The 43,469-nt window shown below is 42.3% G+C and carries 46 protein-coding genes and 4 tRNA genes; 27 read left to right on the forward strand and 23 right to left on the reverse strand.

What is annotated here, in order from left to right; translation table 11 throughout:
• Positions 1 to 124 precede the first annotated feature (124 nt).
• The 16 genes from pyrR (at position 125) to rseB (ending at position 14,751) form a co-directional block, all read left to right on the forward strand.
• The gene (gene pyrR / locus BKK52_RS05755; protein ID WP_077473709.1) at positions 125 to 664 is read left to right on the forward strand and encodes a bifunctional pyr operon transcriptional regulator/uracil phosphoribosyltransferase PyrR; all 540 of its coding nucleotides are present in this window, start codon (positions 125 to 127) and stop codon (positions 662 to 664) included.
• Positions 665 to 739: 75 nt separating this feature from the next.
• Complete coding sequence (locus BKK52_RS05760; RefSeq protein WP_077478207.1) at positions 740 to 1,672, forward strand: peptidylprolyl isomerase; 933 nt, start codon at positions 740 to 742, stop codon at positions 1,670 to 1,672.
• A gap of 66 nt (positions 1,673 to 1,738) precedes the next feature.
• Positions 1,739 to 2,785 carry an endolytic transglycosylase MltG gene (gene mltG, locus BKK52_RS05765; RefSeq protein ID WP_077473711.1) on the forward strand — a complete coding sequence of 349 codons (1,047 nt, stop codon included), beginning with the start codon at positions 1,739 to 1,741 and terminating at the stop codon, positions 2,783 to 2,785.
• 1 nt (position 2,786) lies between these two features.
• Positions 2,787 to 3,419, forward strand: coding sequence for a dTMP kinase (gene tmk / locus BKK52_RS05770; protein ID WP_077473712.1), 633 nt, complete (start codon positions 2,787 to 2,789; stop codon positions 3,417 to 3,419).
• Positions 3,416 to 4,399 carry a DNA polymerase III subunit delta' gene (locus BKK52_RS05775; RefSeq protein ID WP_077478208.1) on the forward strand — a complete coding sequence of 328 codons (984 nt, stop codon included), beginning with the start codon at positions 3,416 to 3,418 and terminating at the stop codon, positions 4,397 to 4,399. The genes tmk and BKK52_RS05775 overlap by 4 nt, the downstream gene beginning before the upstream one ends.
• A 14-nt stretch (positions 4,400 to 4,413) precedes the next feature.
• The gene (locus tag BKK52_RS05780) at positions 4,414 to 5,196 is read left to right on the forward strand and encodes a YchF/TatD family DNA exonuclease (RefSeq protein ID WP_077419941.1); all 783 of its coding nucleotides are present in this window, start codon (positions 4,414 to 4,416) and stop codon (positions 5,194 to 5,196) included.
• A 28-nt stretch (positions 5,197 to 5,224) separates the two neighbouring features.
• Complete coding sequence (locus BKK52_RS05785; protein WP_077419940.1) at positions 5,225 to 5,749, forward strand: DUF1523 family protein; 525 nt, start codon at positions 5,225 to 5,227, stop codon at positions 5,747 to 5,749.
• A 170-nt stretch (positions 5,750 to 5,919) separates the two neighbouring features.
• Positions 5,920 to 7,212, forward strand: a complete 1,293-nt coding sequence (gene paeA / locus BKK52_RS05790) for a polyamine export protein PaeA (protein ID WP_077419939.1) — start codon at positions 5,920 to 5,922, stop codon at positions 7,210 to 7,212.
• A gap of 80 nt (positions 7,213 to 7,292) precedes the next feature.
• Entirely contained in the window at positions 7,293 to 7,814 is a 522-nt protein-coding gene (locus BKK52_RS05795; RefSeq protein WP_077473713.1) for a hypothetical protein, read from the forward strand.
• A gap of 72 nt (positions 7,815 to 7,886) precedes the next feature.
• Complete coding sequence (fruB, locus tag BKK52_RS05800; RefSeq protein WP_077478210.1) at positions 7,887 to 9,410, forward strand: fused PTS fructose transporter subunit IIA/HPr protein; 1,524 nt, start codon at positions 7,887 to 7,889, stop codon at positions 9,408 to 9,410.
• Between the two features lie 2 nt (positions 9,411 to 9,412).
• A complete protein-coding gene (gene fruK / locus BKK52_RS05805) occupies positions 9,413 to 10,354 on the forward strand; it encodes a 1-phosphofructokinase (RefSeq protein WP_077478212.1) in 942 nt (313 codons plus the stop codon).
• Positions 10,355 to 10,358: 4 nt separating this feature from the next.
• On the forward strand, positions 10,359 to 12,029 hold the full coding sequence (locus BKK52_RS05810) for a fructose-specific PTS transporter subunit EIIC (RefSeq protein WP_077419935.1): 1,671 nt from the start codon (positions 10,359 to 10,361) through the stop codon (positions 12,027 to 12,029).
• A 151-nt stretch (positions 12,030 to 12,180) separates the two neighbouring features.
• Entirely contained in the window at positions 12,181 to 12,438 is a 258-nt protein-coding gene (locus BKK52_RS05815) for an FAD assembly factor SdhE (RefSeq protein ID WP_077419934.1), read from the forward strand.
• A 109-nt stretch (positions 12,439 to 12,547) separates the two neighbouring features.
• A complete protein-coding gene (gene rpoE / locus BKK52_RS05820; protein WP_077419933.1) occupies positions 12,548 to 13,123 on the forward strand; it encodes an RNA polymerase sigma factor RpoE in 576 nt (191 codons plus the stop codon).
• A 19-nt stretch (positions 13,124 to 13,142) separates the two neighbouring features.
• The gene (locus tag BKK52_RS05825) at positions 13,143 to 13,727 is read left to right on the forward strand and encodes a sigma-E factor negative regulatory protein (RefSeq protein ID WP_077419932.1); all 585 of its coding nucleotides are present in this window, start codon (positions 13,143 to 13,145) and stop codon (positions 13,725 to 13,727) included.
• Between the two features lie 73 nt (positions 13,728 to 13,800).
• Positions 13,801 to 14,751, forward strand: coding sequence for a sigma-E factor regulatory protein RseB (gene rseB / locus BKK52_RS05830; protein ID WP_077478214.1), 951 nt, complete (start codon positions 13,801 to 13,803; stop codon positions 14,749 to 14,751).
• Between the two features lie 191 nt (positions 14,752 to 14,942).
• Here the strand turns inward: rseB and BKK52_RS13325 are convergent, their stop codons facing one another.
• Both BKK52_RS13325 and BKK52_RS05835 read right to left on the reverse strand, forming a co-directional pair.
• Positions 14,943 to 15,038: a methionine/alanine import family NSS transporter small subunit gene (locus BKK52_RS13325; RefSeq protein WP_122983414.1), complete on the reverse strand. Its 96-nt coding sequence runs from the start codon at positions 15,036 to 15,038 to the stop codon at positions 14,943 to 14,945.
• A gap of 1 nt (position 15,039) precedes the next feature.
• Entirely contained in the window at positions 15,040 to 16,554 is a 1,515-nt protein-coding gene (locus tag BKK52_RS05835; RefSeq protein ID WP_077478216.1) for a sodium-dependent transporter, read from the reverse strand.
• Positions 16,555 to 16,706: 152 nt separating this feature from the next.
• Between BKK52_RS05835 and BKK52_RS05840 the strand changes: the two genes are divergently transcribed.
• On the forward strand, positions 16,707 to 17,342 hold the full coding sequence (locus BKK52_RS05840) for a tellurite resistance TerB family protein (RefSeq protein WP_077419928.1): 636 nt from the start codon (positions 16,707 to 16,709) through the stop codon (positions 17,340 to 17,342).
• Here the strand turns inward: BKK52_RS05840 and BKK52_RS05845 are convergent.
• The 5 genes from BKK52_RS05845 to BKK52_RS05865 are packed head-to-tail and all read right to left on the reverse strand — an operon-like array spanning position 17,339 to position 20,218.
• Positions 17,339 to 17,812, reverse strand: a complete 474-nt coding sequence (locus BKK52_RS05845; RefSeq protein WP_122983415.1) for a GNAT family N-acetyltransferase — start codon at positions 17,810 to 17,812, stop codon at positions 17,339 to 17,341. The two genes, BKK52_RS05840 and BKK52_RS05845, sit on opposite strands and share 4 nt — an antisense overlap.
• Positions 17,813 to 17,816: 4 nt before the next feature.
• Positions 17,817 to 18,251 (reverse strand): D-aminoacyl-tRNA deacylase, encoded by a 435-nt coding sequence (gene dtd / locus BKK52_RS05850; RefSeq protein WP_077478218.1) that lies wholly within the window; start codon positions 18,249 to 18,251, stop codon positions 17,817 to 17,819.
• Between the two features lie 26 nt (positions 18,252 to 18,277).
• Entirely contained in the window at positions 18,278 to 19,084 is an 807-nt protein-coding gene (locus BKK52_RS05855) for a virulence factor BrkB family protein (RefSeq protein WP_077478219.1), read from the reverse strand.
• Positions 19,081 to 19,554 carry a YchJ family protein gene (locus tag BKK52_RS05860; RefSeq protein WP_077478221.1) on the reverse strand — a complete coding sequence of 158 codons (474 nt, stop codon included), beginning with the start codon at positions 19,552 to 19,554 and terminating at the stop codon, positions 19,081 to 19,083. Before BKK52_RS05860 ends, BKK52_RS05855 begins: the two co-directional genes overlap by 4 nt.
• Entirely contained in the window at positions 19,544 to 20,218 is a 675-nt protein-coding gene (locus BKK52_RS05865) for an MOSC domain-containing protein (protein ID WP_077478223.1), read from the reverse strand. The genes BKK52_RS05860 and BKK52_RS05865 overlap by 11 nt, the downstream gene beginning before the upstream one ends.
• A gap of 119 nt (positions 20,219 to 20,337) precedes the next feature.
• Here BKK52_RS05865 and BKK52_RS05870 point away from each other — a divergent pair, with 119 nt between their 5' ends.
• Entirely contained in the window at positions 20,338 to 21,837 is a 1,500-nt protein-coding gene (locus BKK52_RS05870; RefSeq protein WP_077478225.1) for a helicase HerA-like C-terminal domain-containing protein, read from the forward strand.
• A gap of 51 nt (positions 21,838 to 21,888) precedes the next feature.
• Positions 21,889 to 22,647 carry a uridine phosphorylase gene (gene udp / locus BKK52_RS05875; protein WP_077478227.1) on the forward strand — a complete coding sequence of 253 codons (759 nt, stop codon included), beginning with the start codon at positions 21,889 to 21,891 and terminating at the stop codon, positions 22,645 to 22,647.
• A 54-nt stretch (positions 22,648 to 22,701) separates the two neighbouring features.
• Here udp and BKK52_RS05880 read toward each other — a convergent pair whose 3' ends face one another.
• The 10 genes from BKK52_RS05880 to argC form a co-directional block, all read right to left on the reverse strand.
• Positions 22,702 to 23,517 carry a shikimate 5-dehydrogenase gene (locus BKK52_RS05880; RefSeq protein WP_077478229.1) on the reverse strand — a complete coding sequence of 272 codons (816 nt, stop codon included), beginning with the start codon at positions 23,515 to 23,517 and terminating at the stop codon, positions 22,702 to 22,704.
• A gap of 2 nt (positions 23,518 to 23,519) precedes the next feature.
• Positions 23,520 to 24,446 carry a hypothetical protein gene (locus BKK52_RS05885; RefSeq protein WP_077419922.1) on the reverse strand — a complete coding sequence of 309 codons (927 nt, stop codon included), beginning with the start codon at positions 24,444 to 24,446 and terminating at the stop codon, positions 23,520 to 23,522.
• Positions 24,447 to 24,457: 11 nt separating this feature from the next.
• The gene (gene cysE / locus BKK52_RS05890; protein WP_077478231.1) at positions 24,458 to 25,255 is read right to left on the reverse strand and encodes a serine O-acetyltransferase; all 798 of its coding nucleotides are present in this window, start codon (positions 25,253 to 25,255) and stop codon (positions 24,458 to 24,460) included.
• A 9-nt stretch (positions 25,256 to 25,264) separates the two neighbouring features.
• A complete protein-coding gene (gene gpsA, locus BKK52_RS05895) occupies positions 25,265 to 26,272 on the reverse strand; it encodes an NAD(P)H-dependent glycerol-3-phosphate dehydrogenase (RefSeq protein WP_077478233.1) in 1,008 nt (335 codons plus the stop codon).
• 51 nt (positions 26,273 to 26,323) lie between these two features.
• Positions 26,324 to 26,836: a protein-export chaperone SecB gene (secB, locus tag BKK52_RS05900; RefSeq protein ID WP_077478235.1), complete on the reverse strand. Its 513-nt coding sequence runs from the start codon at positions 26,834 to 26,836 to the stop codon at positions 26,324 to 26,326.
• Positions 26,837 to 26,848: 12 nt separating this feature from the next.
• Entirely contained in the window at positions 26,849 to 27,295 is a 447-nt protein-coding gene (locus BKK52_RS05905; RefSeq protein ID WP_077473724.1) for a rhodanese-like domain-containing protein, read from the reverse strand.
• 149 nt (positions 27,296 to 27,444) lie between these two features.
• Positions 27,445 to 28,584 (reverse strand): acetylornithine transaminase, encoded by a 1,140-nt coding sequence (locus BKK52_RS05910; protein ID WP_077419917.1) that lies wholly within the window; start codon positions 28,582 to 28,584, stop codon positions 27,445 to 27,447.
• Entirely contained in the window at positions 28,585 to 29,322 is a 738-nt protein-coding gene (argB, locus tag BKK52_RS05915) for an acetylglutamate kinase (protein ID WP_077478237.1), read from the reverse strand.
• Positions 29,323 to 29,336: 14 nt separating this feature from the next.
• On the reverse strand, positions 29,337 to 30,536 hold the full coding sequence (argJ, locus tag BKK52_RS05920) for a bifunctional glutamate N-acetyltransferase/amino-acid acetyltransferase ArgJ (RefSeq protein WP_077478238.1): 1,200 nt from the start codon (positions 30,534 to 30,536) through the stop codon (positions 29,337 to 29,339).
• 15 nt (positions 30,537 to 30,551) lie between these two features.
• Positions 30,552 to 31,574, reverse strand: a complete 1,023-nt coding sequence (gene argC, locus BKK52_RS05925) for an N-acetyl-gamma-glutamyl-phosphate reductase (protein ID WP_077478240.1) — start codon at positions 31,572 to 31,574, stop codon at positions 30,552 to 30,554.
• Positions 31,575 to 31,842: 268 nt separating this feature from the next.
• On the opposite strand from argC, the gene ansB reads away from it, so the two are divergent.
• From ansB to BKK52_RS05940, 3 genes are all read left to right on the forward strand, one after another.
• Complete coding sequence (gene ansB, locus BKK52_RS05930; RefSeq protein WP_077473729.1) at positions 31,843 to 32,892, forward strand: L-asparaginase 2; 1,050 nt, start codon at positions 31,843 to 31,845, stop codon at positions 32,890 to 32,892.
• 153 nt (positions 32,893 to 33,045) lie between these two features.
• The gene (locus BKK52_RS05935; protein WP_077419912.1) at positions 33,046 to 34,368 is read left to right on the forward strand and encodes an anaerobic C4-dicarboxylate transporter; all 1,323 of its coding nucleotides are present in this window, start codon (positions 33,046 to 33,048) and stop codon (positions 34,366 to 34,368) included.
• A 111-nt stretch (positions 34,369 to 34,479) separates the two neighbouring features.
• A complete protein-coding gene (locus tag BKK52_RS05940; protein ID WP_077419911.1) occupies positions 34,480 to 35,115 on the forward strand; it encodes a hypothetical protein in 636 nt (211 codons plus the stop codon).
• 61 nt (positions 35,116 to 35,176) lie between these two features.
• Here BKK52_RS05940 and ilvA read toward each other — a convergent pair whose 3' ends face one another.
• The 6 genes from ilvA to coaA all read right to left on the reverse strand — a co-directional run bounded on the left by ilvA (position 35,177) and on the right by coaA (position 42,555).
• Positions 35,177 to 36,718, reverse strand: a complete 1,542-nt coding sequence (ilvA, locus tag BKK52_RS05945; RefSeq protein ID WP_077419956.1) for a threonine ammonia-lyase, biosynthetic — start codon at positions 36,716 to 36,718, stop codon at positions 35,177 to 35,179.
• A 327-nt stretch (positions 36,719 to 37,045) separates the two neighbouring features.
• Entirely contained in the window at positions 37,046 to 38,884 is a 1,839-nt protein-coding gene (gene ilvD, locus BKK52_RS05950; protein ID WP_077478242.1) for a dihydroxy-acid dehydratase, read from the reverse strand.
• A gap of 63 nt (positions 38,885 to 38,947) precedes the next feature.
• Positions 38,948 to 39,457 carry a GNAT family N-acetyltransferase gene (locus BKK52_RS05955; protein ID WP_077419909.1) on the reverse strand — a complete coding sequence of 170 codons (510 nt, stop codon included), beginning with the start codon at positions 39,455 to 39,457 and terminating at the stop codon, positions 38,948 to 38,950.
• Positions 39,458 to 39,538: 81 nt separating this feature from the next.
• A complete protein-coding gene (gene ilvM / locus BKK52_RS05960; RefSeq protein ID WP_077419908.1) occupies positions 39,539 to 39,757 on the reverse strand; it encodes an acetolactate synthase 2 small subunit in 219 nt (72 codons plus the stop codon).
• 1 nt (position 39,758) lies between these two features.
• Positions 39,759 to 41,414, reverse strand: a complete 1,656-nt coding sequence (ilvG, locus tag BKK52_RS05965) for an acetolactate synthase 2 catalytic subunit (RefSeq protein WP_077473730.1) — start codon at positions 41,412 to 41,414, stop codon at positions 39,759 to 39,761.
• A gap of 205 nt (positions 41,415 to 41,619) precedes the next feature.
• A complete protein-coding gene (coaA, locus tag BKK52_RS05970) occupies positions 41,620 to 42,555 on the reverse strand; it encodes a type I pantothenate kinase (RefSeq protein WP_077419955.1) in 936 nt (311 codons plus the stop codon).
• Positions 42,556 to 42,770: 215 nt separating this feature from the next.
• On the opposite strand from coaA, the gene BKK52_RS05975 reads away from it, so the two are divergent.
• The 5 genes from BKK52_RS05975 to BKK52_RS05995 all read left to right on the forward strand — a co-directional run.
• Positions 42,771 to 42,846 (forward strand) — tRNA-Thr (locus BKK52_RS05975).
• Between the two features lie 30 nt (positions 42,847 to 42,876).
• Positions 42,877 to 42,961, forward strand: a tRNA-Tyr gene (locus BKK52_RS05980).
• 41 nt (positions 42,962 to 43,002) lie between these two features.
• Positions 43,003 to 43,077, forward strand: a tRNA-Gly gene (locus BKK52_RS05985).
• 3 nt (positions 43,078 to 43,080) lie between these two features.
• Positions 43,081 to 43,156, forward strand: a tRNA-Thr gene (locus tag BKK52_RS05990).
• A 104-nt stretch (positions 43,157 to 43,260) separates the two neighbouring features.
• Positions 43,261 to 43,469: GTP-binding protein (locus BKK52_RS05995; protein WP_039096477.1), on the forward strand; the 209-nt coding region annotated here is incomplete at its 3' end.

Here is a 43,469-nt window from a genome sequence, read left to right on the forward strand (position 1 = left end):
CTTTTTGGGGTCAGATCATAAATTTAACCGCACTTTTTGTTTCTAGGCGCTTTCATAAACCGATTAAACTTCTGTTATTTTTGTGGTATTTTACGGGTCGTTTTGCCGTATATTTGGATGAATTATGGAAAAAATTATTATTGATGAAAACCAGTTTCATCGTACCATTTCTCGTATCTCCCATGAAATTATTGAAAAACACACAAGCTTAGATAATGTTGTGATGGTAGGCATTAAACGTCGTGGTGCAGAAATTGCTGATTTAATTAAAGGGAAAATTGCAGATTTAGTGAACATCACACTGCCTTCAATGGAATTGGATATCACCTTTTATCGTGATGATTTACAGCATATTGAGCCTGAAGATGGTATGCCTGTATATCGTGGTGCATCACAATATCTCAATATCAAAGATAAATCGGTGATTTTGGTAGATGATGTTTTGTTTACCGGGCGAACCATTCGTGCAGCGATGGATGCCCTTACGGATTTTGGGCGGGCAGCTAAAATTGAATTGGTGATTTTTGTTGACCGTGGGCATCGGGAACTACCTATTCGGGCAGATTATGTGGGTAAAAATTTGCCAACCAGCCGTGAAGAAAAAATTCAAGTTCGCACGCAAAAATATGATGGATGCAATGAAGTCGCCTTATTATCAAAATAATCCCAAGCTATTGTGAACCTTGTTTAAAATTGATACTCTAACGAAGGTTATTGACTTATTTGAAGAACCATAAAGATGAAAAAATTAGGATTAAAATCTTTTTTTATTACGCTATTAGGCGTATTCGCATTTTCCTCTATTCATGCTGCAGAACGGGTTGTTGCAACGGTCAATGGTGTGCCGGTATTGGAAAGCCAAGTGCGTTCAGCTATGGGGAAAAAGGGGAATTATCAAGCGGCTTTGGATAAAGTGATTGATGATATTTTAGTGCAAAAAGCCATTCAAGAATCCGGCATAAAAATTAATCCACGCGAGATTGATAGAATTGTGGAAGACATCGCCGCGAGAAATGGTTTAACTTACGGGCAATTTTTAGATGCACTGGATTATCAAGGTATTTCCCTTAAAGCCTTTAAACAACAAATTGCTAATCAAATGATGATGTCCGGGGTGCGTAATCATGCCATTAGTAACAGTATTCAAGTTACTCGTGAAGAAGTGGATGCCCTTGGTGAAAAAATGTTGAATGAAGCAAAAGCAAGTGGTACAGAGAAAAAAGTGACCGGTAAAGAATATGAAGTTCGCCACATCCTGTTAAAACTCAATCCATTGTTAAATGATGCACAAGCAAAAGCAGAGCTTAATCAAATTCGTTCGGATATTATCGCCGGTAAAATGAGCTTTGCTGATGCCGCATTAAAATATTCTAAAGATTATTTATCCGGCGCTAATGGCGGAAGTTTAGGCTATGTTTTCCCTGAAGCCTATGTAGGGCCTTTTGCAAAAGCGGTACAAACCACGAAACCGGGTGTGATTTCTGCGCCTTTTAAATCGGAGTTTGGTTGGCATATTTTAGAAGTAACCGGAACGCGTGATGGGGATCGTACAGAAGATGCCTACCGTCAAAAAGCCTACGAGAAAATTGTAAATAGCCAGTTACAAGATGCGACTAAAGATTGGGTAAAAGCCTTGCGTAAGACAGCAGATATCCAGTATTTTAATCAATAAATTCATATTTCGTATGAGAGGGGCGTTTTGCCCCTTTTATTGTTTTTATATTTAGTTTAATGAATGATGAAAAAATTTTTTATTTGCTTATTTATTGTTCTGCTGATTGCTATGGGGGGCGGATTTTGGGGCTACCAAAAACTCATGGCTTTTCAGCAAGAAAGCATCAATGCACAACCGGATCAGCTGCTGATTGTTGAGCGTGGTACAACAGGCAAAAAATTGGCCGCACTTTTTGAGCAAGAAAAATTGATCGATAATGCGCAACTTCTCCCCTATTTATTAAAATTAAAACCGGATCTTAATAAAATTAAAGCGGGGGTCTATTCTTTAAATGGCATTCACACTCTAGCTGATCTTTTAACGCTTCTTAATTCGGGAAAAGAGGTTCAATTTAATGTGCAATTTATTGAGGGAAAAACCTTTAAAGAATGGCGAAAAAACCTCGAAAATGCCCCACATTTAGTTCAAACATTAAAAGATAAGACGGATCAGGAAATTTTTAATTTACTTAATATTCCCCATTTTGTAAAAAATATTGAGCAATACCAAAATCTTGATGGTTGGTTATATCCGGATACCTATAATTACACCCCAAATTCAACGGATTTAGCGTTACTGCAACGTGCTGCCGAACGGTTGAAAAACGCGTTGGATAAAGCATGGAATGAACGTGATGAAAATCTTCCGTTAGCCAATCCTCACGAGATGTTAGTGTTGGCTTCTATTGTAGAAAAAGAAACAGGGATTGCTGCAGAACGGGCAAAAGTGGCCTCGGTATTTATTAATCGTCTTCATGCGAAAATGAAGTTACAAACCGATCCTACCGTTATTTATGGTATGGGGGAAGATTATCAGGGAAATATTCGCAAAAAAGATTTGGAAACCCCAACGCCTTATAATACCTATGTGATTGAAGGATTACCGCCAACCCCCATTGCAATGGTGAGTGAAAGTGCGTTACAAGCAGTCGCACATCCTGAAAAAACGGATTTTTATTATTTTGTGGCAGATGGCAGCGGTGGGCATAAATTCAGTCGTAATCTGAACGAACACAACAAAGCGGTGCAAGATTATTTGCGTTGGTATCGTAGCCAAAAGAATGGAAAATAAGATGAGCGGAAAGTTTATTGTCATTGAAGGGTTAGAAGGGGCAGGAAAAAGTACTGCCCATCAATCTGTGGTGAAGCTATTAAATGAATTGGGGATTTGTGATGTGCTGTTTACCCGTGAACCCGGAGGCACCCCTTTGGCGGAAAAATTACGTCAGCTGATAAAACACGAAACGGAAGAACCGGTCACCGATAAAGCGGAATTATTGATGCTTTATGCCGCTCGGATTCAATTAGTGGAAAATGTGATTAAACCGGCACTCAGTCAAGGAAAATGGGTAGTAGGCGATCGTCACGATATGTCATCACAGGCTTATCAAGGTGGGGGACGTCAGCTTGATCCGCATTTTATGAAAACCTTAAAAGAAACGGTTTTAGGGGATTTTGAGCCGGATCTCACCCTTTATTTAGATATTGATCCGAAAGTAGGGCTAGCCCGTGCCCGTGGGCGGGGTGAGTTAGATCGTATTGAACAAATGAACCTTGATTTTTTTCACCGTACCCGAGCACGTTATTTGGAATTAGTCAAAGATAATCCCAAAGCTGTCATTATTAACGCCGAACAAAGTATTGAACAAGTGCGGGCTGATATTGAAACGGCGGTGAAAAATTGGTGGAAACATATCGAAAAATGACCGCACTTTATCCTTGGCTTACGCCTCTTTATGCAAAAATAGCCCAAACTTTTTCACAAGGTTTGGGGCATCATGCCTTACTTATCAAATCTGATTCGGGGTTAGGTGTAGAGCGGCTCTTTGAAGCCCTTTCTCAGCGTATTATGTGCCTTTCGCCTCAACAGACATCACCTTGTGGGCACTGTCATGCTTGTCATTTAATGCAGGCGAACACTCACCCAGATTACCACGAATTAAGCCCGATAGAAGACAAGGATATCGGCGTGGATCAAGTGCGTGAAATTAATGAAATTGTGGCACAGCACGCCCAGCAAAACGGCAATAAAGCCATTTATGTGAAAGGGGCTGAACGCTTAACGGAGGCCGCCGCTAATGCCCTGCTTAAAACTTTGGAAGAGCCTCGCCCAAATACCTATTTTTTATTGCAAGCAGATAGCGCTGCAAGTTTGTTAGCAACAATTTACAGCCGTTGTCAGGTTTGGAATTTACCACTCCCCCCAAAGGAAATGGCACAGTCTTGGCTACAAACACAATGTGAGGCAGAAAAACAGGATATTTCTACTGCGCTTTCAATGGGGTTAGGCCGTCCCTTGTTGGCTTTAGCGGTATTACAGCAAGGGTTAATTGAACAGCGGAAAGATTTTCTCCGTCAGTTTTGGCGTTTTTACCGTCGACGCTCCCCTTTAGAGCTTCTTCCTTTGTTTGACAAAGAGCACTACCTCCGCCAACTGGATTGGATTTTAGCCTTTCTTGCCGATAGCCTAAAACATAAACTTGCTATTAATGGGCATCGCCAAGTGACGGACTTAATGCGTGGTGTTGAACAATTCAGTGATGAGCAAACGGCACTCGGTTTGTTGCAAGCGATTCAAATCATGCAAAAAGTGCGGTTAGATTTATGTTCAATTAATGGGGTGAATGTCGAATTAATACTGTTAGACGGTTTGACCAAACTTATCACAGAAGTTTTTGAAAAATAAGGAAATAATACGCTATGTTTATCGTTGATTCCCATTGTCATTTAGATGCTTTGGATTATGATAATTTGCACAAAAATATTGCCGATGTGGTGGAAAAAGCCTATGAGCGGGAGGTGAAACATCTGCTCGCCATTGGGGTCACATTAAGCCGATTTGAAAAAACCTATGAACAATTAAAAGAGTTTGACAATATCTCATTGGCCTGCGGTGTGCACCCCTTGGATTTTGAAGAAGAACCCTATGATAGTGAACGCTTGCTGCGTTTAGCGCAAGATAAAAAAGTCATCGCCATTGGTGAAATTGGCTTGGATTATTATTACAGTGCGGAGAATAAAGCGGCACAGCAAGCCATATTTGCCGATCAAATTCACATTGCCAACCAACTCAATAAACCGGTGATTATTCATACCCGATCAGCAGGCGATGATACGATTTCTTTGTTGCGTGAAAATCAAGCGGAAAACTGCGGTGGGGTGATCCATTGTTTTACCGAAACCTTAGATTTTGCGAAAAAAGCGTTAGATTTAGGGTTTTATATTTCTTGTTCCGGCATTATTACCTTTAAAAATGCCGAGGCTATTCGTGAAGCCATTCGTTATGTACCACTCGATCGCTTATTAGTGGAAACGGATTCGCCTTATCTTGCACCGGTGCCTTATCGGGGCAAAGAAAATCAACCGGCATACACAAGGGAAGTATGTGAATATGTGGCGGCGTTAAAAGGGCTGGCGGTGGAAGAGTTTGCCCAAATCACCACACAAAATTTCGAGCGTTTATTTAAAATTAATGTACAATAAATACACAATATTCAAGAGAGAAAGCCTAATGCGTAAATTTTTTAAATATTTTCTATTTTTAGTCGTCTTTGCTTTCCACGGTTTTATGTTTTCCGTGGTGAATTATGTTTTCCCCCATTATGATGTGACTCGCGTCACCGGCGTGGAAGTAAAACGTGTAGATAAAGACGGCCCGATTACCAAATCCAATCCGGCAGATGGCCCAACGCGCGATGTCTATTACATTAATACACAAAATGATGAAGGGAAAATTATGGTTTACCGCAACGAAGATACCCGTTGGGGCTTTCCTTTCTATTTTAAATTTGGTTCAGCCAATTTACAGGCACAAGCCCAAGCCATGGGAAATGAAAATAAACTGGTGCAAATCAAATACTATGGTTGGCGTCTGACCATGTTTGATGAGTTCCGTAATGCAGTTTCGGTGAAAGAAATTAGCGGAGATGTCACACCAAGCCACCCGATTTTATCTTGGGTGTTTTATGCCTTTTTACTGATAACATTATTCCTCTCCATTCAATTCATCCGAGGCTGGTTTGACAGCGAAAATTAAGGTTTTATTTCCTTAAAAGTGCGAAAAGTGCGGTCAAAAATAACGATTATTTTCAATAATAATGTAGGGACACACTGCGTGTGTCCATTATAAAATCAAATTATTTCAATATGTTATAAGTGGATACATATAATGTGTCCACGAAACCCCATCAAGTTTACGAGAATATTATGAGTTTATTTTCAGCGATTTTAGTCATAGTCGTGTTAATTATTATTAGTGCTATTGTTTCATCTGCGGAGATTTCCCTTGCCGGTGCCCGCCGTATCAAATTACAAAATATGGCCAATGAAGGGAACCATAAAGCCGCCCAAGTATTGAAATTACAAGAGCAACCGGGGCGTTTTATTACCGTGGTGCAAATTGGCTTAAATATGGTTGCCGTACTCGGTGGGATGATTGGCGAAGCCAACTTGAGTGTTCATTTACAGCATTTTTTAAGCGGATATTTTCAGGAAGCTTGGGTTGATTCTGCTGCCTCTTGGATGGCTTTTTTGCTTGTAACCTGCTCTTTTATTCTTTTGGCGGATTTAATGCCGAAACGCCTTGCATTGATTAATCCAGAAGCTGTCGCATTGCGTACTGTCGGCATTATGCAAGTGCTGATTTTTTTGCTAAAACCCATTGTTTGGGTATTTGATGGATTATCAAATTTACTTTTCAAGCTGTTTGGTGTGTCAACCTTGCGGGATGACAATATGACCCCAGAAGATATTGTAGCTGTTGTTGAGGCTGGAGCAGAAGCGGGGGTGCTGAAAACCCAACAGCATTATTTGATTGAAAATATTTTTGATATGCAGGAACGTACCGTTACCTCCACCATGACAACCCGTGAAAACATTGTGTATTTAGACCGCACTTTTAGCCGCCAAGAAGTCATGGATACCCTTTCTCGTGATTCCCACTCTAAAATCGTCATTTGTGATAATGGGTTGGATAAAATTTTAGGCTATGTGGAATCGCACACCTTGCTGACAATGTATTTGCAAAATACCGATGTGTCATTAACGGATCCCAAATTATTACGCAAATCCCTGTTTGTACCTGACACCCTTTCCCTTTATGAAGTGTTGGAACTGTTTAAATCGACCGGTGAAGATTTTGCTATTATCGTCAATGAATATGCTTTGGTGGTAGGCATTGTCACCCTTAATGATGTGATGAGTATTGTGATGGGGGAATTGGTTTCCAGTGAAGAAGAACAAATCGTCAGCCGTGATGAACATTCTTGGCTGATTGATGGGGCAACGCCCCTTGAAGATGTGATGCGGGCGTTGGATATTGAATCTTTCCCTGATGAAGAAAATTATGAAACCATTAGTGGATTTATGATGTATATGTTACGTAAAATCCCGAAAAAAACGGATTTTGTGAACTATGATAAATATAAATTTGAAGTGATTGACACGGAAAATTTTAAAATTGACCAAATTTTGGTGTCTTTAGTGAAAGAAAGTGAATAGCCAGGTGCTTTTCTTGCGTAATCCCCCATAGCCAGTATAATGGCGGCGATCAATTTCAGACCCTAATAAAAGGAATGATTATGTTAAAAAAAATCTCAATCTTGTTGTTTTCTATTATTTTAACCGCTTGTTCTTCCATAACGTCCTATATTCCTTTTATGGATAGTGATAAAAAAGTGATTAATTTGGATAAAGACAGAATTGATCAAAAATCTTATGCATCGGCTTATGAGGCAACGGTGGCGACTTATAAGGGTCGAGTGAATGAAAATTTCTATGTAGATAATTTTGCCAGTGGTGCAAATGATTGGTACTTGGGGCGTATTTTAGTGCCGATTAAGCAAATTCAAGACAAGCTTTATACCGGTGGGCACGATTCCGATGTGTATGCTTATTACAGTGGTGTATTACATGCCGAAGCATTACAGGCTAACTTTAATCGTCTAAGCCAAGATTGTTGGCAAAAATTAGATCCACCGAGTATCACCCAAGGGATTTATGATGCGATGCGTGATTTGAAAAAAGGCAAAGTCCGCAGTGAAGACGATGACTATATCGCAAAAGGGAGTGATACTCTGTTAAAGGTTTGTACAACCCGTTAAATCAATCAAACTGTTGATGGATTGTTTCATCAGCAGTTTTTCTTTTTCTAAATCTTAGACTAAGGAGTAAGAATGTTAGAACTTTCGGAAAGCAACATTCATTTGAATGCTTATGCTGAAACCAAACAGCAGGCAATTGAAATGGCAGCCGGTGCATTGGAAACCGCCGGCAACGTAGAATCGGGCTATTTACAAGGAATGTTGGCGCGTGAACAGCAAACCTCCACCTTTTTGGGGAACGGTATCGCCATTCCACACGGTACGTTGGAAACCCGTGATAAGGTGAAAAAAACCGGCGTGCAGGTACTCCAATTTCCAAAAGGCATTGAATGGGGTGAAGGCAATGTTGCCTATGTGGTGATTGGTATTGCAGCACGTTCTGATGAACATTTGGCGTTATTACGTCAATTAACCCACGTGCTTGGAGATGAAGACACCGCAGAAAAATTAGCTACACTTACTGATGTGGCAGAATTTCGTGCGATTTTAATGGGCGAAAGTACGGAAGATTTCACTATTCCTAAAGAAAATATTCGTTTGGATGTAGATACCTCAAGTTTGCTCACCTTAGTGGCAATAAATGCGGGACAATTACAGGCACAAAGTGCGGTGGAAAACCGCTTTGTTTCTGAAGTGATTGGCAATGCCGCCTTGCCGTTGGGTAAAGGATTGTGGGTAACGGATGCCGTGACCGGCAATGTGAAAAATGCCTTGGCGTTCAGCCGTGCCAAAACCATTTTTAATCATAATGGTAAACCGGTGAAAGGGGTGATTACTGTTTCTGCGGTTAATGATGTTATCAATCCGGTATTAACCCGTTTATTGGAAGAAAACGTGCAAACGGCATTGTTAAACGGAAATTCCAGTGAAATTTTGACCGCACTTTTAGGCGGTGAAGTTGCGGTTTCCGACAAAACGCAGGTGACACAAACGGCAAATGCTGTGGTGGGAACGTTTACTATTCGTAACGAACACGGCTTGCACGCCCGTCCGAGTGCCGTATTGGTGAATGAAGTGAAAAAATTCGCATCAAAAATTACCGTACAAAATATTACCCGTGGCAGTGAGACAGTGAGTGCGAAAAGCCTGATGAAAATTGTTGCACTCGGAGTGACACAAGGTCATCGCTTACGTTTTGTAGCGGAAGGGGAAGATGCCAAACAAGCCATTGAAAGCCTTGCTAAAGCCATTGCCGAAGGTTTAGGCGAAAATGTTTCTTCCGTGCCGCCGACAGAACCGGATACGATTGAAGTGATGGGCGACAAAACCCATACGCCGGAGACTGCGGAAGAGAGCGGTTTACCTTCCGATGCGATTGAGGCGGTATTTGTAATTCATAATGAACACGGCTTACACGCCCGTCCGAGTGCGGTGTTGGTCAATGAAGTGAAAAAATATAATGCCTCGGTTGCGGTGCAAAATTTGGATCGTGATTCTCAACTGGTCAGTGCGAAAAGTTTAATGAAAATTGTGGCGTTAGGCGTAGTGAAAGGTTCCCGATTACGCTTTGTAGCGACGGGTGAGCAAGCCAAAGAAGCCATTGAAGGCATCCGTGCTGCCATTGAATCCGGTCTTGGTGAAGGGAAAGGGGAATAATCATGGCAAAGGTAGCAACTATTACGCTCAATACCGCCTATGATTTGGTCGGCCGCTTATCACGCATAGAATTAGGCGAAGTCAATACCGTGGAAACCCTTGGGCTTTTCCCTGCGGGCAAAGGTATTAACGTGGCGAAAGTGCTGAAAGATTTAGGCATTGATGTTGCCGTGGGCGGATTCCTTGGTGAAGACAACGCCGGTGATTTTGAGCAAATGTTCAAAAAACAAGGCTTAGAAGATAAATTCCACCGAGTTGCCGGTAAAACCCGTATTAATGTCAAAATTACGGAGACCAAAGCAGATGTCACGGATCTCAATTTTCTGGGTTATGAAATCACCCCTCAGGCTTGGCAACAATTTGCCGCTGATTCTTTAGCCTATTGCTTGGATTACGATATTGTTGCTGTGTGCGGTAGCTTACCACGTGGTGTTACACCGGAATTGTTTGCCGACTGGTTAAATCAATTGCATCAAGAAGGCATAAAAGTAGTGTTAGATACGAGCAATGCCGCGCTGAATGCCGGTTTGAAAGCTCATCCTTGGTTGGTGAAACCGAATCATCGGGAATTGGAAAGTTGGATTGGGCATGTACTGAATACGGAAGAAGAGATTATCCGTGCTGCACAGCAGTTAAAAGCACAAGGTATTGAAAATGTGATCATTTCCATGGGAGCAGAGGGATCCTTATGGATTAATCACGAGGGGGTAATAAAAGCCCAACCGCCAAAATGTGAAAATGTCGTTAGCACTGTGGGTGCGGGTGATTCCATGGTGGCTGGGCTCATTTATGGCATTGAGAAAGGTTTATCAAAATCAGAAACCTTAGCCTTTGCCAGTGCGGTTTCCGCCTTTGCCGTATCGCAAAGTAATGTGGGGGTAAGCGATCCGACATTACTTGACCCAATTTTAAACCAAGTGAAGATTACAGAAATTAAAGGATAATAAAATGATGTTATTTTTAGCCCAATCAAATCACCTGGGCAATGCCAAAAACTATTTATTACACGAAGTACTTCGTGTTGCGGCACAGAAAGCGAATGTGTCTTTAGCGGAAAATGCCGCTGAGGCTGATGTGGTTTTGGTTGTGGGAAATCAATTACCCAACAACGCCGCTTTTGTGGGGAAAAAAGTCTATTTGGTGAGCGAAGATGCGGTGATGAATGCACCGGAAGCCACCCTTGAAAAGGCACAGATCAGTGCAACAGACTATGTTGTACCTGAAAGTGCGGTGAATTTCGGTGGTGTTTCCAATGTGAGAAATATTGTTGCCGTGACCGCTTGCCCAACAGGTGTGGCGCATACTTTTATGTCCGCAGAAGCCATTGAAGCCTATGCCAAAAAGCAAGGCTGGAATGTGAAAGTGGAAACCCGGGGGCAGGTGGGTGCCGGTAATGAGATCACCGCAGAAGAAGTGGCGGCGGCAGATTTGGTTTTTGTGGCGGCGGATATTGATGTGCCGTTGGATAAATTCAAAGGTAAACCGATGTATCGCACTTCCACCGGGCTTGCTTTGAAGAAAACCGCACAGGAATTTGATAAAGCCTTCAAAGAAGCCAAAATTTTTGAAGGCGGTAATGCTAAAACGGCAAATGCTGAGGAAAGCGGCGAGAAAAAAGGCATTTACAAACATTTGATGACCGGCGTATCCCATATGTTGCCATTAGTGGTGGCAGGGGGATTATTAATCGCCATTTCATTTATGTTCGGGATTGAAGCCTTTAAAGACGAAACCATTTTCCACGGCTTACCAAAAGCCTTGATGGATATTGGCGGTGGTGCAGCCTTCCATTTAATGATTGCGGTATTTGCCAGTTATGTCGCCTTTTCCATTGCTGATCGCCCGGGGCTTGCAGTGGGGTTAATTGGCGGTATGCTTGCCACCACTGCCGGTGCCGGGATTTTAGGCGGTATCGTTGCAGGTTTCCTTGCCGGTTATGTGGTGAAAGGGCTAAATTTTGCTATTAGATTACCGGCAAGTTTAACTTCCCTAAAACCGATTTTAATTTTACCGCTGTTAGGCTCATTGATTGTGGGCTTGGCGATGATTTATGTGATTAATCCCCCTGTTTCGCAGGTGATGAATGCGTTGAGCGAATGGTTAAAATCCATGGGTGAGGTGAATGCCATTGTATTAGGAACGCTCATTGGTGCGATGATGTGTATTGATATGGGCGGTCCGGTAAACAAAGCAGCTTATACTTTCTCGGTGGGGATGATTGCCTCACAGGTTTACACCCCGATGGCGGCAGCGATGGCGGCAGGTATGGTGCCACCTATTGGTATGGCGATAGCCACTTGGATTGCCCGTAATAAATTTACCGCTAACCAACGGGATGCGGGCAAAGCCTCTTTTGTATTAGGGCTTTGTTTTATTTCTGAAGGGGCATTGCCTTTTGTTGCAGCCGATCCTATTCGTGTGATTGTCAGTTCTGTGATAGGTGGGGCAACGGCTGGGGCGATTTCCATGGCATCAGATATCACATTACAAGCACCGCACGGTGGTTTATTTGTGATCCCATTTGTTTCTGAACCACTGCGTTATTTAGCGGCAATTGCTGCCGGTGCATTAGTAACCGGTGTGATTTATGCGCTGATTAAACCGAAAACAACGGAATAATCAACTTAAAGTGCGGTTGGTTTTTCAGGTATTTTCAGCATTATGTTGTAAATTCACACAATAAAAAATGTAGGGGCACACTACGTGTGTCCCTACTGTTTCAAAGCCCAAAATCGTTGAAAAATTTGACCGCTCTTTTAATGAGGAAAAAATGGAAAAATATAACAAACTTCGTATCGAATGGGATTGTCGCCGGGGAATGTTGGAATTGGATAATATCATTATGCCGTTTTACAAACAGCATTTTGATCAGCTTAGTGATAATCAAAAAGATCAGTTTATTCGTTTACTTGCCTGCACAGATTTGCAACTTTTCTCTTGGTTTTTTAACCGAGGCAAGGCTGAGGATGCCGAATTGCAAAAAATGGTGGAATATATCCAGACGATACAAAAAATGCCCACCGTTTAAATTTATTTTTTAACCTTTGAACTTTTTAAACTCGCTTATGTCAGAAAAAGCAAGTGAGAGCTTGATGTCTTGAATATTAAGGCGTGTTAGACATAGTATTAGGAGAAATATGGCTGAACAGCTAACGGATCAAGCTTTGGTAGAAAGGGTACAGCAAGGCGATAAAAAAGCCTTTAATTTGTTGGTTTCGCGTTATCAAAATAAAGTGGCGGGGTTGCTTACCCGTTATGTGCCGCGTAATGACATTCCTGATGTTGTGCAGGAATCCTTTATAAAAGCCTATCGTTCCATTGAATCTTTCCGAGGCGATAGTGCGTTCTACACTTGGCTATATCGAATTGCCGTGAATACGGCGAAAAATTATTTAACGGCGCAGGGGCGTCGTCCACCGAGCGAAGATATTTTGGCAGAAGATGCAGAAAGCTATGATGTGGGAACCCATCTCCGTGATGTGGATACCCCGGAAAACGAAATGTTGTCCGGTGAGTTGGAAAAAATCGTATTTGATACGATTCATAATATGCCGGAAGAACTCAAAACGGCGATTACACTTCGTGAATTGGAAGGTTTAAGCTACGAAGATATCGCACAAATTATGGATTGTCCCGTAGGCACTGTGCGTTCTCGAATTTTCCGTGCGCGTGAAATTATCGAAAACAAAATACAACCGCTTATGCAACGTTAGAATAAAGTTGGAGTTTAATATGCAAAAAGAGCAACTTTCAGCCTATATGGATGGCGAGCAAATCGATGGCTTGTTTACAAAAAAATTGTGTAATGATGAATCTTTGTGCCAATCTTGGGCTGCTTATCATATGGCAAGGGCAGTCATTCGGAAAGAAAGTGCGGTTATTTTAGGGGCGGATTTTACGGCGAAGATGGCGGAGCTAATTGAAAATGAAACTATTGAAAAGGTAACAATCACTGAATCTCAACCAACCGTTGAAGAGGTGAAAAACTTGCCGTTTATGCGTAAATTTAAATCTTTCTTCGCGCCGGTCGCACAAATAGCCGTGGCGGCAGGCGTATGCTTGGTGGCAGTCCTTGGCGTTCAATCCTTTAATGCGAAAACCGATGTGAACAACGCACCGGAAACACCGGTTTTGCAAACGCTACCTTTCAATAATTCCGTCCAAGAAGTCAGCTATAATGCACCGACTAAAGATGTTGCAAAAGCCGATCAAATGGAACAAAAAAATCGTCGTATTGGGGCAATGTTGCAAAACTACGAATTGCAACGCCGTATGCATGCCGATTCACTAAGTATCGGTAATAATCAGGTAAAATAATCCTTGAATAAACGTAAAACCATTCACCACGAATCTTTGATGACGTGGTGAATTTTTTATGAATTAAAAGTTTATGAAAAAAATAACTTTAAAACTGACCGCACTTTTATTTTCTGCGCTGTTAAGTATTTCTTCTTCAGCGGAAGAGATCACGCCAAAACAAATTTTAGAAAAAATGGTGCAGGCGGTAAATCATCTCAATTATGAGATTGCCTTTGTGCAAACTTCGCCGACCAATATGGATTCTTTTCGTTATCGCCATATTAAACGGGATAACAAAACCTATGCCCAATTGGTAACTCTTGACGGGGAGCAGCAAGAAATTATTCAACGTGATAATTTAGTTAGTTATTTTCAGCTGGGATCCCGCGCTTTTACGCTCAATAGCGGCAGTATCGTTGATGCTCAGCCATCGGTGATTCGTAGCAATTTTGATAAATTGGCGGAAAACTATAATTTTATTATGTTGGGAAAAAATCGGGTAGCTGGTCGTTTTACGGATACCGTTCGCATCGTACCAAAAGATGATTTTCGCTATCAATATGTGGTGTTTGTAGATGAAGAAAACGGTTTACTGCTTCGCAGTGATATGCTTGATCGTGAGGGTAAATTATTGGATCAATTCCGTGTAGTGACCCTTTATATTGATGATCGTCTTAAAGGATTAACGGACTATTTAAATAAGGTTTCAACCCCGCCCCTATTAAACGAAGCACAAAATATAGCGGCATCCCTTAATTGGCAGGCTGGCTGGTTGCCAAACGGGTTTGCAAAAGTTCGTCAAAGCCAAGATTTATTTGAAGACGAAGTGATTGACAGTGTGTTATTTAGTGACGGGTTGTTTACTTTTACTTTATATGTCACTAAAGCAGAAACCCAACAAACGAATCAAGATCAAACGTGGAAACAGGGAGAATATACCCTGTATAGTGAAGTGGTTGGTGACAAGGAAATAATCTTTATCGGGCAATTACCCATCGCTATGGCAAAGCGCATTGTGCAGGAAGTGAAATTTTCCCAATAGTTAAGAAAGTGAGGTTGGTTTAAGATTATTTTGTAGCATTATATAAAAAATGCACAAAACAATCATTTCCAACGAGATGTAGGGACGTTACGCTGGCGTACCTACATTTTTTTTGAGCAACATTTACATAATACTGAAAAAAATAACCGCACTTTTTGAAAAGTGCGGTTGATAATTTCGTTATTTTTTCTTTATTTCTCTTCCGGTAATCGAAGGAGGGCGAATAAGAAACCACCCCAGATTACGCCAAGGGCTATGATCATCATAGTAATTGCACTTGCGCTCATTTTATTCTCCTTTTGATTCTAAGGTTAATTGGGTTTCGCTTTTCCATTTCAAACGGGAAAGGATAAAGGCAACAATGAGTAAGCTAATTGCCATTCCCCAACCAAAAATATTCACAAACCAGCTTGGATAGCCTTCGTAACCTTCAGAGAAGACTTTGGCGCCTTCACTGAATAGCATAAAGGCGAGGATACCGGTGGTGAGTACGATACATAAGCGCCAGAAAAAGCCGACTTTGAAAGAGGAGGTTTCGTTTAAGTGATTGCCCAATAAACCCAGCTTTTCATTTGAGACAATTGCAACGAGAGAAACGAAGGCTACAGCAACGATACCGAAATAGTTGACGAATTTATCAAATACATCAAGCATTGGTAAGCCGGTTGTGGTACCGAATAAAATGACGGAAACAAACATCATTGGTACGCCAACGATAAAGGTCACTTTTGCACGGCGAATACGAAGTTTGTCTTGAATTGCCGAGATAATAACTTCAATCACGGAGATAAATGAAGTAAGTGCGGCAAAAGTGAGCGAACCGAAGAACAGCACACCAAGCACTTCGCCAAATGGGGCTTTGTTGATAATCGTTGGGAAAGCGAAGAAGGCTAAGCCAATCCCGCCTTTTGCTACTTCGCTCACTTCTTGTCCTTGTGCGGTGGCGATGAAACCTAATGCGGCAAACACGCCGATACCGGCTAACACTTCAAAGCTACTGTTTGCAAAACCAACCACTAAACCACTGCCGGTAAGATCGGATTCTTTTTTCAGGTAGGAGGCGTAAGTCACCATAATCCCGAAACAGATAGAAAGCGAGAAGAAAATTTGACCATAAGCCGCAATCCACACACTAGGGTTGGAAAGTTTTGACCAATCCGGTGTGAACAGGGCATTTAACCCTTTTTCTGCACCCGGTAAAAAGAGGGAGTAAACCACGAGGGCGATAAACATGACCACAAGAACGGGCATAAGAATGGAGGAAGATTTTGCAATCCCTTTTTGAATTCCCATGGAAAGCACACCTAAGGCAATCACCCAAACGGCAATTAACGGGCCGGTAACCATTCCAACAAATTCAAAACTTACACCATTGGCAATATCGCCCATTTTTAGAAATTCACCAATGAAAAAATCGATGGGTTTATCACCCCATGCACCGTTGATAGAAAAGTAGGTATAACTTGCCGCCCAGCCTAACACGACGGCGTAATAGAGACCGATGATGACATTGACCATCACTTGCCACCAGCCAAACACTTCAAAATGTGGGCTGAAGCGGCGATAGGATAAAGGGGCCCCCCCACGGTGACGATGCCCAATCGCATAGTCTAAAAATAACAAAGGAATCCCTGCGGTTAGCAGTGCGATAAGGTAGGGAATAATAAATGCACCACCGCCATTTTCGTAGGTGGTATAAGGAAAACGCCAAATATTGCCCAAACCAACGGCTGAGCCAATCGCAGCGAGAATAAACGCTTTACGACCGGAAAAGGTCTCGCGCTTTGGAGCAGATTGTGCCATAAATTGTTCCTGTTAAAAAATGAAAAAGGCTTTAACTATAATGGAATCTTTTATCTAGTCAATAAAATTGACGAAAGAGTGGTTAGTTTTTGGGAATTTTTCCGCAAAAATTTGGTCTATAAAACGATTTTCATCACAAAAAGGAACAATTTATGGATTTTAATCAAATTTTAAATCAAGTCGTCAACATGGCGAAAAACTCAGCGAGCAATTTGCAAACCGGTAACCCCACTTTGGATAATATCACCAAAGTGGGCGGTGGCGCAGCGATTACCGGTATTTTGTCAATGATCTTAGGGCGTTCCGGTGGCGCAAGCTTGGCAAAATTAGGCTCATTGGCCGTGTTGGGTAACTTGGCTTATCAGGCCTATCAAAATTATAAAAAATCCCAACAAAGCCAACCGGCGATGTCGGCTAATGATTTTGATGTCTTAAATTCCACTTCCCAGCAAGAGGCAAGTGCCTTGATTTTGCGCACAATGATTGCCGCAGCGGCAGCAGATGGCGATATTACGGAAGATGAAAAACAAACCATTGCTAATGAAATTGGTGATAACGGAGAATTGGCACAATGGATTGAGCAAGAAATGGTAAATCCGATTAGTGTGGATGAGATTGCACGCCAAGTTGGGAATGATACTGCTCTTGCTGCAAATGTTTATCTTGCGGCACGCTTGGTGAGTAAGGATTTATCCCGCAAAGAGATTATTTTCCTTGCCAATCTTGCTTCTGCGCTCGGCTTAGATGAAGCGCTGGTGGAACAATTAGAAAAACAAGCGGGATTTTAAATGTTTGAGGGGATGAAAATCCCCTTATTTTTGACCGCACTTTGTTGGTGTTTAGTTTGTAGGTTTGCTAAATACTCATCAAAACCATGGCGTTTATTTTCCATAAAAACAATGTGGTCGGGTATGCGAACAATTTCCCGAAAGCCGAGGTCTTGGAAAAATTTTGCAGATTCACATTTTGTATAGAGAAATAGATGGGCGTTGCCCCGTTCCATTTGGATATGAATCAAATGGGTGAGAATTTGGTTCATTAATCCTTCACCCTGATGGTTTTTCGATACGGCTAAACAACGCAAAGTATCATTAAAACAGCCGCCTGTGGCGATGATATTGAAATCTTCATCAAACATCGCACACAGATAATCTAAGTTAGGATCCCGGCGAATGCCCTCTTGCTCAAGTAAGTTATCTATTTGTTTGAGGTTGTGTTGGTCACAAAAGGCAACCTTGCCAATGGAATAATTGTTCATATTGTTACACCCTTAACCAAAAGGTGACCGGGCCGTCATTGGTGAGGCTGACTTGCATATCAGCTGCAAAACATCCGTTTTCTACGGGAATTTTTTCAGCACATTTTTGCGAGAAATACTCGTAAAGTTCATTCGCTAAGGCAGGATCCGCCCCTTTAGAAAAACTGGGGCGTAAGCCTTTTTGCGTATCTGCCGCTAAGGTAAATTGGGATACCACCAACAATGCTCCCCCCGCTTGCTGAACATTCAAATTCATTTTGTCGTTTTCATCGCTAAAAATTCGGTAATTTAACACTTTTTCGGCAAGTTTATCCGCTTTCGCGCGGTCATCCTCTTTTTCCACGCCGAGCAATACTAATAATCCTTTGCCGATTTGCCCGATGGTTTCACCGTTTACCTCTACACGAGCCTGTGTTACACGTTGTATTAATGCAATCATGGTATTTCCTTCATTTATTTGATTTTTTAACCGCACTTTTGTTGTTTGATTTCTTCTAATACGGCGGCAAGTTGAGCCCCAATTAATACCACTGTCCAGCTTAGTTGGATCCAGAGCAACATAATCGGTAGGGTTGCCATTGCACCGTAAATCAATTGATAAGAGGGAAAGGTCACGATATACCAAGTAAAGGCTTGTTTTCCCAAAGTGAAAAATACCGCAGCAATGAGTGCACCGGCGGCAGAATGTTTGATACTAACTTTCTTATTGGGTACGACCATATAAAGCACGGTGAAAATAAACCAAGTAGAAAGAAAAGGCACAAAACTAAGCAGTTTTAACCCAAATGAGAGATGTTCTGAGGTTTCAAACACCGTTTTTATATAGGCACTGGCGGCAATGCTTGTACCGATAAGCAAAGGTCCTAAAGTTAAAATTAGCCAATAAATCGCAAAGGAGGTAAAAATCGGGCGTGAGCTGCTATCTTGCCAAATGCCGTTTAAGGTGCGATCAATGGAATTGATCAACATTAACGCCACGGCAATTAAACTCACAATACCCACCGCACTCATTTGCTTAGAGTTGTTCACAAATTCATCAATATATTGACCTACCACATCACCGGCAGAAGGGGCGAAATTGGTGAAAATAAATTCTTTTAATGCACCGGTAACCTCATTAAACACAGGAAAGGCGGAAAAAATAGAAAAAATCACCATAATTAACGGCACAATGGCCAACGTTGTGCTGTAAGTGAGCGAGCCTGCCGCCTGCGTTAATTTATTTTCATTAAAGCGCCGCCAAAATTGTTTAAAGAAAGTGAAAATTGTCATAACCACGCTCCACAGCAATGTTTAAATTTTTTACCCGAACCACAAACACAAGGCTGTTTCATTGTCGGTAAAGGCACGGTGGGATCAATAAAATACCAACGCCCACCAATATTGACAAAAATAGACCGCTCTTGGTGGGATTGCTCTCCCTTCTTGCCTTGAAAAAGGGCATTAAACTCCACCGCACTGTGGCTTTTTATGAGGGGTTCTGTTTTCAGAATTTGTAAGCCAAGCCATTGTGTATTGTCTGCCCAATTTTGTAAGGCTTGAACATTTAAGTGGGGTTGTTGATTGGGCACAGTGGTTTCCACAATATAGGGAATGTTTTTCAATACATAGGCACAATAACGTGAACGCATCAGTTGTTCTGCGGTTTCCGGTAAGGCTTGGTTATGATGAAATATACCACAACAATCACCATAATTTTTGGCAGATTGGCAAGGGCAAAGTGCGGTCGTTTTAGAGGTCATTTTCGGGTGCCTTTATTTTACTTAATTGTGAGTTCAGAGAACGTTTAAATGCCTCAGCTAATTCTTCAATGGCTAACGCCTGTTCTAATTCTTCCTTTGTCGGATTGCCAGATAATAACTGATTTAAGTGGCGAATAGTGAGATGTGGATAAGGTCTGCTTTGTAATTGTAATTTATCGCCTTGTGTGATTTCCCCTTCTTCAACGACCCGCACATACCAGCCGGTCCAACCTGAACGATATATCGTTTTTTGGGTTTCGGGATTGTTGGTGTTTTTAGAAAGACGTTCACAAGGTTTGCGTGGTTGGGAGACTTCTAAAAGGGCTGTGCCAATTTTAAAACAATCCCCCACACAAACGGAATCCTCATCAAAGCCGGATACCACAAAATTTTCACCATAAATTGCCGTACCGGTGTAGGAAAAATCTTCACCTAATAATTCATTGAGTGCAGTAAATGACACATCAGACATAAAAAACAGGGCTTTATCCACACCGCCATGATGCTTTTTTAATCCCACATCGTTGCCATAGGCGCCAAGTTTATGGATTTTGACTGAAGGCACAGGCTGTTTACGGATGGCACTTTCATAGGTAGAGCCGTCTGCAAAGGTTAGCGAGGCAACCTCCCCTATTTTGATGACTAAAATTTCCGCTTTTGACATTTTTTTCCCCTTTTTGCAAAAACGCACAAAATTATACCGTAAAATCACTTAAATTTTGACCGCACTTTGTTTTTTCCTTATTATCTTGTTCACTTCATACACAATAAAAAGGAACACTTATGCAATATGATCTCGCCCGAACAGAACAGGGAAAAACATTGGGTATAACAGCAAAAATGGCAAACCGACACGGATTAATTGCTGGTGCGACAGGGACAGGGAAAACGGTTAGCCTACGCAAAATTGCCGAGGCATTTAGTGATGATGGTGTGCCTGTTTTTTTGGTGGATGTGAAAGGTGATATTTCAGGGTTGGTTCAGCAGGGACAATTGAGTGGCAAAATCGCCGAACGTATTGAACAGTTTGATTTAGGTGGCGAACATTATCTGAGCGGTTATCCGGTTTCTTTTTGGGATGTATTTGGCGAAACCGGAATTCCATTACGCACCACCATTTCTGAAATGGGCCCGTTATTGCTTTCCCGTCTATTAAACCTCAATGCCACCCAAGAGGGATTACTTAATTTGGTATTCCGTGTAGCCGATGATAAAGGCTTATTGCTGATTGATTTAAAAGATCTCCGCGCCATGCTGAAATATGTGGCGGAAAATGGCAAAACTTTCCAAGTGGAATATGGCAATGTCTCTACGGCAAGTGTGGGGGCGATTCAGCGTGCTCTGCTTACCCTTGAAAATGAAGGGGCAAGTAATTTATTTGGTGAACCGGCACTTAATCTCGACGATTGGTTACAAACCCGAGATGGGCGAGGGGTCATCAATGTTCTTAATTCCGAAAAATTGATTAATTCACCAAGAATGTATAGTGCGTTCTTACTCTGGTTGATGTCTGAACTGTTTGAACAATTGCCGGAAGTGGGTGACCCTGATAAACCGAAATTTGTCATGTTTTTTGATGAGGCACATTTGTTATTTGACGGTGCGCCGGCAGTATTGGTGGAAAAAGTGGAACAGGTGGTTCGTTTAATTCGCTCCAAAGGGGTGGGGATTTATTTTGTCACCCAAAACCCGTTGGATTTGCCGGATACGGTTTTAGGGCAATTAGGAAACCGTGTGCAACATGCCTTACGAGCCTTTACTCCACGAGATCAAAAAGCCGTTAAATCTGCTGCTGAAACCTTCCGTGCCAATCCTGCAGTGAATGTGGTGGAAACGATTTCAACCCTTGGTGTGGGGCAAGCATTGGTTTCTTTCTTAGATGAAAAAGGAATGCCAACCCCTGTTGAAATAGCTTATATTTACCCGCCGAAAAGCCAACTTTCACCCCTTTCTGCCGAAGAACGTCATGCATGGGTGAAAGATGATGAGCTTTATTCTTTCTATAAAGATTATGTGGATAATGAATCAGCCTTTGAAGTATTAAATGCACAAGCCGACCTTGCCGCTGTTCAACAAAAACAAGCACAGCAAGCCCAAGAGGAAGAAGAAAACGGTATTTTAGGCAGCCTAAGCCGTATGATTTTTGGTACTCAAAAACGAGGGGATAAGCTCAGCCCAACAGAGCAAATGGTAAATAGTGTGGCGAAATCCGTCGGGCGTAATATTCGTAATCAAGTCACAAAACAAATTATGCGTGGTATTTTGGGTGCATTGAAAAAATAATAAACCAAAGTGCGGTTATTTTTACCGCCAAATTTAAACAAGGAGACAATTATGTCAGACGTATTTCATTTAAACCTCACCAAAGCCCAATTAAAAGGGGCAACTATTGCAATTGTTCCCGGTGATCCGGCACGCAGTGAGCGTATTGCCAAACATCTTGATAACCCTGAATTTCTCACCAGCACTCGAGAGTTCACCTCTTGGTTGGGATATCTCAATGGTCAGCCGGTGGTGGTGTGTTCAACCGGGATTGGTGGGCCTTCCGTTTCCATTTGTGTGGAAGAATTAGCCCAACTTGGCGTGCGTACTTTTATTCGTATTGGCACAACAGGGGCAATCCAACCGCATATTCATGTAGGTGATATTTTGGTTACCACCGGCGCAGTACGTTTAGATGGGGCAAGCCGACATTTTGCCCCATTGGAATACCCGGCTGTGGCAGATTTTGAATGTACCACTGCACTGGTTAATGCAGCAAAAGAGAAAGGTGTTGAGCCATTTGTTGGCATTACTGCCTCCTCCGATACCTTCTATCCGGGGCAAGAACGTTATGATACTTACAGTGGAAAAGTTTATCGTGATTACCAAGGTTTACTCAAACAATGGCAAGATCTCAATGTGATGAATTTTGAGATGGAATCGGCCACCTTATTTACCATGTGTAGTGCCTTAGGTTTGCGTGCCGGTATGGTATCCGGGGTGATTGTTAATCGTACCCAGCAAGAAATCCCAAATGAAGCCACCATAAAAGCCAGTGAAGAAAAAGCCATTTCAGTGGTCGTGGAAGGGGTGAGAAAACTATTAGCTTAATATGATAAAAAGGCGTTTGTGAATTTCAAAACGCCTTTATTTTTAACCGCACTTTTAACTATTTGCTCTCGCAAAGGTAGCGGCCTCATGAATTAATTCATCACTTGGGCGTTGGTGGGTGTAGAGTTCAAATTGTTCCACCGCCTGTAAAACAATCACCTCAGCACCGGAAATAATTTGTTTTCCTTGGCTTTCGGCATAGCGGATAAATGGGGTTTCAGCAGGGATCGCCACCACATCAAAGGCGACACTTGCCGCATCAATCAGCGATTTTGGGAAGGCGAGATCAAATTCTTCTTTTCCCCCTTTCATTCCAATTGGGGTCACATTGACTAAAATTTCAGCCTGTTGGTTTTCTAAACTATTGATGTAGTCATAGCCATAAAGTGTGGTCAAATATTGGCCTGTTTTTTCATTACGGGCGTAAACTTTCAGTTTCTCAAAACCTGAGTTTTTAAATGCGGCTACCACAGCTTTTGCCATGCCGCCACTGCCTTGTACAATCACGGAGCTATTTTTATCTAATTGATATTTATCAATTAATTTCACAATAGCAATATAATCGGTGTTATAAGCGCGCAAAAAGCCATTGTCATTAACAATGGTATTGACCGATTCAATGGCTTGGGCTGACGGGTGAATTTCATCTAAAAACGGCATGCAGCTTTCTTTAAAAGGCATAGACACCGCACAACCACGGATCCCTAAGGCTCTAACTCCCTTTACAGCATGTTCAATATCTTGCGTGGTAAAGGCTTTATAAATAAAGTTAAGCCCTAATTTTTTATATAAATAATTATGAAAGTTTGTGCCAAAATTTCCCGGTCTGCCGGAAAGGGACATACAGAGTTGAGTATCTTTGTTGATCATAGTTATTTCCCAAATATTTTAGTGATTGTCTTTACCCCTATTTTTACACTTTTCTTAAGGGGTTCTTCTAAGAGTTTATGTGGTGCTAAGAATGCCGCACCTTCACCCAATCCCTCTCCAACTGTTTCAATGAGTTCTGTATTACTTGATGATTCGGAGATAATCGGGCGAATTTCACGGGTAATAGCATCAATATGAAAAATTCGAGATTTATTTTCATCCTTAATTTGGCAACTTACGGAAATAATCGGAATTAAATAAAGCGCTATGTCTAACTCTAAATCTTCTTGAGTTATTTTATAGGCATTGTTATTTTTATCATCATAAGATTGGATATAGATATTTTCTTCTAAAAATTCAAAAATATCATTTAAATAGAGTTTTTCAATAACTTGATCCAATGAATAGTCTTTATTCCATTTTGAGATTTTTTTATCAATGTTAGCGCTGATAATTGAATCTTTATGTTTTTCCAGATATTTATTGAATTTTTTATCGAAAGTTTTATTGGGATACTCAAATAAATAGTCAAATTTAATTTCTTCTTCGCCAATTTCAATGGTTGGAATTGAAATCATCTCATTTTTAACATTAAAGACATCATCACCAACTTTTATTTGAGCAATCTTAGATTGGTTTTCTAAAGATACAAAAATATCTTTCTTCTCGGTATATTCAAATTCAACCTTTCTGATAATTTTGACTTTCCAAACTCCACAAAAATCATGTTTTGTGGTCATTTTTAAAATATCCTCTTTATTAATTTTTCTTGATAAAAGACGATTGAATATTTTCGGATTAATTAAATTTTCAATTACGGTATCTTTTGCTCTCTCATCATCTTCCTTTTGTTTATTGGTGAGCTTATAAATTTTGATTTGATCTCGATATTGGTTCAATAATTGACCGCACTTTGTTATTTCAGACATCATTTTTCACCTCAAATATTCAAATTCATACCATCATCAATAAAATATTGGTTCATTTCAAAGGCAGGTTTGGCGGCTTTGTCTTTGCCGATAATGCGGGCAGGAACGCCGGCTGCGGTGGCATATTCCGGTATAGGTTGAAGTACCACAGAATTTGCGCCGATTTTCGCATATTTACCCACTTCGATATTGCCAAGGATTTTTGCCCCGGCACCAATCATCACACCTTCCCGCACTTTAGGGTGGCGATCACCGGATTCTTTGCCTGTGCCGCCTAGGGTGACACCTTGTAAAATGGACACATCGTTTTCAATCACCGAGGTTTCCCCCACCACAATGCCGGTGGCGTGATCGAACATAATACCATGCCCAATTTTTGCCGCCGGGTGGATGTCCACATCAAAGGCTACGGAAATTTGGTTTTGTAAATAGAGGGCGAGGGCTTTTCGATCTTGTTGCCATAAATAGTGGGTGATTCGATAGCTTTGGATGGCGTGAAACCCTTTTAAATAAAGCAAGGGGGTAGACCACAATTCTACCGCAGGATCCCGTTGGCGTACGGCTTTAATATCGCAAGCGGCATAATCAATAATCGCCGGTTCGGCGAAATAGGCCTCTTCAATAATTTCACGCAAAGAAATTGCCGGCATAATGGGATTGGCTAATTTATTGGCGAGCAAATAACTTAACGCACTGCCCAGATTTTGGTGTTTTAAAATGGTGGAATGAAAAAAGCTCGCAAGCATGGGTTCGTGCTCCGCTAATGTTTTCGCCTCTTGACGAATATGTTGCCATACTTCTAATGTCATTTTTCCTCCTTATTCGCCTTTTCGTTCACGCCCAAGTAAGCTGCGAACAACATCTTGTGCATTTTTCCCGCAAAAGAGAATTTGATAAATTTGCTCTGTAATGGGCATTTCCACGCCTTGTCGTTGGGCGAGGAGATAAGCCTCTTTTGTGTTGTAAAAACCTTCCACGATCTGCCCGATATTTTCCATTGCCGCTTGTGCCGTTAAACCTTCACCCAACATCAGTCCAAAACGGCGGTTGCGTGATTGATTGTCGGTACAGGTTAAGACAAGATCCCCTAAACCGGACATTCCCATAAAGGTGTTGGGATTTGCCCCTAAGGAAGCCCCTAATCGGCTGATTTCTGCAATGCCCCGGGTAATTAATGCCGTGCGTGCGTTAGCGCCAAATCCCATTCCATCGGAAATACCGGCACCAATAGCAATAACATTTTTAATTGCACCACCCAGCTGCACCCCAATCATATCTGTGTTCACATACACCCGAAAATGCTTGCTGCAATGAATGCGAGCCTGAAATTCAAGAGCAAATTGTTCGTTATTGGAAGCGAGGGTAATAGCTGTGGGTAAGCCTTGCGCCAGCTCTTTGGCAAAAGTGGGGCCGGAAAGTACGGCAAGCGGGTAATTTGTTCCAAGTTTTTCTTCCGCCACGGTTTGTAAAAGCCGTCCGGTGTTTCGCTCTAATCCTTTGGTTGCCCAAATAAGGCGATGATGAGGTTGTAAGTGCGGTCGAATTTGGCTGAGAATTTCGTTAAACGCATGGCTTGGTACGACGATTAAAATATCTTGTGAGCGTAGGATCGCTTGTGCCAAATCATATTCTAGGTGTAATTCTTCAGGAAAAACAATATCGGGTAAGAAACGGCGATTTTGGCGTTCGAGACGCATTTGCTCAATATGCGTAGCATTATGCCCCCAAAGATAGGTTGGGGATCCGTTACGTGAGAAAGAAATCGCTAACGCCGTACCATAAGAACCGGCGCCAAGCACAGTAATCGGTGATTGAGGTTGCATCATTTCCCCCAAAAAATAAAGGGCAAACCCAAAGCTTGCCCTTTGTATCAAGAATTAATGTTGAGTTTCTTTTGCTTCTTCAGCTTGGGCATTTCCTGCTTCTTGCTGACGGTTCATATATTCAATAAATAAGGCATCAAAGTTCACCGGTGAAAGGTTTAATGCCGGGAAGGTACCACGGTTGACTAAACTTGAGACCAATTCACGGGCATAAGGGAACAGCATATTCGGGCATTGTGAGGTTAAGCAATGTGCCATTTGTACCTCTTCCAAACCACTGATGGTAAATACACCGGCTTGTTTCACTTCACAGAGAAACGCAAGATCCCCGGAATCTTCCAAAGTGGTTTCAACGGTAATATTTAGGGTGACTTCATAGAGATCATCACCTAATTGCACGGTTTCTGTACTTAAATCAAAACCTAATTTGGGTTTCCATTCTTGATGAAAAATATGAGGAAGATTTGGTGCTTCAAAAGACACATCTTTCACATAAATACGCTGAATTTGTAGAACGGCTTGTGATTCTTCTGCAGCGATTTCTGGCTGTTGGTTTTGTTCGGACATAATTTTAATTCCTTATTTGTGTTTTTTAACGATAGGTAAATTTGCGCCCATCCAAGCGGCAATTCCTTCTTTTAGTACATAAACGCGAGCAAAGCCTTGTTTTGTGAGCAATGCGGCAGATGCCGGTGCCGATATGCCATTCACATCCACCAAAATCAATGGTTTTTCTTTGTGTTGTTCAATTTTACCGAGATTGGCATTTTTGATATCGCTTGGGAGTAAATTGAGACTATTAATGATATGACCACGTTGGTATTCATCAAGGGTACGAAGATCGATCACTACGGCATCTTCATTATTCATTAAACGAATCACCTCAGGGTGTGCGATGACTTTAAATTTTTCGGTTGCCGATTTTAAAAAGGTGTAAATCACTGCGGCGAAAATGGCAAACCAAGAAACGGTGAGTAAGGTGTGTTTTTGTGCAAATTGAATTGCATCAGGCAGAAATTCTTGCATTGTTATCTCAAATTAATGTTAGTTAAGTTTAGGCTGAAAGAGGGCTTAAGTATAACCGTAGTTTGGTTTTCTTTCAAAAAAATTCTTGTTTTGCAAAGCGTGGTTGGAAAAAAGAAAAGATTGACAGCAAGTGTCAATCTTTTTATGAATCAGTATGCACTTAGCACTTGATGAATTTGTGTGATGGCTTTGTCCAATTCTTCTTTTGAAATGATAAGGGGAGGCAATAAACGTAGGGTATTGCCTCGTGCAGATAGGGCGAGTATGCCTTTTTCGTGGAGTTTGCCTAGCACTTCCTCGACAGGAACATTGTTAGCAAGCTGTATGCCTAGCATAAAACCTTTACCGGAAACACGTTTTACCATAGTAAGTGCGGTCAATTCTTTTTCTATTTTTTCAAATAACCATTCAGCCTTGTGTTGGACTTCTTCAAGTAAAGTAGGGGTTAAACAGTCCAGAACTTGATTGGCGGCTGCCATAGCAATCGGGTTACCACCAAAGGTCGAGCCGTGTGAACCCGGTTGAAATGCCTCCCCCAGTTTTTGTTTACCGATGACCGCGCCACAAGGTAAACCGTTCGCCAACCCTTTTGCGAGGGTTATGATATCCGGTTGAATGCCATAATGTTGATGGGCAAAGAGTTTACCGGTTCTCCCCATACCGGTTTGAATTTCATCGACAATAAGTAACACACCTTGTGTTTGGCACTGTTTTTCTAAGGCAATTAACCACTCGGTATCAGCAAGGGTTACCCCACCTTCACCTTGTATGATTTCCACGAAAACGGCGGCATAATCCGAAGTGATGGCAGATAATGAAGACATCTCATTGTAATCAATAAAATCAACGTCATTTAATAATCTACCGAACCCGCTTTTAATTGTCTCATTGCCCGTGATAGAAAGCGCCCCCATGGTTCGTCCGTGAAAAGACTGATGAAATGCCATGAGTTTGTGTTTACCCGTGTATTTTCGGGCTAATTTGATCGCCGCTTCATTGGCTTCTGTGCCGGAATTGCAAAAAAAGACTAATTGGTCTTTGCCTTTTACCAGTTTTGCTGCCACCTGCTCTTGGAGTGTACTGTGATATAAATTGGAGGTGTGCCATAGGCGGTGTAATTGTTGGATCACCGCTTGATTGAGGGATTCTACGTTATAGCCGAGATTGCACACGCCGATTCCACTGGTTAAATCCAAATAGCGTTTTCCGTGATTATCCGTGAGATAGACACCCTCTCCGCTGATAATTTCAAAGGGGAAACGCTTGTAAGTGTTAAATAACGTACTCATTTAGTCTTCCTTAAATATCGTGCCTTCATTTAATGTGTTTGAGCAAATTTTCACATTCGGGATGCCTTTTTCAACGGCATAAAATGCGGCATTGATTTTGGGCAACATCCCACCGCCAATGACCTTTTTCGCCTGTAATTGTTTTGCTTTTGCGGGTGTTATGATTGAAATTACCCGCCCTTCTTTGAGTACGCCCGGCACATCGGTAACCAAATAAAGTGCTTTCGCTTGCAATAATGCCGCAATTTCAGCGGCGGCATGATCACCGTTAATATTCAGCCAACCCCCTTGCGCATCCTGTGCTAATGGGGCAACGACACCCACATAATCATTTAAGAATTTCTCAAAAAGTGCGGTGTAAATTTCCGTTACTTTTCCCACCGAACCAAGTGTGAGCGGATCGATCATTTCACCTTGGATAGCAGTATTTGAGAGTGTATTTAACCCCATTGCCGGGATCTGATGAGAGGCGAGCTGCTGCAAAATTTGGGGTTGAATTAAGCCTAATAACACCATTTGGGTGATTTCTAATGTGGCAGCATCGGTAACACGGATACCGTCTTTTTTCATCACGGGTAATTGCAATTTTTCACAATATTCGGAGATTTTATTGCCTCCACCGTGAACCAAAAGAACGGCTTTTCCCGCAGCCCGCCATTGTTTAAGTTGTTGATAAAAGACTGGCGTGAGTTCGGCACCGGCATTACCGCCAATTTTAATGACGATCAGATTTTTCATTTTTTCCTCCATCACTAGGTGGCATAAGAAGCGTTTATATTGACGTATTCATAGGTTAAATCGCACCCCCAAGCTTGCCCCTGTGCGTTTCCAATGTGTAAAAAAACATCAATCACAATGACCGCACTTTTTAGAATTTCACTCACTTCCTTTTCGGAGAAATGTGCCGCTTGCCCTTTTGCTACAATAGGCGTTTGATTGATATTCACATCAATCAGTGTTGGATCTATATGGATTTGGCTTGCTCCCAGTGAGCTGAGAATCCGCCCCCAATTTGGATCCGCGCCGAAAATAGCGCTTTTCACTAAACTTGAACCCACAATGGATTTCGCCGCAATTCTGGCTTCTTCTATGGTTTTAGCGCCTTGCACATTCACTTCAATCAATTTTGTTGCCCCTTCACCGTCTTGTGCGATCATTTTTGCCAATTCGGTGAGCATAAATTGATAAGCCTGTTTAATCAGTGGGTAGTCGGTGCTTTGTTCGTTAATTTGTTGATGACCAGCTTTGCCGTTTGCCATTAATAACACCATATCATTGGTGGAAGTATCGCCATCAACGGTGATTTGATTGAAAGTTTGTTCCGTTAATTCACTCAAAAGTGATTGCAAAGTATTGGCTTCAATGGCGCAATCTGTTACTACAAAGGCTAACATGGTCGCCATATTCGGGTGGATCATTCCGGAGCCTTTTGCAAAACCGGTGATGGTGCAAGGTTTCCCCTCAATCTCAATGCGTAAACAAAGTGTTTTTGTTTTAGTATCCGTGGTTAAAATGGCTTGAGTGATTAAATCGTTTTGTGTTTTTTCCAGCTTTGCAATGCCTTGTCGCATTTTATCCATGGGTAATGCAGTGCCGATGAGACCGGTGGAAGCCACACCCACAAGATCAGCGGAGATACCGAGTTTTTCAGACACCCATTGTTGTTCTAATAACACATCTTTAACGCCTTGTTCTCCGGTGCAAGCGTTAGCAAACCCACTGTTCATCACTATAGCCTGCAATTGTTGTGTTTTTTTCACCAGATTTTTGGTTATTGAGGTGGGGGCAGCACAAATTTTATTCGTTGTATAAACACCGGCAGCATTCGCCACCACATCAGACACCACCCAGCCTAAATCCAATTTGCTATAACGCAACCCTGCGTGTACCGCATCGCTGCTGTAACCTTTTGGCCAGCAAAATGCTTGTTCTTGCCATTTTGTTTTGTTCATGCTTTCCTCCATTACTTAAGGGAATAAGGGAAACTGCGGTAAACCGACCGTCTCCTCAAATCCAAAATATAAATTAAAGTTTTGCACCGCTTGCCCAGCTGCACCTTTCATTAAATTGTCGATCACAGAGACGATGGTGACGATTTTTGTGGAAGGGTTCCACATCACACCGATATCGCAGAAATTGGAGCCGACCACCTCTTTAATGGTTGGCAGTTGTGCGCCTCTAAAACGCACAAAGGGCTTTTCTGCATAACATTGTGTAAAAATGTTTTCGATGATTGACTGTGTAACCGGCTGGGTAAGTTTTGCATAAGTATTCACCATAATGCCACGAGTGATGGGTAATAATGTGGTCGAAAATTGAATTTGTTGCAAACTTGCATCCCAATCCCTTAATTGCTGTGTGATTTCGGGAATGTGTTGATGTTGATTTAAACGGTAAACCCATAAATTTTCGTTGATAAAAGGGAAATGCGTATGTGTAGCCGGGTTTTTCCCCGCCCCGGATACGCCAGATTTTGCATCGGTAATAATGGAGCCCGCTTCAATAATGCCGGCTCTTGCCAAAGGAGCTAAGCCTAATAGAGTAGCGGTGGCATAACAACCCGGATTGGCGATATAGGCGGTATAGTGAGTGGTAAATTCGGGCAATGCATAAGTAATTTTATTTGTTGGTGGTAATTTCCGCCCTTTTTGGTGATACCAATTTTCATAGAGCTGTTCGCTTCTCAAGCGGAAATCGCCGGATAAATCAATGACAGGGAAAGCGCTATCAATTAAGGGTTGCATTAACTTCCCTGTGACCCCCGAAGGGGTGGCACAGAATAGGCAATCCGTTTCTTGTTGAATATTTTTTACATCAAATGGTTTGATTATTATATCGTTTTTCCCAAGTGCGGGAATGCGCTCGCTGAGCATTTGCGTTTCTTGTGTGCTGCCATAAAGTATGACTTGAGAGACTTTCGGATGTTGTGCCAGTAATGTGTAAAGTACCGTGCCGCTATAACCCGTAATGCCGATAATGCCAACTTTCATATTTACTCCAATAAGATTTATTTTGCATATTTATGCAATTATTTAGAATAAATATATTAATTTAACGTGCATGTCAACCCAAATATCGTAAAAATGTTAGCTGGTCGAACCAATTTATTGGAAAAAATAAAATGTAGTGGTGATTGGAGGGGCTGATAAAAAATATTATTTTTGATGATCAAGATCATCTTTTTCTCTTTTTGCCATTCCATCTTAATCGGTTTAGTTAGAAGATAGCAGGGAATTTATTATCCCTATGGAGTTTTTTATGAAATTAAACAAATTGGCGTTCTCTTTACTACTAGGTTTTAGTGTTTCTGCGGTGAATGCGGCTGAATTACTGAATATTACGATTCTTGCGACAGGCGGCACGATTGCCGGTAGTGGACAAAGTGCGGTCAATTCTGCCTACAAAGCCGGACAGCTTAATATTGATACTTTGATTGAGGCAGTACCGGAAATGAAAAATATTGCCAATATCAAGGGTGAACAAATTGTGAAAATCGGTTCACAAGATATGAATGATGAGGTTTGGTTAAAATTGGCGAAGGCAATCAATGCGCAATGTAAAAATACCGATGGTTTTGTGATCACACACGGTACTGATACGATGGAAGAAACCGCCTATTTCTTAGATCTCACGGTAAAATGTGAAAAACCGGTTGTACTTGTGGGGGCGATGCGTCCTGCCACGGAAAAGAGTGCAGACGGTCCGTTAAATTTATATAACGCAGTTGTGGTGGCGACCGATAAAAAATCTGCCGGTCGCGGTGTACTTGTAGCGATGAATAATGAAGTGCTTGGTGCACGTGATGTAACGAAAACCAGCACCACAGCGGTGCAAACCTTCCATTCACCAAATTTTGGTGCGTTAGGTTATATTCATAATAGCAAGGTGGATTATGAACGTTCACCGGAAAGCAAGCATACAGTGAACACACCATTTAATGTGGAAAAATTAGACAGCTTACCTAAAGTGGGGATTGTTTATGCCTATTCTAACGCACCGATTGACCCGTTAAATGCCTTATTGGAGGCCGGTTATCAAGGTATTGTGACGGCTGGTGTGGGGAACGGCAATGTCAATGCGGCTCATTTGGAACGTTTAGAAAAAGCGGCAAAAGAAGGGGTTGCGGTGGTGCGTTCTTCCCGTGTACCGACCGGTTATACCACCCGTGATGCCGAGGTGGATGATTCTCTGTATGGCTTTGTGGCTTCCGGTACACTAAATCCGCAAAAAGCACGGGTGTTATTACAACTTTCATTAACGCAAACCAAAGATCCGAAAGTAATCCAGCAATATTTTGAAGATTTCTAACGTTTTACAAGTGAAAAGTGCGGTGAAAAATAACCGCACTTTTTAACAAGAGAGGGTTTCTTGATCTAAATTATAGAAGCCTTGCCTATTTGTTGGTATATTGACGCCGCTTTATAACAACATAATCGTTTATTTTTTAACTTAGGGGGCAGTATGTCTGCAATGTTTTTATTACAATTTGCCATCGTGCTATTGTGTATCCTGGTGGGGGCACGTGTCGGTGGTATCGGTCTTGGTGTATTTGGCGGTTTGGGGCTTGCCATTCTTTCCTTTGGTTTTGGTTTGAAACCGGCGGGTTTACCCATTGATGTGATGTTTATGATTATGGCGGTGGTTGCGGCGGCGGCGGCAATGCAAGCGGCAGGCGGTTTGGATTATATGATCAAAATTGCGACAAAAATTTTACGTCGTAACCCAAAACACATTACTTTCATCGCACCGGCGGTCACTTGGTTATTCACCTTTTTGGCAGGAACAGGTCACGTGGCTTATTCTGTTTTACCGGTTATCGCAGAAGTGAGCCGTCAAAACGGTATTCGTCCGGAACGTCCGCTTTCAATGGCAGTGATCGCTTCACAATTTGCCATTGTGGCTAGCCCGATTGCAGCGGCGGTTGTTGCGGTAGTCGCTTATCTTGAACCGCAAGGTATTCATCTCGGCGATGTGTTAATAGTGACTGTGCCGGCAACTCTTTTAGGTATCTTCTTTGCTTGTATTTTTGTGAACAAAATGGGGAAAGAACTGAAAGATGATCCTGAATATCAACGTCGTTTAAAAGATCCGAAATATGCTGATGCCTTTAATTCTACGACGGATGTGAAAGAATTAGAAATCAGCAAAACCGCAAAAATTTCCGTTTCTCTCTTCTTATTCGGCGCATTACTTGTAGTGTTAATGGGGGCGATTCCTTCTTTACGTCCGGTGTTTGATGGGAAACCGATGGGAATGGCACATACCATTGAAATTATTATGTTATCCATTGGTGCGTTGATCGTCCTCACTTGTAAACCGGATAGCACGGAAATCACTAAGGGGTCAGTGTTCCACGCCGGTATGCGTGCAGTGATCGCAATTTTTGGTATCGCATGGTTAGGCGATACATTAATGCAAGCTCATATGACGGAAGTGAAAGATATGGTGAAAGGTCTGGTTGAAACTGCACCATGGACATTTGCGCTTGCTTTATTTGTGCTTTCCGTATTAGTAAACAGTCAAGGTGCCACCGTGGCGACCTTATTCCCGCTTGGTATTGCCCTTGGTATTCCTGCTCCGGTGTTAATCGGGGTGTTTGTAGCAGTAAACGGTTATTTCTTTGTACCAAACTATGGGCCGATTATTGCTTCCATTGACTTTGATACCACCGGCACAACCAAAATCGGTAAATACATTTTTAACCATAGCTTTATGTTACCGGGCTTACTGAGTATGGTATTTAGTGTGGCAATTGGTTTGTTGCTTGCCAATGTGCTACTTTAAATTGATTGATTTATGAACAAAACGGTGCATAATGCGCCGTTTTTTATATTTACGAACTTATCCACAAAACATTGCTCTAACAAAGACATTTCATTTTTATAAGGAACGCTGATGAAATTTTTTAAAATTCTTTTTACCGCACTTATTGCCTACATTCCCAATGCATGGTCTGCGGTGGATTACAATATCAAATACAGCTCTAATTATTTAATGCCTGCCTATGTGCATTTTAAAGCAGACGGCGCACAATATTCGGTGAATGCCAAAATTAATATTCCCCTTTACAACATTGTTTTTTTATCTCGAGGCTCACAAACCCCCACTCAGTTTAAAATGGTGAATTATCAGGATGTGCGTAATGGCAAACCTTATGCGCTATCAAAAATTTCGCCGAGCACGATTGAATACGGCAAAGTGAAAAGTGGGTTAAAAACGGAAGCACTTAACTTACCTACTTTTGATTTATTCACCATGGCATTTCAGCTCAGTTATTACGATAAATTACCAAGCAGTTTTCAAATTACCAATGGTAAAAAACTCTACCCGATGGAAAATGTGAAGGTTAATCAACGTGAGAAACAAATTGAATACAATAAACAGAAAGTGACGGAAATTACCTATACCTTTAAAACGGGTAATAAAGATATTATGGTGAAAAAATTCGCCGGCGAACAATTCCCCCGCTATATCAAATATTCCCGAGATGGCGATGACTATGAATTGGAATTTAGTGAATTTGTAAAATAAAAAACAATGCAAAAAAGAACCGCACTTTAGGAGAAAAGTGCGGTTCTTTTTTTAGTTGCTTTTAACGCAAGAAGTAACGATAGGATTTACTTTCGGTCACATCCTCATAAACATAATTGAGTTCTTCCAGTGCTTGTTCAAATTCGGCTTGTGTGGTTTCTCCTAGTTGGAAGCCGGCAAGAATATTGCCGTAGTCCGCACCATGGGCCCGATAATGGAATAGGGAAATATTCCAGCGATTTTGTAAGGTTTCTAAGAATTTAAGTAATGCCCCTTTTTGTTCCGGAAACTCAAAAGTATACAAACGCTCACTCGGATTGGCAGAGCGCCCTCCCATGAGATAGCGAACATGGGTTTTGGCAATATCATCATCAGACATATCTTCCACATCAAAACCGTTTTTTGTGAGATCGTTGATGATCTCGGTTTTTTCCGCTTCATCTAATGTGCGTACCCCAACAAAAATACAGGCTTGCTTGTCATCGGCATAGCGATAACTAAATTCTGTGACTGCGCGATTGCCCAACACTTGAACAAATTTTAAGAAGCTTCCCGGTTGTTCCGGCATGGTAACTGCAAGCAAGGCTTCACGATTTTCGCCAATTTCGCAACGTTCGGAGACATAACGTAGTGTGTGAAAATTTAGGTTCGCGCCGGATAAAATAGCCGCCATATTTTTGCCTTCAATATGGTGTTTTTTCGCATATTTTTTTAATCCGGCTAAGCCCAGTGCCCCTGAGGGTTCAGCGATAGCACGCACATTTTCAAATAAGTCTTTCATGGCGGCGCACACTTCGTCACTTTCGACAAGCACCATATCGTCAAGGTATTGGCGACATAATCGGAAAGTTTCATCGCCAATTCGTTTCACCGCTACCCCATCTGCAAACAACCCGACATGGGTGAGATCGGTGGGTTCGCCTTTTTCAAGGGCGGCATTTAAGCAAGCGGAATCTTTAGATTCTACGCCGATCACTTTAATTTCCGGCATAAACTGTTTCAGTAAAATTGCCACACCGGCCGCCAAACCGCCGCCGCCGACCTGCACGAAAACATAATCTAAATCCGCCACTTGCTGTAGCATTTCCATTGCTAATGTACCTTGTCCCGCAATCACCAAGGGGTGATCAAAAGGCGGAATGAAGGTCATATTTTTTTCTTTGGAAAGGGCTATCGCCTTGGCTTTTGCTTCATCAAAATTGGCACCGTGCAATAATACTTCGCCGCCAAAACCACGCACCGCATCCACTTTAATGCTAGGGGTGTTTTGTGGCATGACGATTAAGGCTTTCAAGCCGAGTTCTTTGGCGGATAAGGCAACCCCTTGAGCATGATTTCCGGCTGATGCGGCGATGACGCCTGCGGCTTTTTGTTCCGGTGAGAGGCTTGAGATCATCGCATAAGCCCCACGCAGTTTAAAGCTGTTCACCGGTTGGCGATCTTCCCGTTTAATCCAAATATTATTGTGTAGGCGTTCGGAGAGTTTACCCATTTTCTGTAACGGTGTGACCGTTGCGGCTTCATAAACGCGTGAGCCCAGTTTGACAATCGCATTGATATAATCGCTTTGGCTTGGTTGTGGGTTAGTGAGTAGATTTTTCATAATACTGTTTGTTGGAGCGTTTTTTTGTCTATCATTAAATCTCAAGGTCAAGTGATGGAGTTTATTCCCTTGTACGAAAAGTGCGGTTATTTTTTCGGTGTTTTTGGAATTATATTTGTAAATATATAAAATAAAAATATCAATGAGCGTCAAGACACAGTGCGCGTCCTTTATAAAACCAAATGATTTCAACGTATTACAAGCGACGTAGTGTGCCCCACATAATATTGAAACAGCGAAAAATTAACCGCACTTTGTCGGGTGTGTGAACTGAATTTTGCACACAAAGTGTGCGTGGATTGTTGCCTATCCACACACCCTACGGTTTTATTTTAAAAGGGTTTTATCCCGCACCGCACCTTTATCGGCAGAGGTGGCGAAATGCCCGAACACTTTCAAGGCAAAAGATACCTCACGTTGGCGATTTGCCGGCACCCAGCCTTTTTCATCTTGTTCCGCACGACGGGCGGCGAGGGCTTCATCGCTAATTTTTAGATTGATTGAGCGGTTTGGAATATCAATGTCGATGATATCTCCATCACGCACTAAACCAATTGCCCCACCGGAGGCCGCTTCAGGGGAAGCGTGGCCGATGGAAAGCCCGGATGTACCGCCGGAAAAACGTCCGTCCGTTAATAAAGCACATTTTTTGCCTAAGCCCATGGATTTTAAATAGCTGGTCGGATACAACATTTCTTGCATACCCGGCCCGCCTTTTGGCCCTTCGTAGCGGATTACCACTACATTGCCTTCTTTCACTTTGCCACCTAAAATGCCGGCAACGGCATCTTCTTGGCTTTCAAATACAATGGCTGTGCCGCTGAATTTCCAAATAGATTCATCTACGCCTGCGGTTTTTACAATACAACCGTCTTCTGCGAGATTACCAAATAACACCGCTAATCCCCCTTCTTGTGAGATCGCATGCGCTTTATCACGAATACAGCCGTTTTCACGATCATTATCCACCGTATCCCAACGACAATCTTGTGAGAAGGCTTCAGTGGTGCGAATACCGGCAGGCCCTGCTCGGAAGAATTTGTGTAACTCTTCGTCTTGGTTACGAATAATATCGTATTGATCAAGCTGCTCGCCCATGCTCATTCCCAATACGGTGTGGGTATTTTTATGGATTAATCCGGCACGGTCGAGTTCGCCCAATAAGCCCATAATCCCCCCTGCACGGTGCACATCTTCCATGTGGTATTTATTGGTATTAGGGGCGATTTTACTTAAGCAAGGTACAATACGGGATAGGCGGTCAATATCTGCCATTTTGAAATCGACCCCGGCTTCTTGTGCGGCGGCTAATAAATGTAACACGGTATTGCTTGAACCGCCCATGGCAATATCTAAACTCATGGCGTTTTCAAAGGCTTCAAAAGTACCGATTGAACGTGGTAATACGCTTTCGTCATCTTGTTCGTAGTAGCGTTTGCACAATTCTACAATCTGGCGACCGGCTTTTAAGAAGAGGGATTTACGGTCAGCGTGGGTGGCAAGCATCGAACCATTGCCCGGTAAACTTAACCCTAGCGCTTCTGTTAGGCAGTTCATTGAGTTTGCCGTGAACATCCCGGAGCAAGACCCGCAAGTCGGGCAGGCGCTACGCTCAATGGCATCAATGCGTTCATCAGATACCTTCGGATCTGCCGCTTCTATCATGGCATCCACTAAGTCTAAACGAATGAGTTGATCTGAAAGCTTGGTTTTACCGGCTTCCATTGGGCCGCCTGAAACAAAAATGGTGGGAATATTTAAGCGCATTGCCGCCATCAACATACCCGGTGTAATTTTATCGCAGTTGGAAATACAGACCATGGCATCGGCACAATGAGCATTTACCATATATTCCACAGAATCGGCAATCAAATCACGAGAAGGTAGGGAATACAGCATGCCACCGTGCCCCATGGCAATACCGTCGTCCACCGCAATCGTGTTAAATTCTTTTGCTACACCGCCTGCTTTTTCAATTTCTTTGGCGACAAGCTGCCCCATATCTTTTAAATGGACGTGTCCCGGTACAAATTGCGTGAAGGAGTTCACCACTGCAATAATAGGTTTTCCGAAGTCATTTTCTTTCATTCCTGTGGCGCGCCATAAGGCTCGTGCCCCTGCCATATTACGACCTTGTGTACTGGTCGCCGAACGTAGTTTTGGCATAATCTCTCCAAGTTTGATGTAATAATAAAAAGGTTAATAACAATAAATAAGGATAAATTTCCCTTAAATGCCAAATTCATCAGCATATTGAACAACACCTTGTACATTATTTTGAGGGGGATTGAGTTCAACAGCCATAAAAAAGGCATCATCGATCTCAAAGGGTGCCGTCATTTGAAATTGCCGGGCGGGTTGATAACCCAATTTTCCATAATAATGGGGATTTCCTAATACAATAACATAGTGATAACCCAATTGTTTGGCGATTTCGTGTCCTCGCTTGATTAAGGCTTTTCCAACCCCTAGCCGTTGGGCTGTAGGTAACACCGCAAGAGGGGCGAGGGCAAGCTCGATATTTTCACCGATACGGACTTGCGTAAACAAAATATAACCAACAATTTCATCATTTATTTCTGCTACTAAAGCAAGTTCAGGGATAAATGATTGGCTTTGACGTAAATGCTCAACTAAATCCTGTTCCTTACCGTCTGAATGTTCAGCTTTGTCAAAAGCAGATTTAACCAATTGATAGATTTGTTGATAATCTTCCGCTTTTTCGGGGCGAATTAACATGGACTTGACCTCTTATATCATTTGCCCACTTATTTAATGCCATATTTACTAAAATAAGTGGGCGTTAATGATGTTCATGGTTTAATTGATGAGCAAAACATCCGGCAGTTTCGCCAATTGGTTTACCAATAAATTCAAAGGGCGGTCAGATTTTACGGTGATTTTTAACCGCACTTTTCCTTCGATTAATTCCATTTGCATCGCAGTCACCGTGAAACCTCGGTGGCGGACAACGCGTAAAATACGTTCTAAGACTTCCGGGCGGCGGTTTGCGGTGAGTTCAATTTGATAACTATTCATTTTATATTTCCTCCACCATATCCGCATTACAGGCATTTGGCGGCACCAGTGGCCAAACGCAATCATCAGGCGGAATGCACACTTGTAATAAATAGGCGGTGTCGCTTTCGAGTAATCGGTTGAGTGCGGCATCCACTTCATCTGCACGTTCAATGCGTTCTGCCGGAATGTCAAAGGCATTGGCAAGCATTACAAAATCCGGGTTGTCTTCCAAAATGGTTTCAGAACGGCGTTTGTTCCAGAATAAATCTTGCCATTGACGCACCATACCGAGGCGTTGGTTATCTAGCAGTAAAATTTTCACCGCTAAATTTCCCCGTTTAATACTGCCCAGTTCTTGGATATTCATCATTAAAGAACCGTCACCAGTGACCAAAATCACTTCGTCTTGTGGACGGGCTTTTTTCACGCCTACCGCAGCCGGTAAACCAAATCCCATGGTGCCAAAACCGGCGGAAGTGAGGTAGTTTTCCGGTGCAAAATGTTGCATATGTTGGGCTGACCACATTTGATGTTGTCCCACATCAGTACAGACCACGGCATTTTGCGGTTTACGTTGGGATAGGGTGTTCAGTAATGCCCAAGGATCAATAGGGCGATTGCCGGCATTATCCACATAGGTGAAATCTAATTTTGCTTTAAGTTCTCGAATATGCTCACGCCAAGGTTCAATATTAAGCGGTTGTTTTAAGGCATTTAGGGCTTGAATTAAATCCCCTTGTAAGGCGATATCTGCATGGCGGAGCTTATGGATTTCCGCGCTATCAATATCACAATGAATCACTTTGGCATGGGGGGCAAAGGTGTCAAGCTTTCCTGTGACACGATCGTCAAAACGTGCGCCACAAACAAGCAATAAATCGCACGCTTGCACTGCCAAATTTGCTGCTTTCGTGCCGTGCATACCGATCATCCCCATATAGAGATCATGGTCTGGGTGAATTGTACCTAAGCCTTTTAAGGTGGAAACCGATGGCATATTGGTTTGGGCTAAAAATTCACGCAATGCCGGTACGGCTTTTGCCATACCCACACCACCGCCTACATAAAGTACCGGTTTTTGGGCAGTCGATAAGAGCGATTTTGCTTGCGCTAAATTCTCGTTGGAAAGTGCGGTCGGTTTTGCCGGTGTTTTGGCATAAGCGTGGATATGTGCCGGCACTTCATCTATTTGAATATCACGTGGTACATCAATTAACACGGGACCGGGACGACCGCTTTGGGCAATTTCAAAGGCTTGGGCGAAAACATCCGCCAATTCATCCGGACTTTGTACGATAAAACTGTGTTTGGTGCAGGCAAGGGAAAGCCCAAGCACATCCGCTTCTTGGAAGGCGTCAGTACCGATTAGAGGAGATGCCACTTGACCGGTGATGGCGATGATGGGAATGGAATCCATCATCGCATCGCCAAGACCTGTGACCAAATTGGTTGCACCGGGACCGGAGGTGGCAATACACACGCCCACTTTCCCCGTGGAACGGGCATAGCCAATGGCTGCCATTGCGGCGCCTTGTTCATTGCGGCAAAGAAGGTGGTCTAGGCCTGCATCATAAAGTGCGTCATAGGTGGGCATGATTGCCCCACCGGGATAACCGAAAAGGGTGGTAACATGGTGTGCTTTCAAGCATTCCATAATGAGCTGTGCGCCTGTCATCGTGTTTGCATCCTATTATTGTTGTTTTTTTATAAGGTTTTTCATTGTAATGAAATTTTGCGGCATTGGTAGCCCCGAGGAATGAAAAAAACAAAAAAAGCACGACAATTTGCCTTGTCGTGCCTTTTATTCCGCAAAAATCTGTAAAAGTGCGGTGGCATTTCCGCATATTTTTTATGGAAAATACGGGAATTTTTAACCGCACTTATTTTCGCAGTTTGACCAACTCAACGGCATGATCCGCCCCTTTGGTCAGAATGAGGTTGGCTCGTTCACGGGTTGGGAGAATATTTTCCCGCAAATTTAACCCGTTGATATTTTCCCAAATCTGACTTGCGGTGCTGATGGCTTCTTGTTTGGAAAGGGCGGCATAGTGTTTAAAGTAAGAATTGGGATCTCTAAACGCACTTTGACGAAACTTCAAAAAACGTTTGATATACCATTCTTTTAATAGCTTTTCTTCCGCATCCACATAAATGGAAAAATCCACAAAATCCGACACGAAAGTCTGAGAGGTTTTATTTCCCCCTGTTTGTAGGACATTTAGCCCTTCCAAAATTAATATATCCGGTTGATTTACGATATCGAATTGATTCGGGATGATATCGTAGGTTAAATGGGAATAGATGGGGGCTTTGACATTTTTATGCCCGGATTTTACTTCTGCGAGAAAGCGAATTAATTTTGCGGTGTCATAGGAAATCGGGAACCCTTTTTTTTGCAATAAATCATCTTGTTTGAGTTTTTCAAGGGGATAGAGGAAGCCGTCCGTGGTGATGAGATCCACTTTTCTTTCATTTGGCCAATGGGAGAGGAGGGATTGCAGAATACGGGCGGAGGTGCTTTTGCCCACCGCCACGCTGCCTGCGATACCGATAATATAAGGCACTTTCGGATTTTGCCCTCCGAGAAAACGATTTAACACGGTTTGGCGGCGAAGGTTTTCATCAATGTAATAATTAATCAAACGGGTAAGCGGCAAATAAATGGTGCTGACTTCCTCAAGGGAAAGTTCCTCATTAAAACCTAGTAAAGGTTTGAGATCCTGTTCGGTTAATTTTAGGGGAACCGACTTGCGTAAATCCGCCCATTGTGCACGGTTAAAATGTAGAAATGGGGTAAGTTGATTTGAAATTTCCACGATTCTGATGCAATAAAGGTTTGAAAAAATATCGAAAAATATACCGTATAACCTGTTGTTATGCATTGTTTTTCGCAAAATTGTTGAAAATAACGGCAAAATTATGGCGTTTTGCTTGCAAAGTAAGCGAATAGTTAAAAAAATAAATTTTTTTGGAAAAAACACTTGTCAGGCAAACTTTTTTCCATATAATACGCCTCACTTGCTTACGATACGCCGACTTAGCTCAGTAGGTAGAGCAACTGACTTGTAATCAGTAGGTCATCAGTTCGATTCCGATAGTCGGCACCATCCTTTCGTGAATAAGTATTCATTTAGCGTGGAGGGGTTCCCGAGCGGCCAAAGGGGGCAGACTGTAAATCTGTTGGCTCAGCCTTCGAAGGTTCGAATCCTTCTCCCTCCACCATCATTTAGATGAATCTGATGGGACAGACGAATTTAGGACTTGCGGGCATCGTATAATGGCTATTACCTTAGCCTTCCAAGCTAATGATGCGGGTTCGATTCCCGCTGCCCGCTCCAAACGCTGATATAGCTCAGTTGGTAGAGCGCACCCTTGGTAAGGGTGAGGTCGGCGGTTCAAATCCGCCTATCAGCACCAGCCTTAAATTTCTCTTCCTTTTATTTAAATTAGTAAACAATTTTATTGGTTAATGTGGTTTATTTACCCATCGATAACCGTGTCTATTTAGAGGGACTCTTTAAATGTCTAAAGAAAAATTTGAACGTACAAAACCGCACGTAAACGTGGGTACAATCGGCCACGTTGACCACGGTAAAACAACTTTAACAGCAGCCATCACTACCGTATTAGCAAAACACTACGGCGGTGCGGCTCGTGCATTTGACCAAATTGATAACGCACCTGAAGAAAAAGCGCGTGGTATCACCATCAACACTTCACACGTTGAATA

The organism is Rodentibacter trehalosifermentans (genome assembly GCF_002000545.1).
GTDB classification, from domain to species: Bacteria; Pseudomonadota; Gammaproteobacteria; order Enterobacterales; family Pasteurellaceae; genus Rodentibacter; species Rodentibacter trehalosifermentans.

Excerpts from the sequence above, each read along its gene's own strand:
- dtd (WP_077478218.1), bottom strand. The coding sequence starts at position 18,251 with ATGATTGCATTAATACAACGTGTAACACAGGCTCGTGTAGAGGTAAAC.
- ilvD (WP_077478242.1), bottom strand. The coding sequence starts at position 38,884 with ATGCCAAAACTACGTTCGGCGACCAGTACACAAGGTCGTAATATGGCA.
- BKK52_RS05940 (WP_077419911.1), top strand. The coding sequence starts at position 34,480 with ATGAAATTTTTTAAAATTCTTTTTACCGCACTTATTGCCTACATTCCC.
- argC (WP_077478240.1), bottom strand. The coding sequence starts at position 31,574 with ATGAAAGTTGGCATTATCGGCATTACGGGTTATAGCGGCACGGTACTT.
- argJ (WP_077478238.1), bottom strand. The coding sequence starts at position 30,536 with ATGAACAAAACAAAATGGCAAGAACAAGCATTTTGCTGGCCAAAAGGT.
- BKK52_RS05845 (WP_122983415.1), bottom strand. The coding sequence starts at position 17,812 with ATGAACAATTATTCCATTGGCAAGGTTGCCTTTTGTGACCAACACAAC.
- BKK52_RS05835 (WP_077478216.1), bottom strand. The coding sequence starts at position 16,554 with ATGGCACAATCTGCTCCAAAGCGCGAGACCTTTTCCGGTCGTAAAGCG.
- tmk (WP_077473712.1), top strand. The coding sequence starts at position 2,787 with ATGAGCGGAAAGTTTATTGTCATTGAAGGGTTAGAAGGGGCAGGAAAA.
- BKK52_RS13325 (WP_122983414.1), bottom strand. The coding sequence starts at position 15,038 with ATGAGCGCAAGTGCAATTACTATGATGATCATAGCCCTTGGCGTAATC.
- rpoE (WP_077419933.1), top strand. The coding sequence starts at position 12,548 with ATGGCTGAACAGCTAACGGATCAAGCTTTGGTAGAAAGGGTACAGCAA.
- argB (WP_077478237.1), bottom strand. The coding sequence starts at position 29,322 with ATGAAAAATCTGATCGTCATTAAAATTGGCGGTAATGCCGGTGCCGAA.
- BKK52_RS05810 (WP_077419935.1), top strand. The coding sequence starts at position 10,359 with ATGATGTTATTTTTAGCCCAATCAAATCACCTGGGCAATGCCAAAAAC.
- fruB (WP_077478210.1), top strand. The coding sequence starts at position 7,887 with ATGTTAGAACTTTCGGAAAGCAACATTCATTTGAATGCTTATGCTGAA.
- ilvM (WP_077419908.1), bottom strand. The coding sequence starts at position 39,757 with ATGAATAGTTATCAAATTGAACTCACCGCAAACCGCCGCCCGGAAGTC.
- BKK52_RS05825 (WP_077419932.1), top strand. The coding sequence starts at position 13,143 with ATGCAAAAAGAGCAACTTTCAGCCTATATGGATGGCGAGCAAATCGAT.
- BKK52_RS05840 (WP_077419928.1), top strand. The coding sequence starts at position 16,707 with ATGGATTTTAATCAAATTTTAAATCAAGTCGTCAACATGGCGAAAAAC.
- BKK52_RS05780 (WP_077419941.1), top strand. The coding sequence starts at position 4,414 with ATGTTTATCGTTGATTCCCATTGTCATTTAGATGCTTTGGATTATGAT.
- rseB (WP_077478214.1), top strand. The coding sequence starts at position 13,801 with ATGAAAAAAATAACTTTAAAACTGACCGCACTTTTATTTTCTGCGCTG.
- BKK52_RS05785 (WP_077419940.1), top strand. The coding sequence starts at position 5,225 with ATGCGTAAATTTTTTAAATATTTTCTATTTTTAGTCGTCTTTGCTTTC.
- ilvA (WP_077419956.1), bottom strand. The coding sequence starts at position 36,718 with ATGAAAAATCTACTCACTAACCCACAACCAAGCCAAAGCGATTATATC.
- BKK52_RS05905 (WP_077473724.1), bottom strand. The coding sequence starts at position 27,295 with ATGCAAGAATTTCTGCCTGATGCAATTCAATTTGCACAAAAACACACC.
- udp (WP_077478227.1), top strand. The coding sequence starts at position 21,889 with ATGTCAGACGTATTTCATTTAAACCTCACCAAAGCCCAATTAAAAGGG.
- BKK52_RS05795 (WP_077473713.1), top strand. The coding sequence starts at position 7,293 with ATGTTAAAAAAAATCTCAATCTTGTTGTTTTCTATTATTTTAACCGCT.
- BKK52_RS05935 (WP_077419912.1), top strand. The coding sequence starts at position 33,046 with ATGTCTGCAATGTTTTTATTACAATTTGCCATCGTGCTATTGTGTATC.
- BKK52_RS05955 (WP_077419909.1), bottom strand. The coding sequence starts at position 39,457 with ATGTTAATTCGCCCCGAAAAAGCGGAAGATTATCAACAAATCTATCAA.
- BKK52_RS05860 (WP_077478221.1), bottom strand. The coding sequence starts at position 19,554 with ATGACCTCTAAAACGACCGCACTTTGCCCTTGCCAATCTGCCAAAAAT.
- mltG (WP_077473711.1), top strand. The coding sequence starts at position 1,739 with ATGAAAAAATTTTTTATTTGCTTATTTATTGTTCTGCTGATTGCTATG.
- BKK52_RS05865 (WP_077478223.1), bottom strand. The coding sequence starts at position 20,218 with ATGTCAAAAGCGGAAATTTTAGTCATCAAAATAGGGGAGGTTGCCTCG.
- ansB (WP_077473729.1), top strand. The coding sequence starts at position 31,843 with ATGAAATTAAACAAATTGGCGTTCTCTTTACTACTAGGTTTTAGTGTT.
- paeA (WP_077419939.1), top strand. The coding sequence starts at position 5,920 with ATGAGTTTATTTTCAGCGATTTTAGTCATAGTCGTGTTAATTATTATT.
- BKK52_RS05760 (WP_077478207.1), top strand. The coding sequence starts at position 740 with ATGAAAAAATTAGGATTAAAATCTTTTTTTATTACGCTATTAGGCGTA.
- secB (WP_077478235.1), bottom strand. The coding sequence starts at position 26,836 with ATGTCCGAACAAAACCAACAGCCAGAAATCGCTGCAGAAGAATCACAA.
- gpsA (WP_077478233.1), bottom strand. The coding sequence starts at position 26,272 with ATGATGCAACCTCAATCACCGATTACTGTGCTTGGCGCCGGTTCTTAT.
- BKK52_RS05910 (WP_077419917.1), bottom strand. The coding sequence starts at position 28,584 with ATGAGTACGTTATTTAACACTTACAAGCGTTTCCCCTTTGAAATTATC.
- fruK (WP_077478212.1), top strand. The coding sequence starts at position 9,413 with ATGGCAAAGGTAGCAACTATTACGCTCAATACCGCCTATGATTTGGTC.
- BKK52_RS05870 (WP_077478225.1), top strand. The coding sequence starts at position 20,338 with ATGCAATATGATCTCGCCCGAACAGAACAGGGAAAAACATTGGGTATA.
- cysE (WP_077478231.1), bottom strand. The coding sequence starts at position 25,255 with ATGACATTAGAAGTATGGCAACATATTCGTCAAGAGGCGAAAACATTA.
- ilvG (WP_077473730.1), bottom strand. The coding sequence starts at position 41,414 with ATGACAGGCGCACAGCTCATTATGGAATGCTTGAAAGCACACCATGTT.
- BKK52_RS05885 (WP_077419922.1), bottom strand. The coding sequence starts at position 24,446 with ATGTCTGAAATAACAAAGTGCGGTCAATTATTGAACCAATATCGAGAT.
- BKK52_RS05815 (WP_077419934.1), top strand. The coding sequence starts at position 12,181 with ATGGAAAAATATAACAAACTTCGTATCGAATGGGATTGTCGCCGGGGA.
- BKK52_RS05775 (WP_077478208.1), top strand. The coding sequence starts at position 3,416 with ATGACCGCACTTTATCCTTGGCTTACGCCTCTTTATGCAAAAATAGCC.
- BKK52_RS05880 (WP_077478229.1), bottom strand. The coding sequence starts at position 23,517 with ATGATCAACAAAGATACTCAACTCTGTATGTCCCTTTCCGGCAGACCG.
- pyrR (WP_077473709.1), top strand. The coding sequence starts at position 125 with ATGGAAAAAATTATTATTGATGAAAACCAGTTTCATCGTACCATTTCT.
- BKK52_RS05855 (WP_077478219.1), bottom strand. The coding sequence starts at position 19,084 with ATGACAATTTTCACTTTCTTTAAACAATTTTGGCGGCGCTTTAATGAA.